Annotated in this window: 62 protein-coding genes, 1 tRNA gene and 2 pseudogenes (1 of these 65 running past the window's edge); 13 read left to right on the top strand and 52 right to left on the bottom strand. The window is 62.4% G+C overall.

Annotation, left to right across the window (positions count from 1 at the left end; all coding sequences use genetic code 11):
- From AC56LW_RS16130 to AC56LW_RS16115, 4 genes are all read right to left on the bottom strand, one after another.
- Positions 1-2,661: the 5' portion of an efflux RND transporter permease subunit gene (locus AC56LW_RS16130; protein ID WP_499635966.1), read on the bottom strand. Its footprint begins 447 nt before the window's first position; 2,661 of the gene's 3,108 nt are visible here — the first part of the coding sequence; its start codon is at positions 2,659-2,661; its stop codon lies beyond the left edge, outside the window.
- Positions 2,658-3,842, bottom strand: coding sequence for an efflux RND transporter periplasmic adaptor subunit (locus tag AC56LW_RS16125; RefSeq protein ID WP_499635964.1), 1,185 nt, complete (start codon positions 3,840-3,842; stop codon positions 2,658-2,660). The genes AC56LW_RS16130 and AC56LW_RS16125 overlap by 4 nt, the downstream gene beginning before the upstream one ends.
- 136 nt (positions 3,843-3,978) lie before the next feature.
- Positions 3,979-5,334 (bottom strand): ATP-binding protein, encoded by a 1,356-nt coding sequence (locus tag AC56LW_RS16120; protein ID WP_332530661.1) that lies wholly within the window; start codon positions 5,332-5,334, stop codon positions 3,979-3,981.
- Positions 5,331-6,059 (bottom strand): response regulator, encoded by a 729-nt coding sequence (locus tag AC56LW_RS16115; RefSeq protein WP_183554216.1) that lies wholly within the window; start codon positions 6,057-6,059, stop codon positions 5,331-5,333. Before AC56LW_RS16115 ends, AC56LW_RS16120 begins: the two co-directional genes overlap by 4 nt.
- Before the next feature lie 196 nt (positions 6,060-6,255).
- Between AC56LW_RS16115 and AC56LW_RS16110 the strand changes: the two genes are divergently transcribed.
- Positions 6,256-6,789, top strand: coding sequence for a Spy/CpxP family protein refolding chaperone (locus tag AC56LW_RS16110; protein ID WP_332530663.1), 534 nt, complete (start codon positions 6,256-6,258; stop codon positions 6,787-6,789).
- Between the two features lie 42 nt (positions 6,790-6,831).
- On the opposite strand, the gene dsbD is transcribed toward AC56LW_RS16110, so the two are convergent.
- The 30 genes and pseudogenes from dsbD to AC56LW_RS15960 form a co-directional block, all read right to left on the bottom strand.
- Positions 6,832-8,703 (bottom strand): protein-disulfide reductase DsbD, encoded by a 1,872-nt coding sequence (dsbD, locus tag AC56LW_RS16105; RefSeq protein WP_499635960.1) that lies wholly within the window; start codon positions 8,701-8,703, stop codon positions 6,832-6,834.
- A gap of 125 nt (positions 8,704-8,828) precedes the next feature.
- Positions 8,829-9,224 (bottom strand): 50S ribosomal protein L17, encoded by a 396-nt coding sequence (gene rplQ, locus AC56LW_RS16100; RefSeq protein ID WP_183554222.1) that lies wholly within the window; start codon positions 9,222-9,224, stop codon positions 8,829-8,831.
- Positions 9,225-9,359: 135 nt separating this feature from the next.
- On the bottom strand, positions 9,360-10,337 hold the full coding sequence (locus AC56LW_RS16095) for a DNA-directed RNA polymerase subunit alpha (RefSeq protein WP_332530665.1): 978 nt from the start codon (positions 10,335-10,337) through the stop codon (positions 9,360-9,362).
- A gap of 302 nt (positions 10,338-10,639) precedes the next feature.
- A complete protein-coding gene (gene rpsD, locus AC56LW_RS16090) occupies positions 10,640-11,263 on the bottom strand; it encodes a 30S ribosomal protein S4 (RefSeq protein ID WP_183554224.1) in 624 nt (207 codons plus the stop codon).
- Positions 11,264-11,512: 249 nt separating this feature from the next.
- Positions 11,513-11,917, bottom strand: a complete 405-nt coding sequence (gene rpsK, locus AC56LW_RS16085; RefSeq protein WP_005663404.1) for a 30S ribosomal protein S11 — start codon at positions 11,915-11,917, stop codon at positions 11,513-11,515.
- A 14-nt stretch (positions 11,918-11,931) separates the two neighbouring features.
- Positions 11,932-12,297, bottom strand: a complete 366-nt coding sequence (gene rpsM / locus AC56LW_RS16080; RefSeq protein WP_183554226.1) for a 30S ribosomal protein S13 — start codon at positions 12,295-12,297, stop codon at positions 11,932-11,934.
- Between the two features lie 16 nt (positions 12,298-12,313).
- Positions 12,314-12,427 (bottom strand): 50S ribosomal protein L36, encoded by a 114-nt coding sequence (gene rpmJ / locus AC56LW_RS16075; protein WP_005663407.1) that lies wholly within the window; start codon positions 12,425-12,427, stop codon positions 12,314-12,316.
- A gap of 39 nt (positions 12,428-12,466) precedes the next feature.
- Positions 12,467-12,675 (bottom strand): annotated as a pseudogene (locus AC56LW_RS16070) (S1 domain-containing protein).
- Positions 12,676-12,696: 21 nt separating this feature from the next.
- A complete protein-coding gene (secY, locus tag AC56LW_RS16065) occupies positions 12,697-14,031 on the bottom strand; it encodes a preprotein translocase subunit SecY (RefSeq protein ID WP_183554228.1) in 1,335 nt (444 codons plus the stop codon).
- Positions 14,032-14,059: 28 nt separating this feature from the next.
- Positions 14,060-14,491, bottom strand: coding sequence for a 50S ribosomal protein L15 (gene rplO, locus AC56LW_RS16060; RefSeq protein WP_183554230.1), 432 nt, complete (start codon positions 14,489-14,491; stop codon positions 14,060-14,062).
- Between the two features lie 28 nt (positions 14,492-14,519).
- Entirely contained in the window at positions 14,520-14,699 is a 180-nt protein-coding gene (gene rpmD / locus AC56LW_RS16055; RefSeq protein ID WP_123069947.1) for a 50S ribosomal protein L30, read from the bottom strand.
- A gap of 11 nt (positions 14,700-14,710) precedes the next feature.
- Entirely contained in the window at positions 14,711-15,229 is a 519-nt protein-coding gene (rpsE, locus tag AC56LW_RS16050) for a 30S ribosomal protein S5 (protein ID WP_183554232.1), read from the bottom strand.
- Between the two features lie 12 nt (positions 15,230-15,241).
- Positions 15,242-15,604, bottom strand: a complete 363-nt coding sequence (rplR, locus tag AC56LW_RS16045; RefSeq protein WP_183554234.1) for a 50S ribosomal protein L18 — start codon at positions 15,602-15,604, stop codon at positions 15,242-15,244.
- Between the two features lie 11 nt (positions 15,605-15,615).
- Positions 15,616-16,149: a 50S ribosomal protein L6 gene (rplF, locus tag AC56LW_RS16040; RefSeq protein ID WP_183554236.1), complete on the bottom strand. Its 534-nt coding sequence runs from the start codon at positions 16,147-16,149 to the stop codon at positions 15,616-15,618.
- A gap of 10 nt (positions 16,150-16,159) precedes the next feature.
- On the bottom strand, positions 16,160-16,555 hold the full coding sequence (rpsH, locus tag AC56LW_RS16035; protein ID WP_183554237.1) for a 30S ribosomal protein S8: 396 nt from the start codon (positions 16,553-16,555) through the stop codon (positions 16,160-16,162).
- Between the two features lie 14 nt (positions 16,556-16,569).
- Positions 16,570-16,875, bottom strand: a complete 306-nt coding sequence (rpsN, locus tag AC56LW_RS16030) for a 30S ribosomal protein S14 (RefSeq protein ID WP_332530666.1) — start codon at positions 16,873-16,875, stop codon at positions 16,570-16,572.
- Between the two features lie 5 nt (positions 16,876-16,880).
- Entirely contained in the window at positions 16,881-17,420 is a 540-nt protein-coding gene (rplE, locus tag AC56LW_RS16025; RefSeq protein WP_123069942.1) for a 50S ribosomal protein L5, read from the bottom strand.
- Positions 17,421-17,426: 6 nt separating this feature from the next.
- Positions 17,427-17,741, bottom strand: a complete 315-nt coding sequence (rplX, locus tag AC56LW_RS16020) for a 50S ribosomal protein L24 (protein WP_171085179.1) — start codon at positions 17,739-17,741, stop codon at positions 17,427-17,429.
- A gap of 9 nt (positions 17,742-17,750) precedes the next feature.
- On the bottom strand, positions 17,751-18,119 hold the full coding sequence (rplN, locus tag AC56LW_RS16015; RefSeq protein ID WP_183554239.1) for a 50S ribosomal protein L14: 369 nt from the start codon (positions 18,117-18,119) through the stop codon (positions 17,751-17,753).
- A 232-nt stretch (positions 18,120-18,351) separates the two neighbouring features.
- The gene (gene rpsQ, locus AC56LW_RS16010; RefSeq protein WP_183554240.1) at positions 18,352-18,624 is read right to left on the bottom strand and encodes a 30S ribosomal protein S17; all 273 of its coding nucleotides are present in this window, start codon (positions 18,622-18,624) and stop codon (positions 18,352-18,354) included.
- On the bottom strand, positions 18,621-18,812 hold the full coding sequence (rpmC, locus tag AC56LW_RS16005) for a 50S ribosomal protein L29 (protein WP_183554257.1): 192 nt from the start codon (positions 18,810-18,812) through the stop codon (positions 18,621-18,623). The genes rpsQ and rpmC overlap by 4 nt, the downstream gene beginning before the upstream one ends.
- A gap of 12 nt (positions 18,813-18,824) precedes the next feature.
- Positions 18,825-19,244, bottom strand: coding sequence for a 50S ribosomal protein L16 (rplP, locus tag AC56LW_RS16000; protein ID WP_145653055.1), 420 nt, complete (start codon positions 19,242-19,244; stop codon positions 18,825-18,827).
- A gap of 2 nt (positions 19,245-19,246) precedes the next feature.
- Positions 19,247-20,086 carry a 30S ribosomal protein S3 gene (gene rpsC, locus AC56LW_RS15995; RefSeq protein WP_332530667.1) on the bottom strand — a complete coding sequence of 280 codons (840 nt, stop codon included), beginning with the start codon at positions 20,084-20,086 and terminating at the stop codon, positions 19,247-19,249.
- 11 nt (positions 20,087-20,097) lie between these two features.
- The gene (gene rplV / locus AC56LW_RS15990; RefSeq protein ID WP_183555278.1) at positions 20,098-20,430 is read right to left on the bottom strand and encodes a 50S ribosomal protein L22; all 333 of its coding nucleotides are present in this window, start codon (positions 20,428-20,430) and stop codon (positions 20,098-20,100) included.
- Positions 20,427-20,702 carry a 30S ribosomal protein S19 gene (gene rpsS, locus AC56LW_RS15985; RefSeq protein WP_119811777.1) on the bottom strand — a complete coding sequence of 92 codons (276 nt, stop codon included), beginning with the start codon at positions 20,700-20,702 and terminating at the stop codon, positions 20,427-20,429. Before rpsS ends, rplV begins: the two co-directional genes overlap by 4 nt.
- 9 nt (positions 20,703-20,711) lie before the next feature.
- A complete protein-coding gene (gene rplB, locus AC56LW_RS15980) occupies positions 20,712-21,539 on the bottom strand; it encodes a 50S ribosomal protein L2 (RefSeq protein WP_183554262.1) in 828 nt (275 codons plus the stop codon).
- Positions 21,539-21,856 carry a 50S ribosomal protein L23 gene (rplW, locus tag AC56LW_RS15975; protein WP_183554264.1) on the bottom strand — a complete coding sequence of 106 codons (318 nt, stop codon included), beginning with the start codon at positions 21,854-21,856 and terminating at the stop codon, positions 21,539-21,541. Before rplW ends, rplB begins: the two co-directional genes overlap by 1 nt.
- Positions 21,853-22,473 carry a 50S ribosomal protein L4 gene (gene rplD, locus AC56LW_RS15970; protein ID WP_183554266.1) on the bottom strand — a complete coding sequence of 207 codons (621 nt, stop codon included), beginning with the start codon at positions 22,471-22,473 and terminating at the stop codon, positions 21,853-21,855. Before rplD ends, rplW begins: the two co-directional genes overlap by 4 nt.
- A gap of 3 nt (positions 22,474-22,476) precedes the next feature.
- Complete coding sequence (gene rplC, locus AC56LW_RS15965) at positions 22,477-23,133, bottom strand: 50S ribosomal protein L3 (protein ID WP_183554268.1); 657 nt, start codon at positions 23,131-23,133, stop codon at positions 22,477-22,479.
- A 276-nt stretch (positions 23,134-23,409) separates the two neighbouring features.
- Positions 23,410-23,486, bottom strand: a tRNA-Val gene (locus AC56LW_RS15960).
- Positions 23,487-23,892: 406 nt separating this feature from the next.
- Here AC56LW_RS15960 and ggpS point away from each other — a divergent pair.
- The 3 genes from ggpS to AC56LW_RS15945 are packed head-to-tail and all read left to right on the top strand — an operon-like array spanning position 23,893 to position 28,247.
- A complete protein-coding gene (gene ggpS / locus AC56LW_RS15955) occupies positions 23,893-26,211 on the top strand; it encodes a glucosylglycerol-phosphate synthase (protein ID WP_499635957.1) in 2,319 nt (772 codons plus the stop codon).
- A gap of 1 nt (position 26,212) precedes the next feature.
- Positions 26,213-27,328: a mechanosensitive ion channel family protein gene (locus AC56LW_RS15950; RefSeq protein WP_499635954.1), complete on the top strand. Its 1,116-nt coding sequence runs from the start codon at positions 26,213-26,215 to the stop codon at positions 27,326-27,328.
- Positions 27,303-28,247 (top strand): AraC family transcriptional regulator, encoded by a 945-nt coding sequence (locus AC56LW_RS15945; RefSeq protein WP_499635951.1) that lies wholly within the window; start codon positions 27,303-27,305, stop codon positions 28,245-28,247. Before AC56LW_RS15950 ends, AC56LW_RS15945 begins: the two co-directional genes overlap by 26 nt.
- A 10-nt stretch (positions 28,248-28,257) precedes the next feature.
- On the opposite strand, the gene AC56LW_RS15940 is transcribed toward AC56LW_RS15945, so the two are convergent.
- Positions 28,258-29,013 carry an SDR family oxidoreductase gene (locus tag AC56LW_RS15940; protein WP_499635948.1) on the bottom strand — a complete coding sequence of 252 codons (756 nt, stop codon included), beginning with the start codon at positions 29,011-29,013 and terminating at the stop codon, positions 28,258-28,260.
- 290 nt (positions 29,014-29,303) lie between these two features.
- Here AC56LW_RS15940 and AC56LW_RS15935 point away from each other — a divergent pair, with 290 nt between their 5' ends.
- From AC56LW_RS15935 to AC56LW_RS15905, 7 genes are all read left to right on the top strand, one after another.
- Complete coding sequence (locus AC56LW_RS15935; protein WP_332530672.1) at positions 29,304-29,879, top strand: TerD family protein; 576 nt, start codon at positions 29,304-29,306, stop codon at positions 29,877-29,879.
- Between the two features lie 70 nt (positions 29,880-29,949).
- Positions 29,950-30,969 carry an ATP-grasp domain-containing protein gene (locus tag AC56LW_RS15930; RefSeq protein ID WP_183554283.1) on the top strand — a complete coding sequence of 340 codons (1,020 nt, stop codon included), beginning with the start codon at positions 29,950-29,952 and terminating at the stop codon, positions 30,967-30,969.
- Entirely contained in the window at positions 30,966-32,144 is a 1,179-nt protein-coding gene (locus AC56LW_RS15925) for a phosphoribosyltransferase domain-containing protein (RefSeq protein WP_499635945.1), read from the top strand. The genes AC56LW_RS15930 and AC56LW_RS15925 overlap by 4 nt, the downstream gene beginning before the upstream one ends.
- Positions 32,122-32,886, top strand: a complete 765-nt coding sequence (locus AC56LW_RS15920; protein WP_499635942.1) for an HAD family hydrolase — start codon at positions 32,122-32,124, stop codon at positions 32,884-32,886. Before AC56LW_RS15925 ends, AC56LW_RS15920 begins: the two co-directional genes overlap by 23 nt.
- On the top strand, positions 32,883-33,974 hold the full coding sequence (locus AC56LW_RS15915) for a cysteine protease StiP family protein (protein WP_499635939.1): 1,092 nt from the start codon (positions 32,883-32,885) through the stop codon (positions 33,972-33,974). Before AC56LW_RS15920 ends, AC56LW_RS15915 begins: the two co-directional genes overlap by 4 nt.
- The gene (locus AC56LW_RS15910; RefSeq protein WP_258837166.1) at positions 33,967-34,884 is read left to right on the top strand and encodes an HpcH/HpaI aldolase/citrate lyase family protein; all 918 of its coding nucleotides are present in this window, start codon (positions 33,967-33,969) and stop codon (positions 34,882-34,884) included. Before AC56LW_RS15915 ends, AC56LW_RS15910 begins: the two co-directional genes overlap by 8 nt.
- Positions 34,881-36,215: a TerD family protein gene (locus AC56LW_RS15905; RefSeq protein WP_499635936.1), complete on the top strand. Its 1,335-nt coding sequence runs from the start codon at positions 34,881-34,883 to the stop codon at positions 36,213-36,215. Before AC56LW_RS15910 ends, AC56LW_RS15905 begins: the two co-directional genes overlap by 4 nt.
- A 228-nt stretch (positions 36,216-36,443) precedes the next feature.
- Here AC56LW_RS15905 and AC56LW_RS15900 read toward each other — a convergent pair whose 3' ends face one another.
- The 16 genes from AC56LW_RS15900 to AC56LW_RS15825 all read right to left on the bottom strand — a co-directional run bounded on the left by AC56LW_RS15900 (position 36,444) and on the right by AC56LW_RS15825 (position 49,310).
- Complete coding sequence (locus AC56LW_RS15900; RefSeq protein ID WP_499635934.1) at positions 36,444-36,593, bottom strand: IS3 family transposase; 150 nt, start codon at positions 36,591-36,593, stop codon at positions 36,444-36,446.
- Positions 36,562-36,867, bottom strand: coding sequence for a transposase (locus tag AC56LW_RS15895; RefSeq protein WP_499636371.1), 306 nt, complete (start codon positions 36,865-36,867; stop codon positions 36,562-36,564). The genes AC56LW_RS15900 and AC56LW_RS15895 overlap by 32 nt, the downstream gene beginning before the upstream one ends.
- A 15-nt stretch (positions 36,868-36,882) precedes the next feature.
- Positions 36,883-37,311 carry an IS3 family transposase gene (locus AC56LW_RS15890; RefSeq protein WP_499635931.1) on the bottom strand — a complete coding sequence of 143 codons (429 nt, stop codon included), beginning with the start codon at positions 37,309-37,311 and terminating at the stop codon, positions 36,883-36,885.
- Entirely contained in the window at positions 37,308-37,667 is a 360-nt protein-coding gene (locus tag AC56LW_RS15885; protein WP_499635928.1) for a transposase, read from the bottom strand. The genes AC56LW_RS15890 and AC56LW_RS15885 overlap by 4 nt, the downstream gene beginning before the upstream one ends.
- A gap of 207 nt (positions 37,668-37,874) precedes the next feature.
- Positions 37,875-38,489 carry a hypothetical protein gene (locus AC56LW_RS15880; protein WP_499635925.1) on the bottom strand — a complete coding sequence of 205 codons (615 nt, stop codon included), beginning with the start codon at positions 38,487-38,489 and terminating at the stop codon, positions 37,875-37,877.
- The gene (locus AC56LW_RS15875) at positions 38,483-39,364 is read right to left on the bottom strand and encodes a hypothetical protein (protein WP_499635923.1); all 882 of its coding nucleotides are present in this window, start codon (positions 39,362-39,364) and stop codon (positions 38,483-38,485) included. Before AC56LW_RS15875 ends, AC56LW_RS15880 begins: the two co-directional genes overlap by 7 nt.
- 239 nt (positions 39,365-39,603) lie before the next feature.
- On the bottom strand, positions 39,604-39,918 hold the full coding sequence (gene rpsJ, locus AC56LW_RS15870; protein WP_183554295.1) for a 30S ribosomal protein S10: 315 nt from the start codon (positions 39,916-39,918) through the stop codon (positions 39,604-39,606).
- A gap of 189 nt (positions 39,919-40,107) precedes the next feature.
- Entirely contained in the window at positions 40,108-41,301 is a 1,194-nt protein-coding gene (gene tuf, locus AC56LW_RS15865; RefSeq protein WP_183554297.1) for an elongation factor Tu, read from the bottom strand.
- An 84-nt stretch (positions 41,302-41,385) separates the two neighbouring features.
- Entirely contained in the window at positions 41,386-43,491 is a 2,106-nt protein-coding gene (fusA, locus tag AC56LW_RS15860; RefSeq protein ID WP_499635920.1) for an elongation factor G, read from the bottom strand.
- Positions 43,492-43,621: 130 nt separating this feature from the next.
- The gene (rpsG, locus tag AC56LW_RS15855) at positions 43,622-44,092 is read right to left on the bottom strand and encodes a 30S ribosomal protein S7 (protein WP_183554302.1); all 471 of its coding nucleotides are present in this window, start codon (positions 44,090-44,092) and stop codon (positions 43,622-43,624) included.
- A 135-nt stretch (positions 44,093-44,227) separates the two neighbouring features.
- Entirely contained in the window at positions 44,228-44,611 is a 384-nt protein-coding gene (gene rpsL / locus AC56LW_RS15850; protein WP_005663517.1) for a 30S ribosomal protein S12, read from the bottom strand.
- A 271-nt stretch (positions 44,612-44,882) separates the two neighbouring features.
- The gene (locus tag AC56LW_RS15845; RefSeq protein WP_499456431.1) at positions 44,883-45,770 is read right to left on the bottom strand and encodes a LysR family transcriptional regulator; all 888 of its coding nucleotides are present in this window, start codon (positions 45,768-45,770) and stop codon (positions 44,883-44,885) included.
- A 52-nt stretch (positions 45,771-45,822) separates the two neighbouring features.
- Positions 45,823-46,797, bottom strand: coding sequence for an alpha/beta hydrolase (locus tag AC56LW_RS15840; protein ID WP_499635916.1), 975 nt, complete (start codon positions 46,795-46,797; stop codon positions 45,823-45,825).
- Positions 46,798-46,828: 31 nt separating this feature from the next.
- On the bottom strand, positions 46,829-47,323 hold the full coding sequence (locus AC56LW_RS15835) for a hypothetical protein (protein WP_499635913.1): 495 nt from the start codon (positions 47,321-47,323) through the stop codon (positions 46,829-46,831).
- A 62-nt stretch (positions 47,324-47,385) separates the two neighbouring features.
- Positions 47,386-48,444, bottom strand: coding sequence for an AraC family transcriptional regulator (locus AC56LW_RS15830; RefSeq protein WP_499635910.1), 1,059 nt, complete (start codon positions 48,442-48,444; stop codon positions 47,386-47,388).
- Positions 48,441-49,310 (bottom strand): GGDEF domain-containing protein, encoded by an 870-nt coding sequence (locus tag AC56LW_RS15825; protein WP_499635907.1) that lies wholly within the window; start codon positions 49,308-49,310, stop codon positions 48,441-48,443. The genes AC56LW_RS15830 and AC56LW_RS15825 overlap by 4 nt, the downstream gene beginning before the upstream one ends.
- Before the next feature lie 292 nt (positions 49,311-49,602).
- Between AC56LW_RS15825 and AC56LW_RS15820 the strand changes: the two genes are divergently transcribed.
- Both AC56LW_RS15820 and AC56LW_RS15815 read left to right on the top strand, forming a co-directional pair.
- The gene (locus AC56LW_RS15820) at positions 49,603-52,104 is read left to right on the top strand and encodes a TonB-dependent receptor (RefSeq protein WP_499635904.1); all 2,502 of its coding nucleotides are present in this window, start codon (positions 49,603-49,605) and stop codon (positions 52,102-52,104) included.
- Positions 52,104-53,963, top strand: coding sequence for a phytase (locus AC56LW_RS15815; RefSeq protein WP_499635902.1), 1,860 nt, complete (start codon positions 52,104-52,106; stop codon positions 53,961-53,963). The genes AC56LW_RS15820 and AC56LW_RS15815 overlap by 1 nt, the downstream gene beginning before the upstream one ends.
- A gap of 9 nt (positions 53,964-53,972) precedes the next feature.
- Here the strand turns inward: AC56LW_RS15815 and AC56LW_RS15810 are convergent.
- A pseudogene (locus AC56LW_RS15810) lies at positions 53,973-54,188 on the bottom strand (IS5/IS1182 family transposase); the annotation flags it as partial.
- Positions 54,189-55,199 lie beyond the last annotated feature (1,011 nt).

Raw genomic sequence — 55,199 nt, 5'->3', positions numbered from 1 at the left:
CGACGGCAGGCCGGCCAGGATGGTCAGCGGGTGGATATAGCTTTCGTACAAGACGCCCAGCAGCACGTATATGACGCCGATCGCCGTCAGGATCAGGATCAACTGGCTCGACTGCGTGTCCTGGAACACGGCCGCGTCACCGCCATACGTGGCAATCACCGAGGCCGGCAACTTCATCGCCGTGCCCATCTGTTCGATGGCGGCGGTGGCGTCGCCCAGCGGCACGCCGGGCGCCAGGTTGAACGACAGCGTGATCGCCTGCAATTGCCCCTGGTGATTCACTTGCAGCGGACCGACCGTGCGGCGCACCGTGGCGATGCTCGACAGCTTGACCAGATCGCCCGACTTGCTGCGCACCGATACGCGCGACAGCGCTTCATCATAGTAACGGTCACTGGCAGCCGCTTCCAGGATCACGTAGTAGCTGGCGGCCGTCGAGTAGATGGTCGAGACCTGGCGCTCGCCGAACGACGCATACATCACGGTACGGATATCGTCCATTTCCAGGCCCAGCAGCGCAGCCTTGTCGCGGTCGATGTCCACCGTCGCTTGCAGCGACTTGTTCTGCGAGTCGCTGTTGACGTCGCGGAAGCGCGCATCCTGCCGCATGCCTTCCAGGAACCGTTCGGCCCAGCCGCCGATCTCGCCACCCGACACGCTCTGCAGCGTGTACTGGTAGCGCGCCTTGCTCTGGCGTCCGCCCAGTTGCAGGTTTTGCTGGGGCGACATGAACACCTGCACGCCCGGCACAGCGCGCGTGGCCTTGCGCAAATCGTCGATCACGAGGTCCATCGGTGGCCGCTCGCCGCGGGGTTTCAGCACCAGGAACATGCGGCCCGTATTGCCGCCGCCGCTGAACGAGGTCGTGTCCTGCACGTAGGGATTGGCGCGGACGATGTCGACCACCTTGCCCTGCAGTTCGGCCAGCGCGACCGACGACGTGTCTTCGGACGCTTCGACGTTCACACGGATCTGGCCGATGTCTTCTTCGGGGAAGAAGCCCTTCGGCATCGTCATGTACAGCACGGCGGTCAGCACGAAGGTACCCAGCGCCAGCATCAACACCAGAAAGCGGTGACGCAGCGCGGTGTCGAGCGTGCGGCCATAGCCGTTGCGCACATTGGTGAACATGGCTTCGAACCGGCGGCCGATCCACGACATGTCCTTCGGATCGACGTGGCCACCATCCTTGAGCAGGCGCGAGCACAGCATCGGCACGAGGGTCAGCGAGACGATGGCCGAGACCATCACGGCCAGGCCGACGATCACGGCAAATTCGCGGAACAGCAGGCCGATCACGCCGGGCATGAAGAAGATCGGGATGAACACGGCCACCAGCGAAATCGAGATCGAAATGATGGTAAAGCCCATTTCGCGCGCACCGACGAGCGAGGCATGCATCGGCTTCTTGCCCATCTCCATGTGGCGCACGATGTTTTCCAGCACCACAATCGCATCGTCGACGACCAGACCGACGGCCAGCGTGATGCCCAGCAGCGAAATATTGTCGAGGCTATAGCCCAGCCAGTACAGCAACGAGAGCGCGCCCAAGAGCGAGATCGGCACCGTCACCGCCGGGATGAACGTGGCGGCCGCGCGGTGCAGGAACAGGAAGATCACCAGGATCACCAGCATTACCGTGCCCAGCAGCGTCAGATTGACGTCGTGGATCGCTTCGCGGATCGACAGCGAGCGGTCGTTGACGAGCTCGATCTTGATCGAGGCCGGCAACTGCCCTTCGAAGCGCGGAATCAGCGCGCGCACGGCGTCGACCACCTCGACCGTGTTGGCATTGGGCTGGCGCTGCACCATCAGCGAGATCGAGCGCTCGCCGTTCAGGCTACCCATGGCCTTGACCGACTGGTAGCTGTCCTGGACGTCGGCGATGTCGCGCAGGCGCACTGGCATGCCTTCGCGCGTGGCAACGATCAGGTTGGCGAAGTCGGCCGCCTTCATCAGCTGGCCGCCGCCCTGGATCGTCAGCGCCTGAGTCGGACCATCGAGGATGCCCAGCGGCGTGTTCGAGTTGGCCGCGCGCAGTGCTGCCGCCAGCTCATCCATCGAGATATTGCGCGCGTTCATCAGGTCGGACTTGGCGCGCACGCGCACGGCGAAGCGCTTGCCGCCGTTGATCGAGACTTGCGAGACGCCCTGCACGGTCGAGATCGCCGGCGAAATCAGATTCTCTGCGTAATCGTTCAGCTCCGACAAGTCCATCGACGGTGACGTCAGGTGCATGAACAGGATCGGGGCGTCGGCCGGGTTGACCTTGCGGTAGGCCGGCAGTTCCGTCATCTCGAGCGGCAGCCGGCGCTGCGCGACCAGCAGCGCCGCCTGGACGTCGACCGCGGCCTTGTCGACATCGATCGCGGTGTCAAACTCAAGGGTGATATTCGTATCGCCCTGGGTGCTGCTCGACGTGATCAGCTTGATGCCGGCAATGGTCGAGAACTGTTTCTCGAGCGGCAGCGCCACCGACGAGGCCATCGTCTCGGGACTCGCACCCGGCAGGTTGGCCGAAACGTTGATGACCGGCGTGTTATAGCTCGGCAGTGCAGCGACCGGGATCTTCATGTACGACAAGATGCCCACCAGCACCAGGCTGATCGACAGCAGCACCACCATCACGGGCCGGCGGATACACAGTTCGGACAGGTTCATGCCTGCTCACCCTGCTTGGGTTGCGCGGTGGAAGCCGGCTTGTCGGTGGCCGGCTTGGCCGCCTGCGCCAGGCGCACCTTGCCACCCGGCCGCAGGTTCTGCTTGCCTTCGGTGATCACCTGCTCGGCGCCGGTCAAACCCGTGACGGCGGCGTGGTCGCCAAACGCATACACGCGCTTGACCGGCACCTGACGCGCCGAGTTGCCTTCGGCGAGCACGTAGACGAACGTGCCGTTGGTCGACGTGATGATCGCCGTCTGCGGAATCACGAGGGCGTCCTTGAGCGTTTGCACGACCACGCGCGCGGTCACGTACTGGCCGGGCCACAGGCTGGTGTTGTTGTTGGAGAACTCGCCCTTGACGCGGATGGTACCGGCCTGCGCATCGACAGCGTTGTCGATGAAGCTCAGACGGCCGGCGACCGGTTTCGCGTCGGCGCCGCTCGTCACGTGGACGTCGACATTGCCGGCTCTCTGGGCGCCCAGCAGCGCGCCGAGCGTCGATTCCGGCAGCGTGAACGAGACATTGATCGGGTCGAGCTGGGTGACGGTGGTCAGTGACGTCGTCATCTGCACCAGCGCGCCCGGATGGACATCGATGGCGCCCACGCGCCCCGACATCGGCGCGCGGATCGAGGTGTAGCTGGCGCTCACCTGGGTGGCGCGCATCGCGGCCTGGTTCGATTGCACCAGCGCACGCTGGGCTTCCACCTGGCTCAGCAGGGAGTCAAGCGCGCTCTGGGCCAGGAAGTTCTGCGATACCAGCTCCTGGCTGCGCTTGTACTGGCGGTCCAGGTCGGCCAGCGTGGCGCGGTCGCGCGCCACCTGCGCTTCGGCGCGCGCCACATTGGCCTGGTCGGCGCGGTCGTCGAGCGAGAACATCAGTTCGCCTTCCTTGACGAACTGGCCTTCGCGGATATGGACCTTGCGGATGGTGGTGACGGTCTGCGGATGCAGGTTCACGGTGCGCACCGGCGTGACGGTACCGTTAGCGAACAGCTCGACGCCGACGTCGCGCCGCTCGGGCTTGACCACGTTGACGGTCACCGGTGGCTGGCCGCCGCCCTGACCTTTGGCGCCTGGCGCCTGTGCCTTGGCCTCATGGCCCTGATTGAAGTACCAGCCGCCGGCAACGACCAGCGCCGCCACGACGGCGATGACGCCGACATTCTTCTTGTTCATGCTTGTCCCTTGCCGCCAGTGCCGACGGCTCTCTCAGTAATGCTGCCTGGTGATCCTGCTTGTTGATGTGGTCATTGCGCGCGCGCATTGTCCCACACTGTCGTTACGGCTTTATTTTGCTTGTTGGTTTTTTTTGCTATTTGTTCGGGTAATACGTGGGCAGCATCAGCGTCACTTCCAGGCCGCCTTCCGAATGGTTGGCCAAGCTGATGCTGCCGCCGTGCTGCTCCGTGATATTGCGTGCGATCGTCAGGCCCAGGCCGGTGCCGCCCGATTCTCGCGAGCGCGATGTCTCCACGCGGTAGAACGGGTCGAACACGCGCACCAGCTCGCTGCGCGGAATGCCCGGTCCGCTATCGCGGATACGGATGCGCGCGGTGCCATTCGTGCGGTCGACGCAGACGCGTGCATCGCGCCCGTACTTGACCGCGTTGTCGATCAGGTTGACCAGGCAGCGGCGCATGTCGATCGGCCGGCCCAGCACCGCGATCGAGGCCTTGCCGGCCAGCGTCACGGTCTGGCCCGCATCGGTCGCATCGGCACACACGGCTTCGAGCAGCGAATCGAGATCGAGCATCTGCATCGTCTCGGTCGTGTCCATGCTGCGCGCCAGCACCAGGCCTTCGCGCACCATTTCCTGCATCGCCGACAGGTCGCCGATCAGGCGGTCCTGCAGTTCGGTGTCGCTGACCTTCTCGAGTCGCAGGCGCATGCGCGTGAGCGGCGTTTGCAGGTCGTGCGTGATCGCAGCGAGCATCTGCGTGCGCTGGAAGATGTACTGGCGGATGCGCGCCTGCATCGCATTGAAGGCAGCGCTGGCCTGGCGGATCTCGATCGCGCCGACCAGGTCGAGCGGCGCGCGGTTGATGTCCTGGCCCAGGTCTTGCGCAGCTTGCGCAAGCTGCTTGAACGGGCGCGCGGTCATGCGTGCCACGAAGTACGCCAGCACCGCGATGCTGACCAGGAACATCCCGAGGATGATGCTCGTGTCGACATCCTCACCGACCAGCCGCGGTGGCAACACCGACAGTTGCAGTTCGGCGCCATCGCGCAGCCGCACATCGATCGACTCGCAGGCGCCTTCCCATTTCATGCTCAGCAAGCCGTACATCACGGGCTGCGTTTGGACGACGCCGCAGGCAGTCGGGCGCGTGGCGCGTGAGGCAACCAGATAGCCCTTGCCCAGACGCTTGGCCAGCGACGCGGCAAACGGCGTCAGGGGCGCCGCGTCCGGCGGCATGTCGCCCACCTGGAGCTGCAGGCCCGGGCGGTTGGCGACATCCAGGTAGATCGAGCGGGCCGACGCCGGGACGATCTCGGTGGCCATGATCAGTTGCTCGGCGCGTTCGAGCACGTGCGCATCGCGCTGGTTTTCGAAGTCGCGCAGGCGCTGGTAGTCGGCCGCCAGTTGCGTCAGCGCGGCCGAGGTCAGAATGCCCAGCAGCAGCGTGAGGAACACGCGCCCGGTCATCGACCCGAAGAAGGCTTTCACGCCGCCGGCTCCACGGTGACCTGGCCGGCCAGCACGTAGCCGCCGTTGCGCACGGTCTTGATAATCTGTGGCATGCGCGCGTCTTCGCCGAGCTTCTGGCGCAGGCGGCTGATCTGGATGTCGATCGAGCGGTCGAATGGATCGGCGTCGCGGCCCTGCGTGAGGTTGAGCAGCTGGTCGCGATTGAGCACGCGGTTCGGGTGCTCGAGGAATACGCGCAGCAGGCGGAACTCGGCGCCCGAGAGCATGATCACGATGCCGTCCGGGTTGAGCAGGTGGCGCGCAGTCAGGTCGAGCGTCCAGCCCGAGAAGCGCATCTGCTGCACGTTTTCGGATGGCGTGTTCGATGGCATCGCGTGCGAGCGGCGCAGCACGCTGCGGATGCGCGCCAGCAGCTCGCGCGGCTCGAACGGTTTCGGCAGGTAGTCGTCGGCGCCCATTTCCAGACCCAGGATGCGGTCGAGCGGTTCGTTGCGGGCGGTGAGCATGATAACGGGCAGGCTCGAGGTGGCGCGCAGCTTGCGGCACAGCGTCAGGCCATCGTCGCCGGGCATGTTCAGGTCGAGCACGATGAGGTCGGGACGCGTTTCGTCGAGCGTCTTCCACATCGCGGTGCCGTCGGCGGCGCCGAGCGTCCGGTAGCTGTTGGACTCGAGGTAGTCGGCCAGCAGCGTGCGGATGTCGCGGTCGTCGTCGACGATCAGAATCGTAGAGGGATTATCCATAACCGCAATTATCCGAATTTATGACAAGACCGGCGGAAGTATTTGTATCGCTGTGTATATGCCGACAGGCGCGAAACATATGGATACAAAGTGCCCGGCAGGGGAAATCCCGTGGTTACAGTTTTGACCCAGGATGGGTCCTGTGCAGCGAGCGTTTCGGATGCACTTCACCAGACTCTCACACAAAGGACCTACCATGAACACCCTTCGCAAACACCTCGTGATCGCTTTCACCGCTGCCGGCCTGTTCGGCGCCACCGTCGGTGCCCAGGCCCAGAGCGCCGCCCCGGCCGAGGGCCGCCAGGCATCGACATTGACGGCGGAACAACGCCTGGCCAAGAAGGCCGAGTGGCAAGCAAAGGCGGGCGAGCGTCATGCCAAGATGGCGCAGAAGCGCGCCGAGCATCAGGCCAAGCTGCAGGCATCGCTGAACCTGACGGCCCAGCAAAAACCGGCCTGGGATGCATTCGTCGCCAGCCGCGCGCCTGTAAAGCACGGTGAGCGTGCCGGCCGCGGCGACCGCGCCGCCTGGGCCAGCCTGAGCGCGCCGCAGCGCATGGAAAAGCAGATCGCGATGCAGAAAGCGCGCATCGCGAAGATGGAATCGCGCCTCACCGCCCTGAACAGCTTCTACGCGGTACTCACGCCAGAGCAGCGCAAGACGTTCGATGCGCAGGCCCAGCACCGCAAGGGCGGGCGTCATCATCAGCAGCATCGCGCCAACGCATAATCGCTTGCCTCACCTGAAGCCGGCGGCCCACGCCGCCGGCGTTCATTGTCCCAGACGTTCCAGCGACGTCGAAAACTTCTCTGCATTCTGGTAGCCAATCACCCGGCTATCGGCAATCTCCTTGCCTTGATCGTCAAACAGGATGATGCCCGGCGGTCCGAACAGGCCGAAGCGCTTGAGCATCGCCTTGTCGGCCGCATCGTTGGCCGTCACGTCGACCTGCAGCAGCGCGGTATTGGCCAGCTTGGCCTGTACCTTCGGATCGACAAACGTGAACTTTTCCATCTCCTTGCACGACACGCACCAGTCCGCATAAAAGTCGAGCATGACGGTCTTGCCGGCATTGGCGGCCAGGGCCGCGTCGAGCTGGTCCACCGTCTTGATGCGGGTGAACACCAGCCCGTGATGCTGCGGCGTGCCGCTCAGGTGCGCCAGGGGTGCGAACGCATCGCGCCCGCCGCTGGCCACGCCCACCAGTTGCATGCCGCCCATCAGCGCGAACGCGGCGCCAAACGCCATCGACGCCCAGTGGCGCGTGTGACGCAGCAGATAAAAGCCGTAGCCCAAGAGCAGCGCGGCCCACAGCAACATCTGCGCGACCGGCGGGATCACGGGCGAAACGAGCCAGATCGCCATGGCCAGCATCAGCACACCGAACAGGCGCTTGACCGACTCCATCCACGCACCCACGCGCGGCAGCAGCGAGCCGGCCGATACGCCCACCAGCAGCAGCGGAATACTCATACCCACCGCCATCGAGAACAGCGCCGCGCCGCCCAGGAACACATCGCGCGTCTGGCTGATGTAGACCAGCGCGCCGGCCAGTGGCGCGGCCACGCAGGGGCCGACGATCAGCGCCGAAATGGCGCCCATTGCAAACACGCCGGCCAGCTTGCCGGACTGCTGGCGGTTCGACACATTGCTCAGACTGGTCTGCAATGCGCCTGGAAGTTGTAACTGATAGAAACCGAACATCGACAGCGACATCGCCACGATCAGCAGCGCGAAGGTGCCCAGCACCCACGGATTCTGCAGGGCTGCGGCCAGGCCCTCGCCAGCCAGGCCTGCGGCCACGCCCAGCAGCGTGTAGACGATCGCCATGCCCAGCGAATACGTCACCGACAGCAGGAAGCCGCGCGCACGGCTGACGTTCTTGCCTTCGCCCACGATGATCGACGACAGGATCGGCACCATCGGCAGCACGCATGGCGTGAACGCGAGGCCCAGGCCCAGCAGGATGAACGCGGGGATGATGGCGAGCAGGCTGCCGCCGCCGAGGATGCCGGCGATGTTGGAGAGGTCGGATTGTGCTGGTGGTCCTGCTGGGGCTGGCGAGGTGGCGATGGCGGCGGCGGCTGCTGGCGCGGTCGGGGCGCTCTCTGCCATTGGCGTGGACGACAGCGGTGTCGATATGCCGCCCTGCGGGGCTGCGGCGCCGATCGGCAGCGCCGGTGGGGCTGCGCCGCCCTTGCCCGCGCTCAGGCTGGCGGTATGATCCTGCGGCGGGTAGCACAGGCCGGCGTCGGCGCAGCCCTGGCCGGTGGCAGTCAACGTGAACGCGCCGTCACCCTCGACCGGAATGCGGATCGTCAATGTTCCCTTGTAGGTTTCCACGTCCTTCTCGAACGTCTGGTCGTACTTCACGGTGCCCGGCGGAATGGATGGCGCGCCCAGCTTGACAGCAGGATTGCTCGACTTGAAGGCGAAGCGTTCGCGGTACATGTAGTACTTCGGCGCGATCGTGTACGTGACTTCGGCCGTCTGCGGGTCGGCCATGCGTGCTTCGAACTTGAAGGCGATGGCAGGATCGAGAAATTCCTCGGCGGCGCGGCTAGGCGCGGCGGCAAACAGCGTGAAAAAAGCAAACAGCGTCAGGCAGGCAGCAAGCCAGTGCCGTGCAGAAAATCGGGGCATGGAGGTCGAGTCAGTTGTAATAAGGCACGGGCATGGTACACCGGCTGCCAAAGGTGCGCAGAGGAGGCTCGATCGACAGGCGAAAAAAAACCAGGCCGAAGCCTGGTCTTTTCAACGACAGTCGATTACTCGGCGGTCGGTGCTTCTTCTTCCGAAGTCACTTCTGGACGATCCAGCAGTTCAACGTAAGCCATTGGTGCATTGTCGCCAACGCGGAAACCCATCTTCAGGATACGCAGGTAGCCGCCGTTGCGGTTTGCGTAGCGTGGACCCAGCTCAGCGAACAGCTTCAGGACCATTTCGCGGTCGCGCAGGCGAGCGAAGGCCAGGCGCTTGTTTGCCAGGGTGTCGGTCTTGCCCAGGGTCAGGATCGGTTCGATGACGCGACGCAGTTCCTTGGCTTTTGGGACGGTGGTCTTGATGGCTTCATGACGCAGCAGCGAAACAGTCATGTTGCGCAGCATTGCCAGACGGTGGGACGAGGTACGATTCAGCTTACGAAGGCCGTGACGGTGACGCATGGTAATTCCTTTCGGGTGTTTTCAATGCCAGTTCTTCGATCGTTCGTGCCTTGATTGCAAGGCACGTCCGCGGACCGGTTCGGGTTTAATCCGCCTGGACAACGCGTCCGGGCGGGGTGCGACAAAAAACTCTGATTACTTCTCGAGGCCGGCTGGTGGCCAGTTTTCGAGTTTCATGCCCAGGGTCAAGCCACGCGAAGCAAGGACTTCCTTGATTTCGTTGAGCGACTTGCGGCCCAGGTTTGGCGTCTTGAGCAGTTCGTTTTCCGAACGCTGGATCAGATCGCCGATGTAGTAGATGTTTTCTGCTTTCAGGCAGTTGGCCGAACGGACGGTCAGTTCCAGGTCGTCGACTGGACGCAGCAGGATCGGATCGACCAGCGGTGCGCGCGATGGCGCTTCCGCAGCGGCTTCGGTGCCTTCCAGGGCAGCGAACACGTTCAGCTGATCGACCAGGACGCGGGCCGACTGGCGGATCGCTTCTTCTGGCGTGATGACGCCGTTCGTTTCGATGTTGATGATCAGCTTGTCCAGGTCGGTACGCTGTTCGACACGGGCCGATTCAACAGCGTACGACACGCGGCGCACTGGCGAGAACGAAGCGTCCAGGATGATGCGGCCGATGGTCTTGTTGGTGTCTTCCGACAGACGACGGACGTTACCTGGCACATAGCCACGGCCTTTTTCGACCTTGATCTGCATGTCCAGCTTGCCACCGGCGGTCAGGTGAGCGATCACGTGATCCGGATTGACGAGCTCGACGTCGTGCGGCAGGTCGATGTCCGATGCCAGGACTGGGCCTTCGCCTTCCTTTTTCAGGGTCAGGTTGACCGAGTCACGGTTGTGGACTTTGAAGACCACGCCCTTCAGGTTCAGCAGCAGGTCGACGACGTCTTCCTGAACGCCATCGAGCGACGAGTATTCATGCACGACACCAGCGATCGTCACTTCGGTCGGCGCGTAGCCAACCATCGACGACAGCAGCACGCGACGCAGTGCGTTGCCGAGGGTGTGGCCATAGCCACGCTCGAACGGCTCCATCACGACTTTCGCGTGGCCGGCGCCCAGTGCTTCGACGTCGATGATACGTGGCTTCAACAAACTATTTTGCATGAACGTAGTCCTTTTCAATACCCTCGGCTCGTTACACCGATAAGGCTGATGGCTTGATGGAAAACGCCTGCCGGAGCAGGCGGTAAAACGAATTGGGTTACGACGGTGAGGAGGAAACTTTGATTCCAGAGAATTCGCTGCTCTTTGCAAGTGCCGATCCGGGATCGCTGCGCTTGCACAACCACTCCGTCGTTTCCGCGTAGGCGGGAACCCAAGCTGCTCGATCTAGCCGGCAAACTTGGATCCCCGCCTGCGCGGGGTCGACCGCTGGGAGCCGGCAAAGCCGGCTCTGACACGGTCGATTAACGCGAGTACAGTTCGACGATCAGCGCTTCGTTGACGTCAGCAGCGATTTCGTTACGCTCTGGGAACGAACGGAAGGTGCCTTCCAGCTTCTTGGCATCGACCGACACCCAGCTTGGGAAACCGATTTGCTCAGCCAGCGACAGGGCTTCAGCGATACGTACTTGCTTCTTGGCCTTTTCACGAACAGCGACGACGTCGCCGGTCTTGACTTGGTACGAAGCGATGTTCACGACCTGACCGTTGACGGTGAAGGCTTTGTGGCTGACCAGCTGACGTGCTTCAGCGCGGGTCGAACCGAAACCCATGCGGTACGTCACGTTGTCCAGACGCGCTTCCAGCAGCTTCAGCAGCGTTTCGCCGGTGTTACCCTTGCGACGCGAAGCTTCTGCGAAGTAGCGACGGAACTGGCGTTCCAGGATGCCGTACATGCGCTTGACTTTTTGCTTTTCGCGCAGTTGGTTGCCGTAGTCCGAGGTGCGGGCACCCGACTTGACACCGTGCTGGCCTGGCTTGATGTCCAGTTTGCACTTCGAGTCGAGCGAGCGACGTGCGCTCTTGAGGAACAGGTCAGTGCCTTCACGGCGCGACAGTTTTGCTTTTGGTCCGATATAACGTGCCACGTTAGATTCCTTTAATAATTGATCACGCCCCAGAGTGCAGAAGCACCCAGGCGCTAGTCCAGCTCTGGAAAGTCAGGCCGGACGTGGCTTGCATCACCCACCGCTAGAGCAGCAGGCGACAAGAGCCGGGCAGTATATCCCATTTACGGGCAACTGCACCGGCTTTTCTTGAAAACACAACGGGGCTATGCGCCCCGAGCATCGATTACCAAGTACATGGGCTGGCGGCGAACCGCCCTCCCCTGCAACTTAGATACGGCGACGCTTTGGTGGACGGCAACCGTTGTGTGGAACTGGGGTGACGTCCTGGATCTCGGTGATCTTGATGCCGAGGTTGTTCAGTGCGCGCACAGCCGATTCACGGCCTGGGCCTGGGCCCTTGATACGCACTTCCAGATTCTTCACGCCCGATTCCTGAGCGACCTTGCCAGCAGCTTCGGCAGCAACCTGCGCTGCGAACGGGGTCGATTTGCGCGAACCCTTGAAGCCGGCGCCGCCGGAAGTTGCCCACGACAGAGCATTGCCCTGACGATCGGTGATCGTGATGATCGTGTTGTTGAAGGACGCGTGCACGTGGGCGATGCCCTCGGCAACGTTCTTCTTGACTTTCTTGCGGACGCGCGCTGCTGCCGCGCTGCTTTGTTGCTTGGCCATAGTCGGTTCCTAGATTATTTCTTGAGCGATTGAGCTGCCTTACGCGGGCCCTTACGGGTACGCGCGTTGGTGCGGGTACGCTGACCGCGGACCGGCAGGCCCTTACGGTGACGCATGCCGCGGTAGCAGCCCAAGTCCATCAGACGCTTGATGTTCATGGACAGTTCGCGGCGAAGATCGCCTTCCACGACAAACTTCGCGACTTCGTCACGCAGCTTCTCGAGTTCATTATCGTCCAGGTCCTTGACTTTTTTGGTGGTCGCGATACCGGTTGCGTCGCAGATTTTCTGCGAACGCGGACGGCCAACACCGTAGATCGCCGTCAGGCCGATAACAGTGTGCTGATGATTTGGGATGTTAACCCCTGCAATACGTGCCATTCGTTATTCCTCGAAATTAACCTTGACGCTGCTTGTGACGCGGCTCGACGCAGATCACACGGACCACGCCCTTGCGCTTGATGATCTTGCAGTTGCGGCAGATCCGCTTGACTGAAGCGTTAACTTTCATTTTGCACTCTCTTCGGTTCGTTTACTTGATGATGTGTTTTTACTTGGTGCCGAATACGATGCGGGCCCGGGACCTCGATAACGGGGTCAACTTCACCATTACCGGGTCACGCGGGCAGAAGCGAACACGCATTCTACCCGAGATCGACCCCAGGCTCACATTTCGTTTTCCAGCTTCACGCGGAACGTCGCGTTTGGGAGAGTCTTTCGACCCTCCCCTTGCATTCGGATGACATCGTCTTCTGCCATTCGCGCCATGCACCCGACTACTTATCGCGTCGGGACGCCACCCTTGAAGTTCGCCTTGCGCAGCAGTGAATCATATTGCTGCGACATGACGTAGTTCTGTACTTGTGCCATGAAGTCCATCGTCACCACAACGATGATCAGGAGCGACGTGCCACCGAAGTAGAAGGGAACCTTCCACTGGGCGGTCATGAACTCCGGCACCAGGCACACCAGGGTGATGTAGACAGCACCAGCCAGGGTCAGGCGCATCAGGATCTTGTCGATATAGCGAGCGGTCTGATCACCCGGACGGATGCCCGGTACAAACGCGCCACTTTTCTTCAAGTTGTCCGCCGTTTCCTTGCTGTTAAATACCAGCGCGGTATAGAAGAAGCAGAAGAACACGATCGCCACCGCATACAGCAACGCGTGGATTGGTTCGCCCGGCGCCATCGACGCCGCCAGATCCTTCAGGAACCCGATCACCGGGCCGCTGGAATCCTTGCCACGGGTGAACCAGTCGACAATCGTCGCCGGGAACAGAATGATCGACGACGCGAAGATCGGCGGGATCACGCCTGCCATGTTCAGCTTCAAGGGCAGGTGGCTGGTTTGGCCACCGTAGATCTTGTTGCCGACCTGGCGTTTCGCGTAATTAACCAGAATCTTGCGCTGTCCGCGTTCCACGAACACCACCGCATACGTCACCGCAGCGATCAGCAGAACGATCAGGATGGCCGAGAAGCTGCCGATCGAACCGTTCGACACCAGGGTGAACAAGCCACCCAGCGCCGACGGTAAACCTGCTGCGATGCCGGCAAAGATGATGATCGAAATGCCATTGCCAAGACCACGCTCGGTAATTTGCTCGCCCAGCCACATCAGGAACATGGTGCCGGTCAAGAGGGTCACGATGGTGACGAAACGGAAGCCGAGACCAGGGTCAATGACCAGGCCAGGCTGCGCTTCGAGCGCGACAGCGATACCGAACGCCTGGAAGAGTGCCAGCGCAACCGTGAAGTAACGGGTGTACTGGGTAATCTTGCGGCGGCCGGACTCGCCCTCTTTCTTCAACGCCTCGAGTTGCGGCGAAACGATCGATGCGAGCTGCATGATGATCGAAGCCGAAATATAAGGCATGATGCCGAGCGCGAACACGGTAAAGCGGGACAAGGCGCCACCCGAGAACATGTTGAACATGCCCAGGATGCCGCCTTCGTTCTGCTTGAACAGCGCAGCGAGCTGCACCGGGTCAATTCCGGGGACCGGAATATGAGCACCGATGCGGTACACGACCAACGCGCCAAGCAAAAACCACAGCCGGGCCCATGGGAATCCGGAAGCGGCGCTTTTACCAAGTTGTGAATTAGTCGCCAATTTTTGCTCCGATCAGGCAGCGATCGCTTTACGCGACCGAGCCGCCAGCTGCTTCGATTGCCGCTTTAGCGCCGGCGCTCACTTTCAGGCCTTTGAGGTTCACCGCTTTGGTGATCTCGCCGGACAGGATGACGCGCACGTCACGTGCCAGAACCGACAGAACGCCAGCCGCTTTGAGCACCAGGATGTCGACTTCGCCGACGGCCAGGTTGTTCAGATCGGACAGACGCACTTCAGCCTTGAACGTTGCGTTCAGCGATTTGAAACCACGCTTTGGCAGACGACGCTGCAGAGGCATTTGACCGCCTTCGAAGCCGACTTTGTGGAAGCCGCCCGAACGCGACTTTTGACCCTTGTGACCACGGCCGGCAGTTTTGCCGATGCCGGAGCCGATACCGCGGCCGACGCGACGCTTGTAGTGCTTGGCGCCGTCAGCTGGTTGAATGGTATTGAGTTCCATTGATTTCTCCGTTCGCAAGCCCGAGGGCTTACGAAACCACTTTCACGAGGTACGATACTTTGTTGATCATGCCACGCACGGACGGGGTGTCTTGCAACTCGGAGACCGAGTTGACGCGACGCAGACCCAGACCGCGCACGGTGGCACGGTGATCCTGACGGGTACCGATCAGGCCCTTGACGAGCTGAACTTTAACGGTGTTAGCCATGTGATTTCCCCTTAACCCAGGATGTCTTCGACCGACTTGCCACGCTTGGCGGCGATGTCGGAAGCAGTGCTCATTTTCGACAGACCGTCGAGAGTTGCGCGCACCAGGTTGTATGGATTCGACGAGCCGGTCGATTTAGCGACCACGTCCGTCACGCCCATCACTTCGAAGATAGCGCGCATTGCGCCACCAGCGATCACGCCGGTACCAGGCTTAGCTGGCATCATCATGACGCGCGAGGCGCCGTGACGACCGGACACGGTGTGATGCAGGGTACCGTTCTTGAGTGGCACCTTGATCAGGTTGCGGCGGGCTTCTTCCATCGCTTTTTGCACGCCGACTGGAACTTCCTTCGACTTGCCTTTGCCCATGCCGATGCGGCCATCGCCGTCACCGACAACGGTCAGCGCTGCAAAACCCATGATACGACCACCCTTGACCACTTTGGTCACGCGGTTGATCGCGATCATTTTCTCGCGCATGCCATCATCCGGCTTGTCGCTTGCCATTTTCGCTTGCATTTTTGCCATGACGATTCTTCCTTAGAACTTCAGACCGGCTTCACGCGCGGCTTCCGCCAGCGCCTTCACCCGACCGTGGTAACGGAAACCGGAGCGATCGAACGCGACTTCGGTGATTCCTGCTTTCAGTGCTTTTTCTGCGACGCGCTTGCCGACCAGAGCGGCTGCTGCAGCGTTGCCGCCGGCGCCAGTCTGACCTGCCAGCTCGGCGCGCACTTCAGCTTCCAGAGTCGAAGCCGACACCAGTACTTTTGCGTCCGGGCTGATCAGGTTCGCATAGATATGCAGGTTGGTGCGGTGAACCGACAAACGGTTCACGCCCAGCTGCGAGATCTTGATGCGGGTCTGACGTCCACGACGCAGACGTGATTCTTTCTTGTCCATGTCAGCTCCGATTATTTCTTCTTGGTTTCTTTAAGCTTCACCACTTCGTCCGAATAACGGACACCCTTGCCTTTGTAAGGCTCAGGCGAGCGGTAAGCGCGAACTTCAGCGGCAACCTGGCCGACCTTTTGACGATCGATACCCTTGATCAGGATCTCGGTCGGGGTCGGAGTTGCTGCAGTAACGCCTTCCGGCATTGCATGCAGCACCGGGTGCGAAAAGCCCAGCGACAGGTTCAGGGCGTTGCCCTGCACTGCTGCCTTGTAGCCCACGCCGACCAGGTTCAGCTTCTTCTCGAAGCCCTTGGTCACGCCGGTTACCATGTTGTTGACCAGAGCACGCAGGGTGCCGGACATGGCGTTCGATTCACGCGAATCATCGACTACGTCGAAGGTCAGCGTGCCATTGTTGTTTTCCACTTTGACCAGGCCGTTCAGGGCCTGGGTCAGGGAGCCCAGCGGGCCCTTGACGGTGATCGACGACGCGTTGATCGCGACTTCGGCACCGGCAGGGACGGCGATAGGCATCTTAGCTACTCGAGACATCGTCTACTCCTTAAGCCACGTAGCAAATCACTTCGCCACCGACACCGGTAGCGCGCGCTTTGCGATCAGTCATGACGCCTTGCGGGGTCGACACGATTGCCACGCCCAGGCCGTTCATGACGGTTGGGATCTCGTCTTTACCTTTGTAGATACGCAGGCCAGGACGGGAAACACGCTCAAGGCGCTCGATGACCGGACGGCCAGTGTAATACTTCAAACCGATTTTCAGTTCCGCTTTACCACCTTCGGAGGTGACAGCGAAATCCTCAATGTAACCCTCGTCCTTCAGGACGTTGGCAATAGCAACCTTGACTTTTGACGACGGCATTGCGACCGTGGTTTTCTGAACAACTTGTGCGTTGCGAATGCGGGTCAGCATATCGGCGATAGGATCGCTCATACTCATTGCATATTCTCCTATTACCAGCTTGCTTTGGTCATACCAGGAATTTCGCCCTTCATGGCGAATTCGCGGAGTTTAGTACGTGCCAGACCGAATTTACGGAAAGTGCCACGTGGACGGCCAGTGATGGCGCAGCGGTTACGCTGACGGGTCGGTGCCGAATTGCGCGGCAGAGCCTGCAGCTTCAGACGCGCTTCGTAGCGTTCTTCTTCCGTCTTCGACTGGTCGTCGATGATCGCTTTAAGAGCGGCACGCTTCGGGGCGAATTTCTCCACCAGGTCTGCACGCTTCTTTTCGCGGTTAATCAGTGAAAGTTTTGCCATTGCTCTTAGTTCCTGAACGGGAATTTGAAGGCGGCGAGCAGCGCTTTGGCTTCTTCGTCGGTCTTAGCAGTCGTGGTGATCGAGATGTTCATGCCACGCAGTGCATCGATCTTGTCGTAGTCGATCTCTGGGAAGATGATCTGTTCCTTGACACCGATGTTGTAGTTGCCGCGACCATCGAACGATTTACCATTGACACCGCGGAAGTCACGCACGCGCGGCAGAGCCACGGTGATGAAGCGGTCCAGGAATTCGTACATGCGGGCGCCGCGCAGGGTCACCATCGTGCCGATCGGGTAGCCTTCGCGGATTTTGAAACCAGCGATTGCCTTGCGTGCCTTGGTGATCACTGGCTTCTGGCCGGCGATCTTCGTCAGGTCGCCAGTGGCGTGCTCGATGATCTTCTTGTCAGCGACTGCTTCCGACAGACCCATGTTCAGGGTGATCTTGGTCAGACGTGGCACTTCCATCACCGACTTGTAACCGAATTTCTCGGTCAGCTCGGCGACGACTTTTTCTTTGTAAATTGCTTGGAGACGGGCCATTTATTCTTACCCCTTCACTACTTCGCCGCTCGACTTGAAGACGCGGACTTTTTTGCCGTCCTGGTCTTTGAAGCCAACGCGATCTGCCTTGCCGGTCGCTGCGTTGAACAGCGCGACATTCGACACGTGAATCGGCATTGTCTTGTCGACGATACCACCAGTAACACCGGTCATCGGGTTAGGCTTGGTCGCTTTTTTAGCGACGTTGACGCCTTCGACGATGACGTGTTCAGCGTCTACACGCTGTTGAACGACACCGCGCTTGCCCTTGTCTTTCCCGGCCAGAACGATGACTTCGTCGTTTTTACGAATCTTATCCATGTCGTATCCTTACAGAACTTCAGGTGCCAGCGACACGATCTTCATGAACTTTTCAGTGCGCAGCTCGCGCGTCACTGGTCCGAAGATACGGGTACCGATTGGCTCCAGCTTGGCGTTCAGCAGGACAGCGGCATTGCCGTCGAACTTGACCAGGGAACCATCCGGGCGACGCACACCTTTTGCGGTGCGCACAACCACGGCATTGTAAATTTCACCTTTTTTGACGCGGCCACGTGGGGCTGCGACTTTAACGGTGACCTTGATGATGTCGCCAATGCTCGCGTAACGGCGCTTCGAGCCGCCCAACACCTTGATGCACAGAACTTCCTTTGCACCCGTGTTGTCGGCTACTTCGAGCCGGCTTTCGGTTTGAATCATAGTATTTTCTTTCCCAACTTAAGCCGAAGAAACCCCACAATTTGTGGGCCTGCGGTCAGTCTTGGTCCCGCCGTAACGCCCCTGCTGGAGCACCACGATTGGGTGATTGGACTTTCCAATAACGCTTTCGTTACAGGCCGCACTTGCCGAGGGGGACAAACTGCGGCAACACATGAACGAAGCCCGCTAGTATCTCAGATACCAGCGGGCCACGCAAGACAATTTTTAAAGCTTAGAGGACTGGTGCTACCAACAGCACCTGGGTGACCGTCCAGGCTTTCGTCTTCGAGATCGGGCGACCTTCTGCGATCTCGACGGTGTCGCCAATTTTCGCTTCATTCGCTTCGTCGTGCGCGTGATACTTGTTCGAGCGCACGATGATCTTGCCGTACAGCGGATGCTTGACGTGACGTTCGATCAGTACGGTTACCGTCTTGTCCATTTTGTCGGACACGACTTTACCGACCAGCGTACGCTTCAGCGCCGTTTTAGTGGTGTCGTTCATTTGGCTTCCTTCGTGTTCATCACAGTCTTCACACGCGCGATATCGCGACGTACTTTCTTGAGCTGCGAGGTATTCCCGAGCTGCTGGGTGGCGACTTGCATGCGCAGACCGAATTGGGCCTTGAGCAGCTCGTTCAGCTCCTTCTGCAGCGCGTCCTGGTCCTTGCCGCGGAGTTCCGATGCTTTCATATACAACTCCTGTTATTGACCGACCTGGCGAACCACGAACGTGGTAGCCAGTGGCAGTTTGGCAGCGGCCAGGCGGAATGCTTCGCGCGCCAGGGTTTCATCAACGCCGTCCATCTCATACAGGACTTTGCCTGGCTGGATTTCAGCGACGTAGTATTCTGGGTTACCTTTACCGTTACCCATACGAACTTCAGCTGGCTTGTTCGAAATCGGCTTGTCCGGGAAGATACGGATCCAGATACGACCGCCACGCTTGATGTGACGGGTCATGGCACGACGTGCCGCTTCGATCTGACGTGCAGTGATACGGCCGCGGGCAACTGCCTTCAGACCGAATTCACCGAACGAGACCGCGGTGCCGCGGGTGTGCGAAATGCCGGTGTTACGGCCTTTCTGCTCTTTACGATACTTCCTGCGCGATGGTTGCAGCATGCTTATTCTCCTGCTTTCTCAGCTGGGGCAGCAGCAGGTGCAGCGGCAGCCGGGGTCGCCAGCTTGACAGCTGGACGAGCGCGGACAACTGGCGCTGCGGCTGGACGTGCGCCGCCTGCTGGGCGTGGGCCGCGCGATGGCTTGCCATCGTCACGACGTGGGCCGCGTGGCTTCTTGTCGTCCGGCGGGGTGTCGATGACTGGTGCTTCGCCGGTGACCGAACGGTCGCCCTTGTAGACCCAGACCTTGACGCCGATGATGCCGTACGTGGTCGATGCTTCGCTGGTGCCGTAGTCGATATCGGCGCGCAGGGTGTGAAGTGGCACGCGACCTTCGCGGTACCATTCGGTACGTGCGATTTCGATGCCGTTCAGACGACCCGACGACATGATCTTGATGCCGACAGCGCCCAGACGCATTGCATTTTGCATCGCGCGCTTCATTGCACGACGGAACATGATGCGCTTTTCGAGCTGCTGCGAGATCGAATCGGCGATCAGCTGCGAATCGATCTCAGGCTTGCGGATCTCTTCGATATTGACGTGCACTGGCACGCCCATGATCTTCGCCAGCGACGACTTCAGCACTTCGATGTCTTCGCCTTTTTTACCGATCACGACACCAGGACGCGACGAGTAAATGGTGAAACGCGCGTTCTTGGCAGGACGCTCGATGACGATGCGACCGACCGAAGCATTCTTCAGCTTCTTTTTCAGGAAAGCGCGTGCTTCCAGGTCTTCCAGCAGCATGGCTGCGAAGTTGCCGTTACCAGCATACCAACGCGACGACCAGTTACGGGTGACCGCCAGGCGGAAGCCGGTAGGGTGGATTTTCTGACCCATTCTGTGACTCCTTAGTTACCGACAGTCACGTAAATGTGACAGGATTGTTTAGAAATACGATCGCCGCGGCCTTTTGCACGTGCCGTAAAACGCTTCAGGATCGGGCCCTTTTCGACATAGATCTGAACGATTTTCAGTTCGTCGATGTCCGCGCCATCATTGTGTTCCGCGTTGGCGATCGCCGACTCGAGAACCTTCTTGATGATCGTCGCGCCCTTTTTTGGGCTGAATTGCAGAATGTTGAGTGCTGCGTCAACTTTCTTGCCGCGGATCAGATCGGCCACCAGGCGGCCTTTTTGTTCCGACAGGCGCACGCCTTTGAGGATAGCTTTAGTTTCCATTATTTTTTCGCCTTCTTGTCAGCGGCGTGGCCCTTGAACGTACGGGTCAGCGCGAACTCGCCGAGCTTGTGGCCGACCATGTTCTCCGACACATACACAGGAACGTGCAGCTTGCCGTTGTGAACAGCGATCGTCAGACCGATGAAGTCTGGGGAGATCGTCGAGCGGCGCGACCAGGTTTTGACTGGCTTTTTGTCTTTGTTCGCTTGCGCGGCTTCGACTTTTTTCACCAGGTGGGCGTCAATAAACGGCCCTTTTTTCAATGAACGAGTCATTTTTTATCCTTATTTCTTGCCGCGGCGCGAAACGATCATCGACGAAGTACGCTTGTTCGAACGCGTCTTCTTACCCTTGGTCTGCTGGCCCCATGGGGACACTGGGTGACGACCGGCTGCAGTTTTACCTTCACCACCACCGTGCGGGTGATCGACAGGGTTCATGACCACACCGCGAACGGTTGGACGAACACCACGCCAGCGCATCGCGCCAGCTTTACCGATCTTGCGCAGGCTGTGTTCGGCATTGCCGACTTCGCCAATGGTAGCGCGGCACTCGATGTGCACGCGACGGACTTCACCCGAGCGCAGGCGGACCTGAGCGTAGGTGCCTTCACGTGCCATCAGCACGACGCCGGCGCCGGCGGTACGGGCCATCTGGGCACCCTTACCTGGCAGCATTTCGACGCAGTTCATGATGGTACCGACTGGGATGTTGCGGATCGGCAGGCAGTTACCGGCCTTGATCGGCGCTTCCGAGCCATTCATGATGCTATCGCCGACAGCCATGTTCTTGGTGGCGATGACATACTGACGCTCACCGTCCGCGTAGCACAGCAGTGCAATGTGCGCGGTACGGTTTGGATCGTATTCGATACGCTCGACCTTGGCAGGGATGCCGTCCTTCTGGCGCTTGAAGTCGACCAGACGGTAATGCTGCTTGTGACCGCCGCCCATGTGACGGGTGGTGATGTGACCGTTGTTGTTACGGCCGGCAGTTTTCGATTTCTTTTCAACCAGGGCTGCGAACGGACGACCTTTGTACAGGCCTTCAGTCACAACTTTCACCATGCCGCGACGGCCTGGGGAGGTTGGCTTCATCTTAACGAGTGCCATTATTTAGCCTCCTCGACAAAATTGATTTCCTGGCCTGGCTTCAGGCACACGAAAGCACGCTTGGTGTGGTTGCGACGACCGTTGAAACGGCCCGAACGCTTCTGCTTGCCTTCACGGTTCAACGTCTGGACCGATTCGACCTCGACTTTGAACAGCAGTTCGACAGCAGCCTTGATTTCTGGCTTGGTCGCGTCAGGCATGACCTTGAACACGATCTGCTCGTTCTTTTCCGCGACGAAGGTAGCCTTCTCGGAAATGATCGGAGCCAGCAGCACCTTCATCAGGCGCTCTTCGCTAAATTTGATTGCGGCGCTCATGCGTACATCTCCTCGATCTTGGCCAGAGCAGCTTTCGTGACCAGGATTTTCTTGTAGAACACCAGCGACATCGGGTCAGCGTGCTTAGGCTCAACGACCAGAACGTGCGGCAGATTGCGCGATGCCAGCTCGAGGTTTTCATCGATGGTATCGGTGATCACCAGGACCGAGTCCAGACCCATGCCCAGCAGTTTCTGCGACAGCAGCTTGGTCTTTGGTGCTTCGATCGACAGGTTCTCGACGACACTCAGACGGCCTTCGCGGGCCAGTTGCGAGAAGATCGAGCAGATACCTGCGCGGAACATCTTCTTGTTAACTTTGTGCGTGAAGTTTTCTTCTGGGCTGTTCGGGAAGATACGACCACCGCCGCGCCACAGTGGCGACGACGACATACCAGCACGAGCGCGGCCGGTACCTTTTTGGCGCCATGGCTTCTTGGTCGTGTGGTGGACTTCTTCACGATCTTTCTGCTTGCGGTTACCGCCACGTGCGTTAGCAGCGTAGGCGACGACGACTTGGTGAATCAGGGCTTCGTTGTATTCACGACCGAACACTTCATCGGCGGCTGCAACATTGGCGCCGTCTTGACCTTGCTCATTCAGGAGCTTCAGTTCCATGGCTTACGCTCCTTTCTTGAGTTTGGTTTTAACAGCAGGCTTGACGACCACTTGGCCGTTCTTCGCGCCAGGTACGGCACCTTTGATCAGCAGCAGCTGACGTTCGGTGTCGATGCGAGCAACTTCCAGGTTCTGGGTGGTGACGGTGACGTCGCCCATGTGACCGGTCATGCGCTTGCCTGGGAACACGCGGCCTGGATCCTGGGCCATACCGATCGAGCCAGGAACATTGTGCGAACGCGAGTTACCGTGGGTAGCACGGCCCGATGCGAAGTTGTGACGCTTGATGGTACCGGCGTAGCCTTTACCGATCGAGGTGCCTTGCACGTCGATTTTCTGGCCCACTTCGAACAGCGAAGCATCGATGGTGTCACCGGCTTTGAGTTCGGCGGCTTTGGTGGAATCGATGCGGAATTCTTTCAGCATCGTACCGGCTTCGACGCCAGCTTTGGCGTAGTGACCGGCAGCGGCTTTCGTCACGCGCGAAGCACGACGTTGACCGTAGACGACCTGAACTGCGGTGTAGCCATCAGTTTCAGGGGTTTTGATTTGTGCGACACGGTTGTTCGACACATCCAGCACGGTGACAGGGATTGAATCACCCTCGTCCGTGAAGATACGCATCATGCCAACCTTGCGACCGAGAAGGCCCAAGCTCATTTTTTCTCCATTCCCACCTACGATTGGGCGGGGGTAGTTGAACTACTAAATAATACGGGCAATAAAAGACGCACCCGTACCGAAGCCGGCTAGTATAGCGCGCAAACGGCAACGGCGCAACAGGAAAAATCGGCATCGAGACCGGTCCTGTTGCGCTTTTCGCAGTATCTGGAGAATGAAGAATCCGTTCGAGCTGAACGGCACAGACAGGCACAGCGTCGTGCGCCTTGTCTCTACAGGCATCAACCATTGCTGGGAGCCTGCGACTTGAATTTCTGGTGGGCGGTGCAGGATTCGAACCTGCGACCCCTTGGATGTCGACCAAGTATTCTAACCAACTGAACTAACCGCCCGGGGAGCCGAATTATACGAGGCATGCTGGAACTTTTGCAATAGCTTTTTTCGGCGATTCAACTTTCCAGCAGAATTTTGATTCCACGCCAGGCCAGCAGCATTGGCAAATCGCCGGTTGTGCCAGATGCAACAAAATGTTATTGTACAAATGTATTTCGAGGACGGGCTTCGTCGTGTGCACCTGGCGCACGTGATTTCCGGCACCCATGCCGGCGCTGCCCGCCCTCCTCCGCCTGGCGGCCCCGGCCCTGTCGAACGCGCACTTCTTCGTACAACAAAACGCGCTTCGCGCCATCCGCCTTTCCCACGGTCCGCGCGCCTCCCCGGCGACTTCGCGGGCCCCGACCTGCACCGTCAGTCCACCCCTGGTCTGCTGGCGGACGCATTGCTGCAAGGATGTACAACATGACTGTCATTGATACCCAACGCTGGCCCCGCCTGCTCGACCCTTCACGCCTGGTCCTCGCTACCGATCTCGACGGCACGCTGCTGGCTGGCACCCATGAAGCACGGCGCCGCATCCGTGAACTGTTTTCCGGCGCCCTGCCTGGCGCCAAGCTGGTCTTCGTCACTGGCCGCGGCCTGGAAACCGTCATTCCGCTGCTGAGCGATCCGACCGTCCCGCGCCCCCATTACATCATTGCCGACGTCGGCGCGACGATTGTCGACGCCGACCTGCGCCCGGTCGAGCCGCTCGCGCACGAGATCGCCGCCACCTGGCCCGGCACCCATGAAGTGCTGCGCGCGCTGAGCGGCTTCCCGCAACTGGTGCGCCAGCTCGTGCCGCAGGAGCGACGCTGCTCGTTCTATGCGACCGAGTCCGCGATCACGCCAGAACTGCGCGCTGCGGTCGATGCACTCGGCTGCGATCTGCTGTTCTCGGCCGGGCAATACCTGGACGTGCTGCCGCGCGGTGTCGGCAAGGGCGCCGCCGTGCGCCGTCTGGCTGAAGTGGCCGGGTTCGATCCGGCCCATATTTTGGTGGCGGGCGACACACTGAATGACTTGTCGATGTTCGAGGCGGGCTTTCGCGGCGTGGTCGTGGGCGCCGCCGAACCGGCGCTGATCGAAGCCGTGCGCAAGTCGCCGCGCGTGGTGGTGGCCGACGCCGCCGGCTGCGGCGGCATCCTCGAAGCCCTGAGCCGCCATGGCCTGCGCTTCGATGGCGACGACAGCCCTGCCCCCGCTCCAGCCTGCGGCGACGCCGAACTGGTGATGGTGTATCACCGCCTGCCCTACGACGAAGTGGTCGAAGATGGCGTGACCTGTGCGCGGCGCCCGAAAAGCCCGAACGGCATCATGCCCACGCTATTGAGCTTTTTCGCTGGCGGGCGCAAGGGTTCGTGGGTCGCGTGGTCGCAGCAGAACAGCCGCAACCCGGCCGGCTTCGTCCCGCACGTCGCGGTCGATGCGGCGCGCTATCCGCACCTGAAAGCGGCCCGCATCGCACTCACGCCGGACGACATCGACCAGTTCTACAAGAAGTTCTCGAAGGAGGCGTTCTGGCCGATCATCTTTTCGTTCCCTGATAAAGCCGTGTTCCGCCAGGACCACTGGGAACGCTACCTCGAGATCAACCGCCTGTTCGCCGAGCAGACCGCGCGCGAAGCGGCGTACGGCGCCACCGCCTGGATCCACGACTACAACCTGTGGATGGTGCCGGCCTTCCTGCGCCCGCTGCGCCCCGACCTGAAGATCGCGTTCTTCCACCACACGGCATTCCCGTCGAGCGACGTCTTCAATATCCTGCCATGGCGGCGCGACATCATCGGCAGCCTGCTGCAGTGCGACTACGTGGGCTTTCACATCCCGCGCTACGTCGAGAACTTCGTCGACGCCGCCCGTTCGTGCGCGCCGGTGCAGATCGTCGACGGTGTGGGCTGCGCGCCGCGCTTCCTGACCTTCGGCTGCGCGCTGGGCGTGGATCACATGACCACCGCGCTCGAAGTAGGCGGCCGCCAGGTCGCGCTGGGCGCCCATCCGGTCGGCACCAACACGGACCTGATCGACGCGCTGGTGCAAACCGACGCCGTACAGCAGCAGATCGCGGAGATTGACGCCTACCTGGACGGCAAGACCGGCATCGTCTCGATCGAGCGCCTCGATTATGTGAAAGGCTCGCTGGAAAAGCTGCAGGCCTATGAACGCATGCTCGAACAGCACCCGGAATTGCTGGGCAAGGTCACGCTGCTGAACATCATCACGCCGGCCGCCAGCGGCATGGACATCTACGACAGCCTGCGCGAAGACCTGGACCGCATCGTCGGGCGCATCAACGGGCGCTTCTCCACGATGGACTGGGTGCCGGTGCGCTACTTCTACCGCAGCCTGCCGTTCGAGCAGGTGGTGGCCCACTACGCCGCCTGCGACATCGCCTGGATCACGCCGCTGCGCGATGGCCTGAACCTGGTGGCCAAGGAATACGTTGCCACGCGCCATGCGACGGGCCGGCCCGGCACGCTCGTGCTGTCCGAGTTCGCCGGCGCCGCCGTCGAGCTGCACGGCGCGCTGCTGGTCAATCCGTACGACGCCAACGCGATGAGCGCCACGCTGTACGACGCGCTGACGATGGGCGCCGACGAGGTGGCGTACCGCGCCGGGCGCATGGCGGCGATCGTGCGCGGTCATGACGTGACACGCTGGGGCGACGACTTCCTGGCCGCACTGGCGGCATTGCCAGCGCCGGGCGCCGAACAACCGATCGAAGAACGCGCCGCGGCCTGACATGAACTACATCATCCTTGCCAATCCCGTGGCCGACTGGCTGATTGCCCTGGCAGCTATGGTGGCCGTGACCATCGGCCTGGACGCGTTCAAGTCGATCGTCGCGCGGCGCCTGGGTGCGGGGGGCGCGCGGACCGAAGCGGGTACGCACACGCTCCTGCACGACATCGCCGCCGCCACGCTGCGCTCGACGAAGCTGGTGGTGCTGGGCTTCGTCGGCCTGTATGTCGGCGCCAGCCTGCTGACCCTGCCCGCGAAGGCGGACCTGTTCATCGGCCGCTTCGCGATCACGGCGCTGCTGATCCAGGTCGCGCTGTGGGGCGATACGGGCCTGCGCACCTGGCTGCGCGTCACGCGCGCGCAGCGCAGCAGCGAAGACCCGGACCGTGTCACCTCGTCGGCCGCGATCACCTTCCTGGTGCGCGTCGCGCTGTGGGCAATCGTCGCGCTGATGGTGCTCGACAACCTGGGCGTGAACATCACCACGCTCGTCGCCAGCCTGGGTATCGGCGGTATCGCCATCGCACTGGCAGTGCAGAGCATCCTGGGCGACCTGTTCGCGTCGCTCTCGATCGTGCTCGACAAACCGTTCGTCGTGGGCGACTTCATCATCGTCGACAAGATGCTCGGCACGGTCGAGAAGATCGGCCTGAAGACCACCCGCGTGCGCAGCCTGGGCGGCGAGCAGATCGTGTTTTCGAATAACGACCTGCTCAAGAGCCGCATCCAGAACCTGCGCCGGATGGCGTCGCGCCGTGTCGTGTTCGGGTTCGGCGTGTCGCACCGCACGCCCGAACCGATCCTGCGCGCGCTGCCGGCACTGCTGGAAGAGATCGTGCGCGCCCAGCCGCAGGTGCGTTTCGACCGCGCCCACCTGAGCGGCCTGGCCGCGCCGAGCTTCAACTATGAAGTCGTGTACTACGTCGACAATACCGACTACACGATCTACATGGATATCCAGCAGGAGATCTACCTGCGCATCGTGGCGCTGCTGCAGGCGCAGGACGTGGCGCTGGCCTTGCCAGTGCAGACCGTGCAGCTCACGCGTGAAGCGCGGCCGCACGACAGCGCGCAGGCGGGCAACGACGCCGATGCATCGCTCGGAAAAGCTGCCTGACGCGGGTTCGTCGCGCTACACTTGGCGCATGCACACGCCACTTCTCGCCCGCGTCCTGCGCTACGCAGCCCTCCAGGCCGACCGCGACGGCATCGCGCCCACGCCGATCGCCGGCCTGGTCGCGATCCGCGTGAACGAGCGCAGCGCTTTGACCAGCCAGATCGCCCGCCCGCTGGCCTGCCTGGTCCTGCAAGGCAGCAAACAGGTCAGCACGGGCGGGCAAACGCTGACGTTCCATGCGGGCGATTCTCTCCTGATCATGGCCGACGTGCCCACCCTCAGCCAGATCACGCAGGCCAGCAGCGCGACGCCCTATTGTTCACTGGTGCTCGACCTCAATCCGGCCGTGATTGCCGATCTGGCCACCGACATGGCGACGATCGACGACACCACCGGCGCGCCGGTGCGCAGCGCGCCGACCGATGCACACCTGACGGACACCGCCCTGCGCCTGATGGGATTGATCGAGCGGCCCGCCGCACTGCCGGTGCTGCAGGCATCGCTGATACGTGAATTCCATTACTGGCTGCTGGCCGGCCGCCACGGCGCGGCGGTGCGGCGCCTTGGCCTGCCCGACAGTCACGTGCGGCGTGTGGCGCGCGCCGTCGCGCTGCTGCGCACCGACTATGCCCGCCGGCTCCCGGTGGAGCAGCTGGCCGGCCTGGCCGGCATGAGTCCCTCCTCGTTCCACCAGCACTTTCGCGCGGTGACGTCGCTCACGCCGCTGCAGTTCCAGAAGCAGCTGCGCCTGATCGAGGCACGTCGCCTGATGCTCGCCGACGGCGTCAACGCCAGCACGGCCGCCCACGCGGTCGGCTATGAAAGCGTGCAGCAATTCACGCGCGAGTACGGACGCATGTTCGGACTGCCGCCGGTGCGCGACGTGAGCGCCGCGCACGAGCGCCTGCACGCGGCTTGAGCTCAAGCCCTCAAATCGCCTGCCCGCCCGAGACTTCGATGCGCTGGCCGTTGATCCAGCGATTGTCCTGCCCGAGCAAGCTGGCAATCATCGGCCCGATATCGTCCGGCACCCCCACCCGGCCCAGCGCCGTCATGCCGGCAAACACACCGTTCAGGTCCGGCGTGTCGCGCACGGCGCCACCCAGGAAATCCGTCTCGATCGCACCGGGCGCCACGGTATTGACCGCGATGCCGCGCCCGCCCAGTTCCTTGGCGAGATAGAGGCTCAGGATCTCGACCGCGCCCTTGACGGCCGCATACGCACCAAAGCCCGGGAGCGCGAAACGGGTGAGACCGGACGACAGGTTCACGATGCGCCCACCATCGGCCAGCAGCGGCAGCAGCGCCTGGGTCAGGAAGAACACGCCCTTGAAGTGGACGCCGACCAGGTGGTCGAATTGCGCCTCGGTGGTGTCGGCGATGGGTGCCATGGCGCCGTGGCCCGCATTGTTGACGAGATGGTCGAACTGTTCGCGCCCCCAGATTTCTGCCAGCGCCGCGCGCAGGCTGGCGGCAAACGCGGGAAAGCTGGCGACGTCGCCCACGTCGAGCTGCAGCGCCAGCGCCTGGCGGCCCAAAGCGCGGATTTCGTCGACCACTTTCTGGGCCTCGGCTTGGCGGCTTTGGTAGGTGACGATCACGTCGCCGCCACGGCGGGCGATGTGCAGTGCGGTGTTGCGTCCGAGGCCGCGGCTGGCGCCGGTAACGAGAGCAATGGTGGTCATGATGGTGATTCCTTGTTGGTTGGAGAGAGCCACCAGTATGTGAGCCGCGCCGCCCGCGCCGTTGCCGGAAGCTGGCCGGTCTTTGCCTGATCCTCCAGAACACGATGCCGGCTGGCGGGCGTGCCTTTTATCGCCGCAAGTACGTACATCCTCCTATGAAAAACGGTTGAAATCCGCGCGCCATAGCCCCATGTACAATTGATCGCTTACCGCCTATATTGGCGGAACCATCCCCGAGGTTCGCCAGTCCACCGGCGGCCAGTCAACCCTCAACGGAACAAGGAGTTCGTATGGCAATCAGTCTGCAAAAAGGCGGCAACGTCAACCTGAGCAAGGAAGCACCGGGCCTCACCAAGGTCATCATCGGCCTGGGCTGGGATCCCCGCTCGACCGACGGTTCCGCTTTCGATCTGGACGGCAGCGCCTTCCTGCTCAAGACCGACGCCAAAGTGCGCGGCGATACCGACTTCATCTTCTACAACAACCTGAAGTCGACCGACGGTTCTGTGGTCCACGCAGGCGACAACACCACCGGCCAGGGCGAGGGCGACGACGAAAAGATCGCCGTTGAACTGAACCGCGTGCCGGCCGACATCGACAAGATCTCGTTCTGCGTCACCATCCACGATGCCGAAACGCGCCGCCAGAGCTTTGGCCAGGTCAGCAAGGCGTACATCCGCTGCCTGAACGCCGCCGGCGAAACCGAGATCGCGCGCTACGACCTGTCCGAAGACAGCTCGACCGAAACCGCGATGATCTTCGGTGAACTCTACCGCCACGGCAGCGAATGGAAATTCCGCGCCGTCGGCCAGGGCTTCAAGGGCGGTCTGGGTCCTCTGGCCCGTTCGTTCGGCGTCAACGTCTGAGTCGTTCGTCTCGTCTTCCCCGGCCCGCGCTCAGCGCGGGCCATGTCTGCAAAATTTCAGGAATTAGCGCATGCGCGTTTGGTACAACAGGACTTTTTCGTCCGTCAATGCTGCGATCAAGCTGATTCGCGAGGCCGACACCGACGGCCGTTTCACCATCGTTCACAGCAACGCCAACCGCCATGCGCCTGCTGCGCGCCTGGCACACGAGTTTCATATCGAGCCGGTCGGCCTGAAAGGCGAGGCATATATCGACTGGTGCCTGGCCTTCTGCCGCGAACAGAAAATCGACATCTTCGTGCCAGGCCGTGAAGCGACGCTGCTGGCGTCCGAACTGGGACGCTTTGCCGAGATAGGCACGCGTGTCCTGTCGGCCGCGCCGCCGGCCGAACTCAAACGCATCCACGACAAGGCCGACTTCTATGCCGAAACCGTGCTGCCCGACGCGCCGGTGGCCGAATTTCGCGTCTTTGAAAACATCGCCCAATTCGACGCCGCCTGGGCCGAACTGCGCCCGCGCCACGCCAAATTGTGCGTCAAGCCGTCGCATTCGATTTATGGCCTGGGCTTTGCCATCGTCGACGAAGCGCGCAGCAGCGCCGCGCTGCTGCTGGCCGGCGCCGAATACCACGTCGGCTACGACGACCTGCGCCGCGGCCTGGCCGAGATGGGCGAATTTCGCACCATGCTCCTGATGGAGTTCCTCGAAGGCCCCGAATACAGCGTCGACTGCGTCGGCGACAACGGCCGCCTGGTGACCGCTGTCGTGCGCCGCAAACTGCCGCAAGCGGGCAGCGGCCAGCTGATCGACATGCGCCAGGACATCCTGGACGCCACCACGCGCCTGTGCGCCGACTACCGCCTGAACGGCGTGTTCAACGCCCAGTTCCGCGAAGGCGGCGGCCGTCCGCGCCTGCTGGAGATCAACCCGCGCATGTCGGGCGGGATCGCCATGGCGTGCCTGGCCGGCCCCAACCTGCCCTACATCGCACTGCGCTGCTTTGCCGACGGCTTCGACAGCGTCACCGTGCCACCCGTGGCCAACGGCATGCGCGTGGCCGAAGTCAGCGTCGCCACGGAACTGGCATGACCATGGCTGCGCCTTCCTCCACCCTGCAGCGGATCGAACTGCCTACCGGCACGCTCGAACTGCGCATCGACAGCGGCGCGGCCGAAGTCGACGAGCTGCTCGGCTTTGCCGCACGCGCCAATGCCAAGCGCGGTTTCCTCTTTTTGAGCAAGGTGCTGGGCAAGCACTGGCCGGCGTCGCCCGGCGCGATGCTGGCCGTGCACGAGCGCCTGGCGGCCACCGTGCCGCCGGTCGATGGCCCGGTGCTCTTCATCGCGATGGCCGAAACCGCGATTGGCCTGGGCCAGGGCGTGTTCGAAGCCTGGCTGCGTGCGCATCCGGCGCAGCAGGCGCTTTTTTTGTACACCACGCGCTACCGCGTGGGCGCCGGTCCGCTGATCGAATTTGCCGAGGCGCACAGCCACGCGCCGCGCCAGTTCCTGCACGAGCCCACCGATCCGGCGCTGCACGCGCTGTTCATGGCGGCGCGCACGGTCGTGATGGTCGACGATGAAGCCAGCACCGGCAATACCTTCGTCAACCTGGCTGCCGCCTGTCAGCGCCTGAATCCCGGCATCGAGCGCGTGCACCTGGCGACGATCACCAATTTCATGGGCCCGGCCGCCCCGGGCGAGCTCGATGCGCGCTTCGGCCTGCCGGCCACCATCGGCGCGCTGGTCGACGGCCAGTTCACGTTTGCGCAAGGCCCGCTGCCACCGGACCAGGGCGCGGCCCAGCGCTTCGAGCACGACGCCGACCGCGGCGCCAGCAGCGCGTTCGGCCGCCTGGGCATCGATCACGCCGTGCCAGCGCCGACCGCGCTGGCCGCGCGCCTGGCCGGCGAGTTTGCACCCGGCAGCCGCGTGCTGGTGCTGGGCACAGGTGAATTCATGCACGCGTCCACGCTGCTCGGCGCGGCGCTGCAGCAGCTTGGCGTCGACGTGGTGGTGCAGTCGACGACCCGCTCGCCGATCCTGACCTGGGGTGCAGTGGGCCACGCCTTGACCTTCCCCGACAATTACGGCGAAGGCATCGCCAACTACCTCTACAACGTCGCACCCGGCCAGTACGACCATGTCCTGCTGTGCTTTGAAACTGCCCCCGACCCCGCGCTGTTCGCGCTGGCCGATACCCTGCGCGCGCGCCTGTTCCATTTCCAGTCCGAGGACCACGTTGAAGAAGTTCCTGTTCGCTGACCTGGACGACACGCTGTTCCAGACCTTCGGCAAGTGCGGCACGCACCGGGACGCCCCCGATGCGCTGCAGCCTGCCGCCTACTACAAGGATGGCAGCATCTGTTCATACACCACCCCGTCCCAGCGCTCGTTTCTCGCGCTGCTGCAGGACGGGATGACGATGATCCCGACCACCGCGCGCGACCTCGATGGCCTGCGCCGCGTGCACCTGCCGTTCACCAGCTACGCCGTCATCAACTACGGCGGCGTCGTGCTCGAGCCGGGCGGCGCGGTCGACCGGCCCTTTCTGGAAGGCGTGCGCACGGCAATGCACACTGCCCTGCCCGGCCTGTTGGAGCTGGCGGCCCACATCGACACCCATGGCGCGCGCACCGGTTACGCCGGCCGCGCGCGCATGATCGAGGATATCGGCACGCCATTCTTCCTGGTCGTGAAAGACCCGGACAAGCTGAGCGAGCGCCTCGCGCCGCTCGAAGAACACGTGGTGCGGCCGTGGATCGCGGACGGCAACCGCGACTACGTCGTCCACCGCAACGGCAACAACCTGGCGATCCTGCCCAGGGCGCTGGACAAAGCCCATGCGGTCGCGCACATCACGGCGCGCCTGAAGGCCGAACACGGCGAGATCGTCACGTTCGGCATGGGCGACAGCCGCTCGGATGCGCGCTTCATGGCTGCCTGCGACTACGCGATCATCCCGCGCGGCACGCAGCTGGCCGGCGTTACCGTGGGGGCGCTGTGATCGGGCATGCCCCCTTCCCGGGCAGCTATCGCGCCGGTGACGTCGACTTTTTGCTGCGCTGCCTGCCGCAGCAGGACTTCACCAATGTCGCCGAGAAGGAAGCGCTGATCCAGAGCGGCCAGCGTCACTACAGCCAGATGCTGTCGCCGGAATCCGCACCCTCCGGGCGCTACATGCGCCTGTTCGATGCCGCCTGCGCCGCCAACAATCCGCGCATGGCGCAGGACTGCCTGCGCCTGGCGGGCCTGATCGCGGCGCAACGCGCGCGGCAGATCACGATCGTTTCGCTGGCACGCGCCGGCACACCGGTGGGCGTGGTCGTCACGCGCCTGCTGCGCGAACGATTCGGGCGCGACGCCGTGCATTACTGCGTGTCGATCGTGCGCGACCGTGGCATCGACGCGGCCGCGCTGCGCCACATCCTGGCCCAGGGCCACGCGCCCGAATCGATCGTGTTCGTCGACGGCTGGACCGGCAAGGGCGTCATCGCGCGCGAACTGGCCGGCTCGGTCGACGCGTTCAACCTGCGCCACGGCGTGGCGATCGACACGGGCCTGTACGTGCTATCGGACCTGGCCGGCGCTGCCGCCTGCGCCGCCTCGTGCGACGATTATCTGATCCCGTCGAGCATCCTGAACGCGACGGTATCGGGCCTGGTGAGCCGCACCGTCATGCCCGACGATCTGGGCGCGGACGATTTCCACGGCTGTGTGTTCTATGCGGACTTTGCCGGCATCGACCGCTCGCAGGCGTTCGCCGATGATCTGACCGCGCTGGCGCTGGCAGCGGATGCTGTCGAGATGCCGCCAGTGGATGCACAGGCGGCGCGCGCACGCTCGCAAGCCTATCTTGGGGCGGCGATGGGGCGCTATGGCGTGGCGGACGTCAACCTCGTCAAGCCGGGCATCGGCGAAGCCACGCGGGTGCTGTTGCGGCGCGTGCCGCGCCTCCTGGTACTGCGCGACGCGGATGCGCCGGCTGTGGCGCACCTGGCCGCGCTGGCCGAAGAAAAACAGGTCCCGGTCGAGATCGACCCGAGCCTGCCCTACCACGCAGTATCCCTGATCAGGAGTGCATCCGATGGCTAAATCACTGGGCGCGTCGTTGTACGTGCCGGCCAATCACAAGGACCTGGCGGAGATCGCCAATGGCGACCTGATCCCGCAGGCGCGGTCGCTGATCTTCTGCACGGAGGACGCCATCGCCGACCGGGAGCTGAGCTATTCGCTGTTCAACCTGTCGGTGGTGCTGGCCAATATGCGCGTGGACGTGGCGGCCGACCGCTTCGTCCGGGTACGCAATACCGAAGTGCTCGAGCGCGTGCTGGCGATGCCGGGCGCCGACAAGCTCACCGGTTTCGTGCTGCCCAAGATCACCCGCCACAACTTCGACAATTACTACCGGCTGCTGCGCCACACCGAGCACGTGTTGATGCCGACGCTGGAAACGGCCGAAGCCTTTGACGACCAGGAGATGCAGGGCCTGCGCGCTGTGCTCGAAGCGCCCGGCGTACGTCATCGCATCCTGGCGCTGCGCATCGGTGGCAACGACCTGCTGGCGCTGTTGGGCCTGCGCCGGCCGCGCGGCATGACGCTGTACCGCACGCCGCTGGGTCCCGTCATCTCGCGCCTGGTCACCACGTTCCGGCCCTACGGTTTCATGCTGACCGCGCCCGTGTTCGAATACCTTGATCTGCCCGAGCTGCTGGACCAGGAAGTCATCGAAGACCTGGCGCACGGCATGATCGGCAAGACCGCCATCCATCCGACCCAGATCGCGCCGATCGAGCAGCACTTCAAGGTGTCGCCGCAAGACCTGGCGGTGGCGCGCGCGATTCTCGACCAGTCGGCACCGGCCGTGTTTCGCATGAACGACGCCATGTGCGAAGTCGCCACCCATCGCGCCTGGGCCGAACGCACGGTCGAGCAATCGCGCCTGTTCGGTTTCCACGGCGCCGAACTGGATCACAAACCATTCCTGGAAGGGGAACCCTCATGAACATGACCACCTATTCGCGCGGCCAGAAAGGTAAGCTGGCCGATCTGGGCAGCGGCCACGTCTTCAATGTCGACGTCGAGATCGCCGCCAACGGCGCCTCGGTCGATGTCTCCTGCTTCGGCCTGGACGCCAACGACAAGCTGTCCGACGACCGCTACATGGTCTTCTACAACCAGCTGGCCAGCCCGGAAGGCGCGGTGCGCCTGAACCAGTCGCCGGGCCGTGCCAGCTTCGCCGTGAACCTCGACCAGCTGCCGGCATCGATCGCCAAGCTGGTGTTCGTCGCCGCGATCGACGGCGCAGCCAGCATGCGCACGCTGGGCGCGAGCTCGCTCACGCTGGGCAGCGCGCTGCGCTTCCCGTGGTCGGGCGCCGACTTCGGCGACGAAAAAGCCGTGATCGTGGCCGAGCTGTATCGCCGCGACGGCCAGTGGCGCTTCGGCGCGGTCGGCCAGGGTTTTGCTGGCGGCCTGTCGACGCTGCTCGCGCACTTTGGCGGTGCCGAGGCGGGATCGTCAGCGAAGCCGGCAACGCCGACGCCGATGCCGACGCCGACACCTGCTCCCGTTGCGACGCCAGCCGCGCCACGCGTCTCGCTGTCGAAGATCACGCTCGACAAGCGCGGCGACAAGGTCTCGCTCGACAAGCGCGCAGGCGGCGGCTATGGCCGCATCCACGTCAACCTGAACTGGAACCAGGCCGCAATCGCGCCGCCACCGGCGCCATCCACGCCGCCACCGGCCGCCGCAGCCCGGGGCGGCGGCTTCCTCGACCGCCTGACCAGCATGGCCGGCGACCTCGCGCACAAGGCCGGCGAGATGGCCAACAAGGCGCAAGCGTCACGCAAGGGCCGCACCGGCATCGACCTCGACCTGGGCTGCATGTATGAGCTGACGGATGGCCGCCGGGGGTTGGTGCAGGCACTGGGCAACACGTTCGGCGACTACGAGCGCGATCCATTCATCAAGCTCGACGCCGACGACCGCACGGGCGCCGCCGCGAATGGCGAAAACCTGTTCATCAACGGCGAGCGCTTCGACCAGATCAAGCGCGCCGTGATCTTCTCGTTCATCTACGAAGGCGCCGCCAACTGGAGCGTGACCAATGGCGTGGTGACGATCACCGCACCAGGCCAGGCGCCGGTGGAAGTCAAACTCGACGGCGGCAACCGCCAGATCATGTGCGCAATCGCGCTGATCGAAAACCGCGGCGGCCAGCTCGTGATCACCAAACTGGCCGAATACTTCCAGCAGCAAGGCACCACCAGCGCCCACGAACTGATGGACCGCCACTTCGGCTTCGGCATGCGCTGGAAGACCGGCAGCAAATAAGCTGGCCATAACAAAGCCGGGGTCAGGTCTGACATTTGGACACGGCCTCAGCTTTCAAAGCCGGGGTCAGGTCTGACATTTGGACACGGCCTCAGCTTTAGCTAAAGTTCTAGAAAGCTACTAGGACAACTTCGCCAGCAAGCAAACATTTAATCCGACGCTCGGTCAAGGTACGGTAGAGATCGTGTCCGAATGTCAGACCTGAGGTGGTCCGGATAATCTGGACAGTCATTTAGGCACATGGAGTGCGGCTTCGACGGCGGCAGGCGTTTGATAGCCTAAGGTTTGATGTAGCCGCTGCTGATTGTAATACGCTTCGATATAGTCGCCGACCACTGCCTTACCTTCAGCCCTGGATGAAAAAAGTCGATCGTGCATTGCTTCGTTCTTCAGGTTTGAAAAAAAAGCTTTCTGCGACAGCGTTATCCCAGCAATCACCTTTGCGGCTCATGCTGGGCCGCAAGCCGTTCGCTTGCAGCAATTCACGGTAATCGTTCGATCCATAGACGGTCCCTTGATCGCTATGGAAAATCAGTCCTGCTTTAGGCTTTCGCTGCGCCAGTGCCATGTTCAAGGCTGCCATAGGCAAGGTCGTAGCTTGCGTGGCATCCATCGACCAACCCACAACACGGCGAGCAAAAAGGTCAAGCACGACGGCCAAATGAAGTCACCCTTCCTTTGTGCGCATGGCTGTCATGTCGCCTACCCAGATCGTGTTTGGCGCGGTGACGTCGAAGCGGCGCTTGACCAGGTTCGGCGCTGCTGGCTGCACCCGCTGCATCGCTTGAATGGCACGGAAACGCTTGATGCGGGACGTTTGAATATTCTCCAACTTGCGCAGCCGCCTTACGCGGTGCTTGCCGCATTTAATGCCTTTGGCACTGAGCAAACGCCACATCTTGATTGCGCCAGGTGCCCAGCGATGCGCTACGTTTAGCTTGACGATTTCTGCACGCAAGACCAGATCTTCCTGGCTGCGCAGACTCGGCTCGGCCTTCTTAACTGCGTAGTACAGACTGCGACTGATATCGAGCTCACGGCACAGCGACTTGACGGAAAACTCGCTACGGTGCTCATCGATGAATGCGTACTTCACTTCTTTAGGCGAGTTAAGTACGCATCGAACTTTTTTAGAATGGCTAACTCCTGTTCAGCCTTGGCCAACTTCAGGCGCAACTGCTCGACTTCACTGAGCTCGCTAGTAGCCGGTCGACCAGGCTTGCGCAGCTTCTTGTCCGGGGCTTGTTTCTCGAGCTTCTCAGCCCACTTGTAGAGCATGTTGCGGCCAAGACCCAGTTCGATGGCCAGATCAGTGGCGCTTCGCTCTCCCGAATGCAGCCGCGCTACCGCCGTGCGCTTGAACTCGTCGGTATAGGTCGCCCGCTTTCGACTAGCGGCTTCAGATGAAGCAGGAATGATCTCCCGCTTTGATGGCAACTTTTTGTTAGTCATGTATATCCTCCCGGGGCATATTGTCCCCTATTCGGATGTCCATGAAACCCGGACCCTCTCAACCTGACCCCGGCTGTGTCTAATCCGACGCTCGGTCAAGGTACGGTAGAGATCGTGTCCGAATGTCAGACCTGACCCCGGCTGTTTGCCAAGGTATAGTAGAGATCGTGTCCAAATGTCAGACCTGACCCCGGCTGTTTTTGACAGCTACCACGTGCAGCCGGTGCCAGTGATGGTATCGATGGCAAGCGGGATCAACAGCAGTAGGTTGGTCTCTGTGCCGCCGGCATACTTCTTCTGACAGTCCGGGTTCTTCGCCCTCTTGATCGCGCGCGACAGGTTGTTGTCATCGGCTCCACGCAGTTGCTCCGCGGTGCGCAGGCGTTCCAGTGCCGTTGGCACGCGCTCTTTTTCCACCTGCCGGGCCAGGCCGCGCAGCGACTCCATGTCCAGCTTTCCGGTTGGCGCCGATGCAGGTGCCGTCGTCGTTTCGGCTGGCGTGGCCGTTGAGGTTTCCTCCGGCGCAGCGATGATCGTCATCGGCTCAGGGGACGCCGGCATCGCACGCTGTGTGGCGATGCGGGGTGGCCGCACAACCTGGACAGAAACTGGTGGTGGCGGCGCGCTGCGCACCTGCGGCACTGGCGGCGGCTTCACCGGCGCGACGATGAAGGCAAATGCGATGTAATCGACCGGGGTGCTGACGTTGTCTGGTCGGGGACTGGCGTAGTGCACCAAGGCGAGCACGAACAGCACGTGCGCCAGCACGATGAACGCGCCGGAGCCGGCGCGGCTCGTCGCGCCCTGCTCCTGCATCAGCATGGCATGCTGACAGTCGGGCGCGTCCGGTCGACGTGCGCTGTCAGCAATGCCGGACGGTCGAGATACAAGAACACGTACTGCGGCAGCCGCGTCGTTACTTGATGCAGCAGGATGTCGACCTGCGCGTGCTGGTGCATTACCAGCACGCAGTTCGGCTTGTCGAATGGCGTTAGCACCAAGGTATCGTTGCGCGCTACACCATGCCGATGGCGCCACGTCGGCAGCAGCAGGTCGACCGGTTCGACGCGCGCGATTGCCGCCAACGGCAGCGTGCCCTCGACCCGCACCCCCACGCGCAGGTGCAGGGCCTCTGCCGTCATCACATGGCGCCCTGCCCCGATGTGCCAGCGATCCCCCAGCACCCAGGCCAGTGTGTACAGCACGGCGATGGCGCCCAGCACGTGGATCACCAGCAGCGCATCGGGATCCTTGATGAACAGGTGCAGCAGCAGTGCGTGCGTGGGCAGCTCGAGCAGCAGCGCGACGAAGACCACGGCGCGCGCCGTGTTGTAGGCACCGCGTTCGAGGTAAGTCAGTGCGACGCCCTCAGGCAGCGTGACAGGTAGCGGCTTGCCCTGCACGCGGCGCAGGCAACCGAGCCACAGCAGGCGATCGAGCTTGAACAGTCCCGGCAGTTCAGGCGGCAGTAGCGCCGTCACGTGTGCATGCCACGGCGCCCGCGCTGCATGGGCGCCGCGCAGCCGTTGCCACGCTTGCGGGGCATGCGCGATGTCCTTTGCCATCAGCAGCAGCAAAGGCAGCGCAAGACCGGCATGATGCAGCAGCGGCTTGACCGCTTCAGGTGCGAGATTCTTGGCGATGGCAGCAAGCAGCAGCGCACCGACCGCCAGGCCGGCGAGTTCGCGCCATGTCATGGCGCGCAAAAGGGAAACAACGTGCATCTGGCGCATGGACGAGAAATTGAACAAGCAAACCCGTCGATTACATCACGCCCTGCCGAGACCGACAATGCTTGATGGTTGCCAGAGCGTAGTTCATGCACCCGGCATGATGATCACTGGGTCCAGAAATGACAAAAGCCAGGTTGCCCGCAATGCGGTCAACCTGGCTTCTTGCAGCATCGGCGGCCAATGCCGCCAATACTTAAATGCGATTACTGCAGTTTGATTTCGACATCGACGCCAGCTGGCAGGTCGAGCTTCATCAGTGCGTCAACGGTCTTGTCGGTTGGGTCCACGATGTCCATCAGACGCTGGTGCGTACGGATTTCGAACTGGTCGCGCGAGGTCTTGTTCACGTGTGGCGAACGCAGCACGTCGAAACGCTGGATACGGGTTGGCAGTGGGACTGGGCCTTTGACGACGGCGCCGGTGCGCTTCGCGGTCTCGACGATTTCCAGGGCCGACTGGTCAATCAGCTTGTAGTCGAATGCTTTCAGGCGAATACGGATTTTCTGGTTAGCGGACATGCGATTTCCTTTAAAAGAACGTTCCGGCTTGGTGCCGGCAATGTGGTCGAGATACTTCGTTACTGCACAAGAGGCGGGAGTATAACATCGTTCCCACCCAAACAGATGGGGACAGACCGAAAAGTCTGTCCCCATCGTTGTGTCAATCAGACTCTCCCGAAAGAGAGCCGATCCACCATCTTGCCCTGATTAGTTAGGCAGGATTTTTGCAACAACGCCGGCGCCGACGGTACGGCCGCCTTCGCGGATTGCGAAGCGCAGACCTTCTTCCATCGCGATCGGGTTGATCAGCTTGACGGTGATCGACACGTTGTCGCCTGGCATGACCATTTCTTTGTCTGCTGGCAGCTCGATCGAACCGGTCACGTCAGTCGTACGGAAGTAGAACTGTGGACGATAGTTGTTGAAGAACGGGGTGTGACGGCCGCCTTCGTCTTTCGACAGAACGTAGATCTCGCCGGTGAAGTGGTTGTGCGGCTTGATCGAACCTGGCTTTGCCAGGACCTGACCACGCTGGACATCTTCACGCTTGGTACCGCGCAGCAGCAGGCCGACGTTGTCGCCAGCTTGACCCTGGTCCAGCAGCTTGCGGAACATTTCCACGCCGGTGCAAGTGGTCTTAACGGTGTCGATGATGCCGACGATTTCGATTTCTTCGCCGACTTTGACAACGCCGCGCTCGACACGACCGGTCACAACGGTACCGCGACCCGAGATCGAGAACACGTCTTCCACTGGCATCAGGAACGCGCCATCAACAGCGCGCTCTGGCGTTGGGATGTAGGTGTCCAGTGCTTCGGCCAGACGGGTGATGCATTCTTCACCCATTTCGCCCGGCTTGCCTTCGAGGGCCATACGTGCCGAACCCTTGATGATTGGGACGTCGTCGCCTGGGAACTCGTACTTCGACAGAAGCTCACGAACTTCCATTTCGACCAGTTCCAGCAGTTCTGCGTCGTCGACCAGGTCGCACTTGTTCAGGAACACGATGATGTACGGAACGCCAACCTGACGGGCCAGCAGGATGTGCTCGCGGGTCTGTGGCATTGGGCCGTCAGCAGCCGAGCACACCAGGATCGCGCCGTCCATCTGCGCAGCACCGGTAATCATGTTCTTGATGTAGTCGGCGTGGCCTGGGCAGTCAACGTGTGCGTAGTGACGGTTTTCGGTTTCGTACTCGACGTGCGCGGTGTTGATGGTGATGCCGCGTGCTTTTTCTTCCGGTGCCGCATCGATCTGATCGTAGGCCTTGGCTTCACCGCCGAATTTCTTCGACAGGACGGTTGCGATAGCAGCCGTCAGGGTGGTTTTGCCGTGGTCAACGTGACCGATGGTGCCGACGTTGACGTGCGGCTTGGTCCGTTCGAATTTACCTTTTGCCATTTCCAGATTCCTTTAAAGAAACGATATGTTCTGTTTAAAGGGAGACAGGACGTCCCGTCTCCCTTGAATTGCTTGTATTGCTGATTACTTCGACTTGGCAGTGACGATAGCGTCAATCACGTGCTTAGGCGCTTCCGTATAGTGCTTGAATTCCATCGTGTAGGTCGCACGGCCCTGGGTCGCCGAACGCAGCGAGGTCGAGTAACCAAACATTTCCGACAGTGGCACTTCGGCTTTGATGATCTTGCCGCCGCCGCCTGGAATTTCGTCCATACCCTGCACCATACCGCGACGCGACGACAGATCGCCCATCACGTTACCGGCGTAGTCTTCCGGCGTTTCGACTTCGACCGACATCATCGGCTCGAGGATGACAGGGTTGGCTTTACGGCAGCCGTCCTTGAATGCCATCGAACCGGCCATGCGGAACGCGTTTTCGTTCGAGTCAACGTCGTGGTACGAACCGAAGGTCAGGGTCACTTTGACGTCAACCACTGGGTAACCGGCCAGCACGCCCGAGGTCAGGGTTTCGCGCACACCTTTTTCGACTGCAGGGATGTATTCGCGTGGAACCACACCGCCCTTGATCGCGTCGATGAACTCGAAGCCTTTGCCCGGCTCTTGCGGCTCGATCGTCAGGACTGCGTGACCGTACTGACCACGACCGCCCGACTGCTTGACGAACTTGCCTTCGACGTCGGTGACTGCCTTGCGGATCGTTTCGCGGTACGCAACCTGTGGCTTGCCGACAGTTGCTTCCACGTTGAATTCGCGCTTCATGCGGTCAACGATAATTTCCAGGTGCAGCTCGCCCATACCACCGATGATGGTCTGGCCCGATTCTTCATCGGTACGCACGCGGAACGACGGATCTTCTTGTGCCAGGCGGTTCAGTGCCAGGCCCATTTTTTCCTGGTCGGCCTTGGTTTTTGGCTCGACTGCCTGCTGAATCACCGGCTCAGGGAAGACCATCTTTTCCAGCGTGATGATCGACGATGGATCGCACAGGGTTTCGCCCGTGGTTGCATCTTTCAGGCCGACCGCAGCGGCGATGTCGCCGGCGTGGACTTCCTTGATTTCTTCGCGCTGGTTCGCGTGCATCTGCAGAATACGACCAAGACGTTCTTTCTTGTTCTTGATCGGATTGTAGACGGTGTCGCCCGACTTGATCGTGCCCGAGTAGACGCGGAAGAAGATCAGCTGACCAACGAACGGGTCGGTCATGATCTTGAATGCCAGCGCCGAGAATTTCTCGTCGTCCTTGGCTTCACGAATGACTGGCTCGTCGTCTTCATCCACACCCTTGACTGGCGGAATGTCGATTGGCGATGGCAGGTATTCGATCACGCCGTCGAGCATGGCTTGCACGCCCTTGTTCTTGAACGCGGTGCCGCACATCATCGGGACGATTTCCGACGCGATGGTACGCTGGCGCAGAGCGGCCTTGATCTCTTCTTCCGAGAGGTCGCCTTCGTCCAGATACTTGTTCATCAGCTCTTCGTTCGCTTCAGCAGCGGTCTCGACGAGCTTTTCACGCCATTCGTTGGCTTCGTCCTGCAGTTCTGCAGGGATATCGCGGTAGTCGAATTTCATGCCCTGCGACGCGTCGTCCCAGTACACGGCCTTCATCTTGACCAGATCGACCACGCCCAGGAAGTTCTCTTCGGCGCCGATCGGGATCTGCAGCGGAATCGGGTTTGCCTTCAGGCGAGCACGCATCTGCTCGTAGACCTTGAAGAAGTTCGCGCCGGTACGGTCCATCTTGTTGACGAAGGCCAGACGTGGAACTTTGTACTTGTTAGCCTGACGCCACACGGTTTCCGACTGTGGCTGCACGCCGCCGACTGCGCAGTAAACCATGCAGGCGCCGTCGAGCACGCGCATCGAGCGTTCGACTTCAATGGTGAAGTCAACGTGGCCCGGGGTGTCGATGATGTTGATGTGGTGCGGGGCGAAGTTGTTGGCCATACCGCTCCAGAAGCAGGTCGTCGCTGCCGAAGTAATGGTAATGCCGCGCTCTTGCTCTTGCTCCATCCAGTCCATCGTCGCTGCGCCATCGTGCACTTCGCCGATTTTGTGGTTGACGCCCGTGTAGAACAGGACGCGCTCGGTGGTGGTGGTTTTACCAGCATCGATGTGAGCCGAAATACCGATGTTGCGGTAGCGCTCGATGGGGGTCTTGCGTGCCATAATTTTTCCTAAATCTTTGAATGGACAAAACCGAGCATCATCTTGATGATCAAAATGAGCCCGGCCTGAACAACAGATACTACGGGGACGTTAGCACAAGGAAATAATCCCCCTACCTTCGCCCTTTTGCTTAGAAGCGGAAGTGCGAGAACGCCTTGTTCGCTTCTGCCATACGGTGCACTTCGTCACGACGCTTCATCGCGCCGCCGCGGCCTTCAGCCGCTTCCAGCAGTTCACCACCCAGACGTTGCGGCATGGATTTTTCGCTGCGCTTGTTTGCGGCTTCGCGCAACCAACGCATGGACAGCGCCATACGACGAACCGGACGAACTTCCACTGGCACCTGGTAGTTGGCGCCACCGACACGGCGGGACTTGACTTCCACCAGCGGCTTAGCGTTGTTGATCGCGGTCGTGAACACTTCCAGCGGGTCTTTGCCCGACTTGGATTGAATGTGTTCGAATGCACCGTAGATGATGTTTTCTGCAACCGACTTTTTGCCGGACAGCATCAGAACGTTGACGAATTTGGCGACATCCTGGTTACCGAATTTTGGATCCGGCAGGATTTCGCGCTTGGGTACTTCACGACGACGTGGCATTTCAATTCCTTCATGTCTTCAGTTGAGTGCACGCTGTGCACTCGCGAAAGGCCCTCTTGACCCTTCACTTACTCGGCCTTGCGGCCGGCTCAACTTATCTAATTAATGTGACGTGTCTGTGACACGACCATAGAATTACTTCTTAGCAGCCTTAGCACGCTTCGCGCCGTACTTCGAGCGAGCTTGCTTACGGTCTTTGACGCCCTGGGTATCCAGTGCACCGCGAACCATGTGGTAACGCACACCTGGCAAGTCTTTAACACGACCGCCGCGCAGCAGCACGACACTGTGTTCTTGCAGGTTGTGGCCTTCACCGCCGATGTACGAAATGACTTCGAAACCGTTGGTCAGACGCACTTTGGCGACTTTACGCAGCGCCGAGTTTGGCTTCTTAGGCGTGGTGGTGTACACACGGGTGCACACGCCGCGCTTTTGCGGGCAGTTTTCCAGTGCCGGCGACTTGCTCTTCACAACCGCAGCTTCACGCGGTTTGCGAATCAGTTGATTGATGGTTGGCATCGTTCCTAATCCAACAAAGTACTACTCATTAATGACCCGAACCTGCAACGTGCTGATCCGGGGACTGAAACCTAGTCCCGATGACAATGACAAAGACAGGCGACGAAAGCCACTCAGTAAATGGAGCGGCTGCGAATGCGTATACGATGTGCAGAATAAATCGAGAACCTGCGAGTATAGACGCATTGTGATGATGGGTCAACCAGTTTGCTGATTTTGCAGGCAGTCGTTCGCCGTCTTGACGCAGACCGTGGTCGATGTGGCATCACTGCTACAACTCGGCGTGCCGGGCGATCTCGACAAACGCATCCAGGTACGTGGTGCCGGCATCGACTTCGCGCGTGCCCAGGAAAATCTGCTTGAACACGCCCGCCTCCCCCAGCCGCACGGGCGCCACCGGCATGCGGCCCGCGTATTCCTCGACCAGCCAGCGCGGCAGCGCCGCCACGCCGCGACCGCTGGCCACCATCTGCAGCATGATGTCGGTGGTCTCGATTGCCTTGCGCTCGCGCGGAGCGCAGCCGGCCGGCACGAAGAACTGGTTGTAGATGTCGAGCCGCTCGATATCGACCGGGTACGTGATCAGGACCTCATCGGACAAGTCGCGCGGCGTCGCATGCGCGCGCCCGGCCAGCCGATGTCCGCTGTGCACTACCAGCACCTGCTCGAAGTCGAATACGGGCACGAAGCGCAGCCCCGGCTTGAACAGCGGATCGGGCGTGACGAGCAAGTCGATCTCGTAGCCCAGCAGCGCCTTCAGGCCGCCGAACTGGAAACGCTGCTTGACGTCGACATCGACCTCGGGCCACGCAGCCAGATAGGGTTCGACCACTTTCAGCAGCCACTGGTAGCACGGATGGCACTCCATCCCGATGCGCAGCGATCCGCGCTCGCCACGCGCGTAGGCAAGCATCTGGCCTTCGGCATGTTCGAGCTGCGGCAGCACCCGCTCGGCCAGCGCCAGCAGCGCGTGGCCAGCCTGGGTCAGGCGCAGCGAGCGGCCTTCGCGCGTCCACACCGGCGTGCCCAGCCCCACTTCGAGCTTCTTGACTGCGTGGCTCAGCGCCGACTGGGTCAGGCACAGCACGTCGGCAGCGGCGGTCAGTGAACCGCGGCGATCGACCTCGCGGATGATGGACAGGTGAATGCGTTCGATCATGGGGCAGGCGCAGAATGGATGGATGGGCGTATCGATGTGGCCGGGAAAGCCATCAAGGCGCGGGCGCGGCGCCCTGCTGCAAAAAGTCGGCGATCGACTTCACCAGCAAGGGCGAAACAGGCAAGCTCGGGTCGCCATAGCTGGCCACCTGCAGTTCCGCCACCGCGCGCACGTGCTTGAACACGTGGTTCATGCCCGGAATGATCGCCAGCTTCGCCCCCGGGCGGGCGCCGTGCAGCCGGTTGGCCTGCACCACGTCCACCTGGATATCGGTATTGCCCTGCACGACCAGCACTGGCATGGTCAGCTCCGCGATGCGCTGCGCCGGCACATACTTGAACCACGAAATCAGATACGGCTGCACGCTCGGCCGGAACAGCATTGCCAGCGCCGGCGGCACCGGATCGACGACCACGCCGCTTTCCAGCGACACCAGAATGCGCTCGCTTTCCTTCTCCAGCTCGGGTGGCAGCTTGCCTTCGAGCTGCTTGCGCATCAGCGTCGACGCGCCATCGGCAATGCCGGCAATCGACACGAATGCCGCCGCATCGGCCTGCCGCGCCGCCAGCATCCCGATCAGCGAGCCTTCGCTGTGCCCGATCACGGCCACCGACGCGAAGCGCGGATCGGCCTTGAGTCTCGCGATCCAGGCCGCCGCATCGTCGACGAACATCTCGAAGCGCAGCGCCGATTCGGCAGAACCGGCCGCATGGCTGTCACCGATCCCGCGCTTGTCGTAGCGGACCGTCGCGATGCCGGCGTCGGCCAGCCCGGCGGCCAGCAGTTTGAGACTGTCGTTGCGGCCCGGGATCATCGAGCTGTTGCCGTCACGGTCCGTCGGGCCCGAACCGGCAATCAGCAAGGCCACGCGCGGCTTGTCGGCCCCCGCCGGCAGTTCGAGCGTCCCGGCCAGCTGCCCGGTGGGCGTGTCGAGCGTGATCGGTGTCTCGGCCGCATGGGTCTGTGAAGCGATACCACCGATGAACAGCAGCAGGCTGCAAAGACGAACGGCGAAGTTGGCGGACATGGCATCCCTCATGCGTGGTTGGACTGCGCTTTCAGGCCGCGGCGGCAACAATGCCCTGCTCACGGCAAAATTCGATGATGCGCTGCAGCGCGGCCTCGGCCTCGTGCTCTTCCAGGCCGATGCCGAAGTGGTAGCGATGGGTGGCAGTATCGATCTCGATGCGGCCCTGGCCAAAGCCCAGCGCATCCCATTTGCCCTCCGGCGTCCATGCCTCATGTTTGGGCAACAGGCGCACGGCGCGTATTTCGTGGACCATGAGCGCCAGCGGCACCGACGACGGCAAGCTGCCTTCGCGCGCGATGTACAGCGCATCCCGGAACACGAAATTGCGATACAGCGCCCACGCCGCCAGGACCATGATGACCAGCGCGCCGACGGTCAGCAACATGAATCCGAACGACCCGTCGTGCTCCCAGCCATTGCCCAGGCCCGACGCCACGACCCAGACGAAGACCACCGACATGAACGCCGGGAAGCCACGTTTCTGGGTGGGACAAACGATATGCAAGGTGGGACTGGGACGCATTCCTCTTCTTCGGCGGCGACAATGACCGCGCACGATACCATTTTCGCGGCAGTGCAGCGAAATCAGACGTGCTGCAGGCGCCCTGCGAACCAGCCCAGCTCTCCGGCCAGCGCAGCGCGGATCGGTCCCGGGGTGAGGCCCGTCCAGCGCTTGAACGAGCGCCGGAAGTTGGCCACGTCATGAAAGCCCAGGTGGCGCGCCACCGCGTCATTGTCGGCGCCCTCGGCCTGGAACAGCCAGAGCGCCACGTGCGTGCGCACCCCGTCGAGCTCACCCTGGAAATGGGTATGGTGCCGCAGCAGCTGGCGCTTGAAGGTGGCCGGGCTGACGCCGAAGTCGCCCGCCGTGCGCTCGAGCGTGGGCGCGTCGCGCTCGAGCGTGGGCGCGTCGCGCACGCGCGCCAGCAGGTAATCGTAGAGCGCCGCCAGCAGGCCGGGCGCCTCGCGGGGTTCCAGTTCGGCCGCCTGGTGCGCCAGGCGCGCTGCCATCTCGCTGGCGCGCGGCCATGGCCGGTCGAGCCAGCCGGACGGCAGCAGCATCGCGTCGAGCTGGCAGCCGAAGCGCAGTTCGGCGCCAAGATGAACATGATGCTGCTCGATGTGGCGCGGCGCGCCGCGATTGAAGCAGAAGCGCCACGGCAGGCGCTCCCCGCCCAGCCAGCGGCACAGCGCCACTACGGCGGTCATGTGCATCTCGACCAGCGCCGGCCGCAGGCTCGGCGCGCCATACGCATCGACCCAGTACAGCAGCGCTACGTCGTCCCAGGTCTCGAAGCGCGGGCGCAGCAGCGGCGTCAGGCCGGCGTGGAAGCGGCACAGCGTCTGCAGCAGCGTGCGCAGGTTCGGCGCCTGCGCCAGCGCGTGGCTGGCGGCGCCGTCGTGCCCTGGCAGCAGTTGCTGGCCCAGCATGAAGCTGGTGTCCGGGCTGTCCAGCAGGCGCAGGGTGTTCGCCAGCTGCTGCAGGTACTGGCCAGCGGATGTTGCGCTGCCGGCGCCCGGGTCGCCGCATCCGCGCAGCAGGTCGGCGTCAAGCGCATCGCGCGAGCGGCCGTATTCCAGCGCCAGCGCGCTGTGACGGCGCGCCGCGGGCGAGGCTGCCGTGGCGGCCTGCCAGGCGATCACGCGGGGTCCATCTGACGATCCATCTGCCGGCACAGCGCGCTAAGGAGGGCATCGGGCGCGCCGCACGCCGGCGCGCAGCCATGGCGCAGCGTGATGTGCACCCGGCCGCCCGGTGCGTGGTGGCGCATTGACGACACCATGCGGCACAGGTGGTCGGCGGCGGCGCGCGCCTCGGGTTCGCCCAGGCCCGGCATCAGCACGGCAAAGCGGTCACCCGCATAGCGGCACAGCAGGTCGTCGTTGCGCAGGTTCAGCAGCAGCATGTGGGCGACCGCCTGCAGCGCGCGGTCGCCCTCGGGCTGGCCGTGCTCACGGTTGATGCGGTGGAAGGCGTCGATATCGAACAGCACCAGCGAGCCAACGCCGTCCGTCCGTTTGCTCTCGATATGCAGCTGCGCGCGCAGGTAGGCCGCATCGGCCAGCTGGGTGATGCGGTCGAACGGTCGGTGGTTGCGAAACAGCCGTTCGCGCTTGCGCATGTGGTCCGACAGCGTGGCCTGCTCGCGCCGCCAGTACACCATGCCGGCGGTCAGGACCAGCATCCCCAGCGGCAGCAGCGCCTCCAGCACGTTGTCCCACAGCGCCGACTTCTCGACATCGAACACTTCATCCAGGCAGTCGGCCCACGACCCCAGCATGATGCAGGCCAGGCCGCCGGCCAGCAGCCGCGTGACCACGCCGTCGGGCCGGCTGGCCAGCACCAATCCGCACCACAGCGCCGCCAGCAGGGCCGTGCCGCCCTCGCTGGCGATGTCCACAAGATCCCATGCCGCGAACGGGATGGCCGGACCGGCGCCGGCAAACAGAAACACAACGGCGCCGAGCAGGCCGGCGATCAACAGAGCTTGGCGAATCAGGGGAGACATGGGCGGCGCGGTCAGGGAAGATCGCCGGAACATAGCGCAACCAGATGACCGCAGGATGACAGGATGGCAAAACTGTGGCGCCATGGCACAGGGTCAAAACAGCTCACATAAAACCGCGCAGGGCATCCCGGCTCACTGCCCACCCGGTGGTGTTGTCAAAGCCGGCAGGGTCAATTCGGCTCAGGCACACCGTGCACCGCGCCAGACACGGGATAACGACCGGAAGTCGTCACCGATAGGTCACATTCAGGCACCAGAATCCGCCGCATCCCAACCGATTGGATTCTCCCCCATGCGCCACTTTGCCCTCCCCGCTCTTACCGCAGGCCTGCTGGCTGCTGCCGGCGTGCACGCCGCCGAACCGGCCAGCGTGATCGTCACCGGCCAGCGCGCCAGCCTGGCGCGCGCCATCGCCGCCCAGGAGCAGGCTGACAATATCGTCAGTGTCGTCAGCAGCGACGACATCGGCCACCTGCCGGACAAGAACGCGGCCGAAGCGCTGGCGCGGATGCCCGGCGTCTCGGTCCAGCGTGACCAGGGCGAAGGCCGCTACGTCGTGGTGCGCGGCCTGGATGCCGACTACAACAGCGTGACCATCAACGGCGCGCTGGTGCCGTCGCCGGAAGCGACGCGCCGCGCGGTGGCGCTGGACGTGCTGCCGGCCGGGATGATCCGCTCACTCGAAGTGACCAAGTCAGCCACGCCGGACCAGGATGCCAATTCGCTTGGCGGCAGCGTCGAGGTCAAGACCTTGTCCGCGTTCGACCTGCCAGGCAAATTGCTGAACGTCGGCGCAGCAGTCGGCCACGACACCAACACGGGCCAGAACAGCCCGAGCGCCAACCTGCTGTGGGCTCAGCGCTTCATGGACGGCAAACTGGGCGTGGCCGCCGGCATCTCGGGCGAAAAGCGCAAGTTCGGTTCGGACAACGTGGAAACGGGCGGCGACTGGAACGGCAAGCGCCTGGCCGGCTTCGAGCTGCGCGACTACCTGCCCACGCGCGAACGCCGCGCTGGCGCCATCAACCTCGACTACCGCCCGGACGCGGCGACGAGCTACGCACTGCGCGGTTTCATCAGCCGCTTCTCGGACGAAGAATCGCGCGACCGCATGACGATCGGCGATTTCGAAGGCAATGAAGACGGCGTGCTCGAAGGTGAGACGGACACTGCTACCGTCGAGCGCCGCCTGCGCCAGCGCAAGTACACGCAAGAGATCCGCTCGCTCACCGGCTCGCTCGATCGCCGCATGGGCCAGTACTGGAAGCTGCACGCCGAAGCGGCGGCCAGCAGCGCCACCGACAAGACGCCGGATGCGATTGCCGATGCACGCTTCACCAACCTCGAGAGCTTCGATGGCATCGGCTTCACCAATCCCCGCACGCCGCACCTGATCGCCCCCGCCGGCGTGGCCGACGCCGCCAACTACGAGCTCGATTCGTTCGCGCTCGAACGCGCCTCGGCCAAAGACAGCACCCGCCAGCTGCGCCTGGACCTGCAGCGCGACTTCGACGTCGGCGACTGGAACGGCGCCGTCAAGTTCGGCGCCAAGACCACGCGCCGCGACAAGAAGACCGACACCGAAGCCTGGGAATACGGCAGCGACGACCCGACCGATGGCGATTACTTCGGCGCCGGCCCGACCTCGATGAGCGCGTTTGTGAATGGCACGCGCCTGAACTACCCGTTCGGCAATCTTGGTTATGCGATCGATCCGGCCCTGGTGCGTGCACGCCTGGCCGGCCTGGCACGCGACCCGGCCCGCGTGGCCGTCGATTCGGCGCTGGACGACTTCAAGCTGCAGGAAGACATCGACGCCGCCTACCTGCAAACGAGCCTGCGCCGCGGTGCCTGGTCGCTGCTGGCCGGCGTACGGGCCGAGCGCACGCGCTTTACAGCCGATGGCTCGCAAGTGGCCGATGACGTCATCACACCGCGCTCCGCCAGCCGCTCGTACACGAACTGGCTGCCGGGCGTGCACCTGCGTTTCGATGTCGATCAGGCCACCAGCGTGCGCGCTGCGTGGAGCAACTCGGTCGTGCGCGCCAACTTCGCCCAGCTGGCACCGGGCGTGAGCCTGGACGGCGACGACGAAGCGACGATCGGCAACCCTGACCTGGCGCCGCTGCGCTCGCACAACCTGGACCTGGGCATCGAGCGCGTGATTGGCGGCGATGGCGTGGTCTCGGCCTATGTCTTCACCAAGGCTATTCGCGACTTCACTTACACCACCGACCTGGCCGGCAGCGGAGAATGGGCTGACTACGCGAGCGCGATCTCGTACAAGAACGGCGACAAGGCGCGCGTGCGCGGCATCGAGCTGGCCTGGCAGCAGCCGCTGCGCATGCTGCCGGCGCCATTCAACGGTCTGCTGGTCGGCATCAACGGCAGCATCACCAATTCGCGCGCCACGATCGACAGCGCCGATGGCGACGGTGGCCGCGCCGCGCACACGATCCGCATGCCGGGCCAGTCGAACCGCGTCGGCAACGTGATGCTCGGCTACGAAGCCGGCCCGTTCAGCGCGCGCCTGGCGATGAACTACAAGTCGCCGTACCTGCTGGAGCTGGGCGAGGATACGCTGGACGCGACGCAGGACCGCTTCGTCGACACCCAGAAGCAGCTGGACCTGTCGATGTCCTGGAAGCTGGACAAGCGCTGGCAGGTCACGTTCGACGCCAGCAACCTGAATAACGAACATTACTATGTGTACCTGGGCGACAAGTCGCGCAATGCGCAGCACGAACAATACGGCCGCACCTACAAGATCGGCCTGAAAGCGAGCATCTTCTGATGAACAAGACCGTGTCTCCGATCCTGCACGCCGTCCTGCTGGCCTGCTCCCTGGCCGCACCGGCATGGGGCGCCGCACCCAATATCCCGGCCACGCTGAACGACGCCGAAGAACTGGCCGCGCTGCCCGGCGGCGGCTGGCTGGCTCTCGACAAGCGCGCGCTGCGCCTGATCGGCGCCGATGGCCGCGAACGCGCCAGCCTGCAACTGCGTGGTGAACGACTCGACCTGCGCCCGCTGGATGGCGGCGCGCTGGCCATCGTCATCGACGCCAACGCCGAACGCGCGCTGCCGGTGCGGATCGATGTCAAGGCCGGCACACTGCGCGCACTGCCCGTGCTGCCGGACACGGGCTTTGGCATCGAGGCGGCCTGCCTGTACCGCGATGCGCAGCAGCTCGACTACGTGTTCCTCGTTGCGAAGGATGGCCAGGCCCAGCAGTGGCTGCTGGGTAGCGGCGGCAGTGGTGCCAGCAGCGAACACCGGCTGGTGCGCCGCCTGGCGCTGCCGTCCGGCGTCGAGACATGCCGCGTCGACGATGCGCATGGCACGCTGTTCGCGGCCGAAGAAGGCATGGGCCTGTGGGCGTATGGCGCCGATGCCGAAGGTCCGCCGGCCCGCGCCCCAGTGGCGCTGCAGGCGCCGCACGGTCGCTTGACGGGTGAACTGACGGCGCTGGCGGTGCTGCCGGGCGGCGTGGCCGCGATCGACGACAAGGGCGCCCTGCTGACCTGGAAGCGCGACGGCAAGCGCTGGCGCGCGCTGCCGGCCCGCCCGCTCGGCGCGCAGCAACTGGTGGCGCTCGCGCCGGCGTCCGACAAGCTGGCCGTGCGCACGAAGCAAGGCTGGCAAGCCCCGGCGCTGGCCTGGAAGGCCGGCAGCGCGCCGCCCAAACGCCTGCCGATCGTGCTGCCGCGCATGCAGACCGAACCCGTCGCGCAGCTGGGCGACGCGGCCGACGATCCGGCGATCTGGGTCCATCCGACCGATCCTGCCAAATCGCGCATCCTGGGCACCAACAAGAAACAGGGCATGCTGGTGTATGACCTGCAGGGCCGCCAGACGCAATTGCTGGCAGCCGGTCGCCTGAACAACGTCGACCTGCGCCAGGATGTACGCTTTGGCAGCGAGCGCTTTGACCTGGCCGTGGCCACCCAGCGCGACGAGCAGGCGATGGTGCTGTTTGCGATCGATGCGAACGGCGAGCTGCGCGAAGCGGCGCGCCTGCCCACCGGCCTGGGCGACATCTACGGCACCTGCCTGCTGCGCACACCCGAAGGTGGGCTCGACGCGTTCGTCAACGACAAGGATGGCCGTTACGAGCATTACCAGATCACGCGCAGTGGGGGCCAGTTCGGCGCACGGCTGGCGCGCACGTTCAAGCTCGCATCGCAGCCGGAAGGTTGCGTGGCGGACGACCGCAGCGGCCTGCTGTTCGTGGGCGAAGAAGACCGCGGCCTGTGGGTGACGTCGGCGCGCGCCGATCAACCGGCAATGCTAAAAATGGTGATGCCGGTGGGCGAATGGCTGCACGACGATGTCGAGGGCATGGGCATCTACCATGGCGCAAAACGCAGCTATCTGGTCGTGTCGAGCCAGGGCAACAACAGCTACGTGGTGTTCGATGCGGCGGCGCCGTTTGCCGTGCGCGGCGCGTTCCGGGTGGGGCTCGATGCGGTCAACGGCATCGATGGCGCGTCCGAGACCGATGGACTCGACGTAACGTCGGCCAATCTGGGCGGCCCGTTCGCGCGTGGCATGCTGGTGGTGCACGACGGGTACAAGCGCATGCCGGACGGGGCGCAGAACTACAAGGCCGTGGCGTGGGACGATATCGCCAGGGCTTTGCAGCTCGACTAAGAGCACCTGACAAAACCGTTCGACATACCCCCAACAGATGAGCGAGCAGGCAGGTGAAAGGAATGCCTGATGGATGCCTGCTCGTCGCTCATGTCGTATGCGCAGTCTGCTAAAGCGGTGTAGCCAACCTACGGTGCGTTCGACGACCCGCCGCCATCGGCCGAGCCGTTCGCGCGCCTCTACGTCATGGCGCGCGATTCGAGCTGCAATGCCCGATGGCGTCAGCTTTGCAGCTTGTCGAGCTGGAGAAGTCACACACTGTCTCGACCGGCAGTTGTCGACCCATAGAAGACGTCCAACCCAACCCTTGAGCTGGCCCTGCTAGACTTTTTCGGGCTTTGCAACGAGAACCCATGGAATAGAAAACGGACCTGTCAGAGCGACTGTGATGTCTCTTAAGGCAGTTCTTTTCAAAAGGCGTCGTTTAGCAATCAGGTGGCAAGCCACTCCCGAGAGCACCCAAATCAAAGCTGGTATGTATGCAGACAAGATGAACTCCAGATAGTAGTCGCGTCGAATATAACCGATGACGGCATGCTTAAGTTGGCAACGCAATTTGGGATCGGCCGTTGCCTTGACCGTCCGCTTTTGGCCGAACCCGGTCGTTCGCGTCAGCTTAGCAGGTTACCCGGGATGAAAAGCACTGACCGTTACGACAGGCCGCTACTGACCTTTTGCGTAAATTACCTAGCTAGCGACTTCAACCGCTCAATGTTGCCGCCTTACGTCGCCGATTCCTGCTCAGGCGGCCATGGCCGAATCGTGTGCCTTCGTTGATCTTCAAGCGACCAGCTCAGAGGGCGACCTTTGGAGCAAAACCAAGGACAACCCCTGTGCGACCCACCGCTCATAGTGAGCCACATTATCGTCGTAGCCGTACTCGCAGCCACAGCAACGGCAGATCTCGAATGAGTGTCGCAGGTCTTCCGGTGAATCAAATCCAAGACCAGGACCGTAGCCGCAAACCGGACAGTAATCAATCACCATGACGATCCCACTTTTTAGCTACGGATTTTCCAGCCTGCTACCCAAAATGACACGCGTCCGCTGAATAGTGGCAGATATTGCTAACGACCGCTTTTGGCCGAAATCGGCCAGTCGTTGTCAGGCTGGTTTCGACCCAGGCTGTGTAAAAACACCACTTCGTGTAAACGAAACCGGTTGAGGAAACGTTAAGCCAGTATCTCATCAATGCAGGGGCCAGATGAAACGCTTTATTGAAGGTGAAGACCGCGG

It is taken from the genome of Telluria sp. LT2P80 (genome assembly GCF_059685955.1).
Note: the sequence above shows the minus strand (reverse complement) of the source record. Positions and strands in the feature narration are given on the sequence as shown.

What these genes read in the sequence shown, in the direction of transcription:
- AC56LW_RS15815 (WP_499635902.1), top strand. Translation starts at nt 52,104, where the DNA reads ATGAACAAGACCGTGTCTCCGATCCTGCACGCCGTCCTGCTGGCCTGC.
- AC56LW_RS15940 (WP_499635948.1), bottom strand. Translation starts at nt 29,013, where the DNA reads ATGACCACCATTGCTCTCGTTACCGGCGCCAGCCGCGGCCTCGGACGC.
- rplN (WP_183554239.1), bottom strand. Translation starts at nt 18,119, where the DNA reads ATGATTCAAACCGAAAGCCGGCTCGAAGTAGCCGACAACACGGGTGCA.
- AC56LW_RS15900 (WP_499635934.1), bottom strand. Translation starts at nt 36,593, where the DNA reads ATGCACGATCGACTTTTTTCATCCAGGGCTGAAGGTAAGGCAGTGGTC.
- AC56LW_RS15905 (WP_499635936.1), top strand. Translation starts at nt 34,881, where the DNA reads ATGAACATGACCACCTATTCGCGCGGCCAGAAAGGTAAGCTGGCCGAT.
- AC56LW_RS15840 (WP_499635916.1), bottom strand. Translation starts at nt 46,797, where the DNA reads ATGTCCGCCAACTTCGCCGTTCGTCTTTGCAGCCTGCTGCTGTTCATC.
- rpsH (WP_183554237.1), bottom strand. Translation starts at nt 16,555, where the DNA reads ATGAGTATGAGCGATCCTATCGCCGATATGCTGACCCGCATTCGCAAC.
- rpsS (WP_119811777.1), bottom strand. Translation starts at nt 20,702, where the DNA reads ATGACTCGTTCATTGAAAAAAGGGCCGTTTATTGACGCCCACCTGGTG.
- AC56LW_RS15835 (WP_499635913.1), bottom strand. Translation starts at nt 47,323, where the DNA reads ATGCGTCCCAGTCCCACCTTGCATATCGTTTGTCCCACCCAGAAACGT.
- AC56LW_RS15825 (WP_499635907.1), bottom strand. Translation starts at nt 49,310, where the DNA reads ATGTCTCCCCTGATTCGCCAAGCTCTGTTGATCGCCGGCCTGCTCGGC.
- tuf (WP_183554297.1), bottom strand. Translation starts at nt 41,301, where the DNA reads ATGGCAAAAGGTAAATTCGAACGGACCAAGCCGCACGTCAACGTCGGC.
- AC56LW_RS15930 (WP_183554283.1), top strand. Translation starts at nt 29,950, where the DNA reads ATGCGCGTTTGGTACAACAGGACTTTTTCGTCCGTCAATGCTGCGATC.
- AC56LW_RS15820 (WP_499635904.1), top strand. Translation starts at nt 49,603, where the DNA reads ATGCGCCACTTTGCCCTCCCCGCTCTTACCGCAGGCCTGCTGGCTGCT.
- rplW (WP_183554264.1), bottom strand. Translation starts at nt 21,856, where the DNA reads ATGAGCGCCGCAATCAAATTTAGCGAAGAGCGCCTGATGAAGGTGCTG.
- rpsN (WP_332530666.1), bottom strand. Translation starts at nt 16,875, where the DNA reads ATGGCAAAACTTTCACTGATTAACCGCGAAAAGAAGCGTGCAGACCTG.
- rplE (WP_123069942.1), bottom strand. Translation starts at nt 17,420, where the DNA reads ATGGCCCGTCTCCAAGCAATTTACAAAGAAAAAGTCGTCGCCGAGCTG.
- rplX (WP_171085179.1), bottom strand. Translation starts at nt 17,741, where the DNA reads ATGGATAAGATTCGTAAAAACGACGAAGTCATCGTTCTGGCCGGGAAA.
- rpsL (WP_005663517.1), bottom strand. Translation starts at nt 44,611, where the DNA reads ATGCCAACCATCAATCAACTGATTCGCAAACCGCGTGAAGCTGCGGTT.
- rplO (WP_183554230.1), bottom strand. Translation starts at nt 14,491, where the DNA reads ATGGAACTCAATACCATTCAACCAGCTGACGGCGCCAAGCACTACAAG.
- rplD (WP_183554266.1), bottom strand. Translation starts at nt 22,473, where the DNA reads ATGGAACTGAAGCTCCTGAATGAGCAAGGTCAAGACGGCGCCAATGTT.
- rpsM (WP_183554226.1), bottom strand. Translation starts at nt 12,297, where the DNA reads ATGGCACGTATTGCAGGGGTTAACATCCCAAATCATCAGCACACTGTT.
- rpsG (WP_183554302.1), bottom strand. Translation starts at nt 44,092, where the DNA reads ATGCCACGTCGTCGTGAAGTACCCAAGCGCGAAATCCTGCCGGATCCA.
- rplR (WP_183554234.1), bottom strand. Translation starts at nt 15,604, where the DNA reads ATGGACAAGAAAGAATCACGTCTGCGTCGTGGACGTCAGACCCGCATC.
- rpmJ (WP_005663407.1), bottom strand. Translation starts at nt 12,427, where the DNA reads ATGAAAGTTAACGCTTCAGTCAAGCGGATCTGCCGCAACTGCAAGATC.
- rplB (WP_183554262.1), bottom strand. Translation starts at nt 21,539, where the DNA reads ATGGCACTCGTTAAGATGAAGCCAACCTCCCCAGGCCGTCGCGGCATG.
- rpsC (WP_332530667.1), bottom strand. Translation starts at nt 20,086, where the DNA reads ATGGGTCAGAAAATCCACCCTACCGGCTTCCGCCTGGCGGTCACCCGT.
- AC56LW_RS16115 (WP_183554216.1), bottom strand. Translation starts at nt 6,059, where the DNA reads ATGGATAATCCCTCTACGATTCTGATCGTCGACGACGACCGCGACATC.
- rpsK (WP_005663404.1), bottom strand. Translation starts at nt 11,917, where the DNA reads ATGGCCAAGCAACAAAGCAGCGCGGCAGCAGCGCGCGTCCGCAAGAAA.
- rplF (WP_183554236.1), bottom strand. Translation starts at nt 16,149, where the DNA reads ATGTCTCGAGTAGCTAAGATGCCTATCGCCGTCCCTGCCGGTGCCGAA.
- rpsE (WP_183554232.1), bottom strand. Translation starts at nt 15,229, where the DNA reads ATGGCAAAAATGCAAGCGAAAATGGCAAGCGACAAGCCGGATGATGGC.
- AC56LW_RS15925 (WP_499635945.1), top strand. Translation starts at nt 30,966, where the DNA reads ATGACCATGGCTGCGCCTTCCTCCACCCTGCAGCGGATCGAACTGCCT.
- AC56LW_RS15845 (WP_499456431.1), bottom strand. Translation starts at nt 45,770, where the DNA reads ATGATCGAACGCATTCACCTGTCCATCATCCGCGAGGTCGATCGCCGC.
- rpmD (WP_123069947.1), bottom strand. Translation starts at nt 14,699, where the DNA reads ATGGCTAACACCGTTAAAGTTCAGCTCGTCAAGGGCCTGATCGGTACC.
- AC56LW_RS16095 (WP_332530665.1), bottom strand. Translation starts at nt 10,337, where the DNA reads ATGCAAAATAGTTTGTTGAAGCCACGTATCATCGACGTCGAAGCACTG.
- AC56LW_RS16110 (WP_332530663.1), top strand. Translation starts at nt 6,256, where the DNA reads ATGAACACCCTTCGCAAACACCTCGTGATCGCTTTCACCGCTGCCGGC.
- AC56LW_RS15945 (WP_499635951.1), top strand. Translation starts at nt 27,303, where the DNA reads ATGCATCGCTCGGAAAAGCTGCCTGACGCGGGTTCGTCGCGCTACACT.
- AC56LW_RS15910 (WP_258837166.1), top strand. Translation starts at nt 33,967, where the DNA reads ATGGCTAAATCACTGGGCGCGTCGTTGTACGTGCCGGCCAATCACAAG.
- AC56LW_RS16125 (WP_499635964.1), bottom strand. Translation starts at nt 3,842, where the DNA reads ATGAACAAGAAGAATGTCGGCGTCATCGCCGTCGTGGCGGCGCTGGTC.
- AC56LW_RS15885 (WP_499635928.1), bottom strand. Translation starts at nt 37,667, where the DNA reads ATGACTAACAAAAAGTTGCCATCAAAGCGGGAGATCATTCCTGCTTCA.
- AC56LW_RS15880 (WP_499635925.1), bottom strand. Translation starts at nt 38,489, where the DNA reads ATGCTGATGCAGGAGCAGGGCGCGACGAGCCGCGCCGGCTCCGGCGCG.
- rpsJ (WP_183554295.1), bottom strand. Translation starts at nt 39,918, where the DNA reads ATGTCCGCTAACCAGAAAATCCGTATTCGCCTGAAAGCATTCGACTAC.
- fusA (WP_499635920.1), bottom strand. Translation starts at nt 43,491, where the DNA reads ATGGCACGCAAGACCCCCATCGAGCGCTACCGCAACATCGGTATTTCG.
- rplC (WP_183554268.1), bottom strand. Translation starts at nt 23,133, where the DNA reads ATGAGCTTGGGCCTTCTCGGTCGCAAGGTTGGCATGATGCGTATCTTC.
- rplQ (WP_183554222.1), bottom strand. Translation starts at nt 9,224, where the DNA reads ATGCGTCACCGTCACGGCCTTCGTAAGCTGAATCGTACCTCGTCCCAC.
- rplP (WP_145653055.1), bottom strand. Translation starts at nt 19,244, where the DNA reads ATGCTGCAACCATCGCGCAGGAAGTATCGTAAAGAGCAGAAAGGCCGT.
- rpmC (WP_183554257.1), bottom strand. Translation starts at nt 18,812, where the DNA reads ATGAAAGCATCGGAACTCCGCGGCAAGGACCAGGACGCGCTGCAGAAG.
- AC56LW_RS15950 (WP_499635954.1), top strand. Translation starts at nt 26,213, where the DNA reads ATGAACTACATCATCCTTGCCAATCCCGTGGCCGACTGGCTGATTGCC.
- AC56LW_RS15875 (WP_499635923.1), bottom strand. Translation starts at nt 39,364, where the DNA reads ATGACATGGCGCGAACTCGCCGGCCTGGCGGTCGGTGCGCTGCTGCTT.
- ggpS (WP_499635957.1), top strand. Translation starts at nt 23,893, where the DNA reads ATGACTGTCATTGATACCCAACGCTGGCCCCGCCTGCTCGACCCTTCA.
- AC56LW_RS15935 (WP_332530672.1), top strand. Translation starts at nt 29,304, where the DNA reads ATGGCAATCAGTCTGCAAAAAGGCGGCAACGTCAACCTGAGCAAGGAA.
- rpsQ (WP_183554240.1), bottom strand. Translation starts at nt 18,624, where the DNA reads ATGAACGACACCACTAAAACGGCGCTGAAGCGTACGCTGGTCGGTAAA.
- dsbD (WP_499635960.1), bottom strand. Translation starts at nt 8,703, where the DNA reads ATGCCCCGATTTTCTGCACGGCACTGGCTTGCTGCCTGCCTGACGCTG.